The 57,671-nt window shown below is 40.8% G+C and carries 50 protein-coding genes (1 of these 50 running past the window's edge); 34 read left to right on the forward strand and 16 right to left on the reverse strand.

Annotated features, from left to right (window positions below):
- The first annotated feature begins 242 nt into the window (after positions 1–242).
- From MMO38_RS12945 to MMO38_RS12955, 3 genes are read left to right on the forward strand one after another with little or no spacing between them, the layout of a single operon-like run.
- Complete coding sequence (locus tag MMO38_RS12945; protein ID WP_241323827.1) at positions 243–716, forward strand: YfiR family protein; 474 nt, start codon at positions 243–245, stop codon at positions 714–716.
- A 5-nt stretch (positions 717–721) separates the two neighbouring features.
- Entirely contained in the window at positions 722–1,945 is a 1,224-nt protein-coding gene (locus MMO38_RS12950) for a diguanylate cyclase (RefSeq protein ID WP_241323796.1), read from the forward strand.
- Between the two features lie 8 nt (positions 1,946–1,953).
- Positions 1,954–2,433 (forward strand): OmpA family protein, encoded by a 480-nt coding sequence (locus tag MMO38_RS12955; protein WP_241323797.1) that lies wholly within the window; start codon positions 1,954–1,956, stop codon positions 2,431–2,433.
- Between the two features lie 57 nt (positions 2,434–2,490).
- Here MMO38_RS12955 and MMO38_RS12960 read toward each other — a convergent pair whose 3' ends face one another.
- Positions 2,491–3,501: a metallophosphoesterase gene (locus tag MMO38_RS12960; protein WP_004672863.1), complete on the reverse strand. Its 1,011-nt coding sequence runs from the start codon at positions 3,499–3,501 to the stop codon at positions 2,491–2,493.
- Positions 3,502–3,670: 169 nt separating this feature from the next.
- Here MMO38_RS12960 and MMO38_RS12965 point away from each other — a divergent pair, with 169 nt between their 5' ends.
- The gene (locus tag MMO38_RS12965; RefSeq protein ID WP_241323798.1) at positions 3,671–5,233 is read left to right on the forward strand and encodes a phospholipase D family protein; all 1,563 of its coding nucleotides are present in this window, start codon (positions 3,671–3,673) and stop codon (positions 5,231–5,233) included.
- A gap of 1 nt (position 5,234) precedes the next feature.
- Here the strand turns inward: MMO38_RS12965 and MMO38_RS12970 are convergent, their stop codons facing one another.
- Positions 5,235–6,059, reverse strand: a complete 825-nt coding sequence (locus MMO38_RS12970) for a lysophospholipid acyltransferase family protein (RefSeq protein ID WP_004672866.1) — start codon at positions 6,057–6,059, stop codon at positions 5,235–5,237.
- A gap of 414 nt (positions 6,060–6,473) precedes the next feature.
- On the opposite strand from MMO38_RS12970, the gene hflX reads away from it, so the two are divergent.
- The 4 genes from hflX (at position 6,474) to MMO38_RS12990 (ending at position 9,435) form a co-directional block, all read left to right on the forward strand.
- Positions 6,474–7,817 (forward strand): ribosome rescue GTPase HflX, encoded by a 1,344-nt coding sequence (hflX, locus tag MMO38_RS12975; protein WP_241323799.1) that lies wholly within the window; start codon positions 6,474–6,476, stop codon positions 7,815–7,817.
- A gap of 43 nt (positions 7,818–7,860) precedes the next feature.
- Positions 7,861–8,223 carry a hypothetical protein gene (locus MMO38_RS12980; protein ID WP_004672872.1) on the forward strand — a complete coding sequence of 121 codons (363 nt, stop codon included), beginning with the start codon at positions 7,861–7,863 and terminating at the stop codon, positions 8,221–8,223.
- An 11-nt stretch (positions 8,224–8,234) separates the two neighbouring features.
- Positions 8,235–8,903: an LrgB family protein gene (locus tag MMO38_RS12985; RefSeq protein ID WP_005193606.1), complete on the forward strand. Its 669-nt coding sequence runs from the start codon at positions 8,235–8,237 to the stop codon at positions 8,901–8,903.
- A gap of 85 nt (positions 8,904–8,988) precedes the next feature.
- Positions 8,989–9,435, forward strand: coding sequence for a DUF2147 domain-containing protein (locus MMO38_RS12990; RefSeq protein WP_171063500.1), 447 nt, complete (start codon positions 8,989–8,991; stop codon positions 9,433–9,435).
- Between the two features lie 72 nt (positions 9,436–9,507).
- Here MMO38_RS12990 and MMO38_RS12995 read toward each other — a convergent pair whose 3' ends face one another.
- Positions 9,508–11,691, reverse strand: a complete 2,184-nt coding sequence (locus MMO38_RS12995) for a carboxy terminal-processing peptidase (RefSeq protein WP_241323800.1) — start codon at positions 11,689–11,691, stop codon at positions 9,508–9,510.
- A gap of 235 nt (positions 11,692–11,926) precedes the next feature.
- On the opposite strand from MMO38_RS12995, the gene nagZ reads away from it, so the two are divergent.
- Both nagZ and MMO38_RS13005 read left to right on the forward strand, forming a co-directional pair.
- Positions 11,927–12,946, forward strand: coding sequence for a beta-N-acetylhexosaminidase (gene nagZ, locus MMO38_RS13000; protein ID WP_241323801.1), 1,020 nt, complete (start codon positions 11,927–11,929; stop codon positions 12,944–12,946).
- A 339-nt stretch (positions 12,947–13,285) separates the two neighbouring features.
- Positions 13,286–14,128: a class I SAM-dependent methyltransferase gene (locus MMO38_RS13005; protein ID WP_241323802.1), complete on the forward strand. Its 843-nt coding sequence runs from the start codon at positions 13,286–13,288 to the stop codon at positions 14,126–14,128.
- A gap of 71 nt (positions 14,129–14,199) precedes the next feature.
- Here MMO38_RS13005 and MMO38_RS13010 read toward each other — a convergent pair whose 3' ends face one another.
- Complete coding sequence (locus tag MMO38_RS13010) at positions 14,200–15,510, reverse strand: alpha/beta hydrolase (protein ID WP_241323803.1); 1,311 nt, start codon at positions 15,508–15,510, stop codon at positions 14,200–14,202.
- Positions 15,511–15,865: 355 nt separating this feature from the next.
- Between MMO38_RS13010 and MMO38_RS13015 the strand changes: the two genes are divergently transcribed.
- The 4 genes from MMO38_RS13015 to MMO38_RS13030 all read left to right on the forward strand — a co-directional run bounded on the left by MMO38_RS13015 (position 15,866) and on the right by MMO38_RS13030 (position 22,090).
- The gene (locus MMO38_RS13015; protein WP_241323804.1) at positions 15,866–17,131 is read left to right on the forward strand and encodes a glutamate-5-semialdehyde dehydrogenase; all 1,266 of its coding nucleotides are present in this window, start codon (positions 15,866–15,868) and stop codon (positions 17,129–17,131) included.
- 291 nt (positions 17,132–17,422) lie between these two features.
- Positions 17,423–18,598: an acetate kinase gene (locus MMO38_RS13020; RefSeq protein ID WP_241323805.1), complete on the forward strand. Its 1,176-nt coding sequence runs from the start codon at positions 17,423–17,425 to the stop codon at positions 18,596–18,598.
- Positions 18,599–18,625: 27 nt separating this feature from the next.
- Complete coding sequence (gene pta / locus MMO38_RS13025; protein WP_241323806.1) at positions 18,626–20,764, forward strand: phosphate acetyltransferase; 2,139 nt, start codon at positions 18,626–18,628, stop codon at positions 20,762–20,764.
- An 18-nt stretch (positions 20,765–20,782) separates the two neighbouring features.
- Positions 20,783–22,090, forward strand: coding sequence for an MFS transporter (locus MMO38_RS13030; RefSeq protein ID WP_241323807.1), 1,308 nt, complete (start codon positions 20,783–20,785; stop codon positions 22,088–22,090).
- Positions 22,091–22,196: 106 nt separating this feature from the next.
- On the opposite strand, the gene MMO38_RS13035 is transcribed toward MMO38_RS13030, so the two are convergent.
- Together MMO38_RS13035 and MMO38_RS13040 are read right to left on the reverse strand one after the other, a co-directional pair.
- Complete coding sequence (locus MMO38_RS13035) at positions 22,197–22,802, reverse strand: class I SAM-dependent methyltransferase (RefSeq protein WP_241323808.1); 606 nt, start codon at positions 22,800–22,802, stop codon at positions 22,197–22,199.
- 24 nt (positions 22,803–22,826) lie between these two features.
- Positions 22,827–23,732, reverse strand: a complete 906-nt coding sequence (locus tag MMO38_RS13040) for a DMT family transporter (protein WP_241323809.1) — start codon at positions 23,730–23,732, stop codon at positions 22,827–22,829.
- A gap of 176 nt (positions 23,733–23,908) precedes the next feature.
- Between MMO38_RS13040 and MMO38_RS13045 the strand changes: the two genes are divergently transcribed.
- The 3 genes from MMO38_RS13045 to MMO38_RS13055 all read left to right on the forward strand — a co-directional run bounded on the left by MMO38_RS13045 (position 23,909) and on the right by MMO38_RS13055 (position 27,912).
- Positions 23,909–24,775: an AraC family transcriptional regulator gene (locus MMO38_RS13045; RefSeq protein ID WP_241323810.1), complete on the forward strand. Its 867-nt coding sequence runs from the start codon at positions 23,909–23,911 to the stop codon at positions 24,773–24,775.
- Positions 24,776–24,978: 203 nt separating this feature from the next.
- Entirely contained in the window at positions 24,979–26,505 is a 1,527-nt protein-coding gene (locus MMO38_RS13050; RefSeq protein ID WP_241323811.1) for a fumarate hydratase, read from the forward strand.
- Between the two features lie 150 nt (positions 26,506–26,655).
- On the forward strand, positions 26,656–27,912 hold the full coding sequence (locus tag MMO38_RS13055; protein WP_241323812.1) for a carbohydrate porin: 1,257 nt from the start codon (positions 26,656–26,658) through the stop codon (positions 27,910–27,912).
- A 64-nt stretch (positions 27,913–27,976) separates the two neighbouring features.
- Here MMO38_RS13055 and MMO38_RS13060 read toward each other — a convergent pair whose 3' ends face one another.
- From MMO38_RS13060 to tig, 4 genes are all read right to left on the reverse strand, one after another.
- Entirely contained in the window at positions 27,977–28,693 is a 717-nt protein-coding gene (locus tag MMO38_RS13060) for a DUF2846 domain-containing protein (RefSeq protein ID WP_004672892.1), read from the reverse strand.
- Positions 28,694–28,854: 161 nt separating this feature from the next.
- Positions 28,855–30,165 (reverse strand): ATP-dependent protease ATP-binding subunit ClpX, encoded by a 1,311-nt coding sequence (gene clpX, locus MMO38_RS13065; RefSeq protein ID WP_004672894.1) that lies wholly within the window; start codon positions 30,163–30,165, stop codon positions 28,855–28,857.
- A gap of 30 nt (positions 30,166–30,195) precedes the next feature.
- Positions 30,196–30,801: an ATP-dependent Clp endopeptidase proteolytic subunit ClpP gene (clpP, locus tag MMO38_RS13070; protein WP_004672895.1), complete on the reverse strand. Its 606-nt coding sequence runs from the start codon at positions 30,799–30,801 to the stop codon at positions 30,196–30,198.
- A gap of 206 nt (positions 30,802–31,007) precedes the next feature.
- Positions 31,008–32,339, reverse strand: coding sequence for a trigger factor (tig, locus tag MMO38_RS13075; protein WP_241323813.1), 1,332 nt, complete (start codon positions 32,337–32,339; stop codon positions 31,008–31,010).
- Between the two features lie 265 nt (positions 32,340–32,604).
- On the opposite strand from tig, the gene MMO38_RS13080 reads away from it, so the two are divergent.
- The 8 genes from MMO38_RS13080 (at position 32,605) to MMO38_RS13115 (ending at position 44,050) form a co-directional block, all read left to right on the forward strand.
- Entirely contained in the window at positions 32,605–34,938 is a 2,334-nt protein-coding gene (locus MMO38_RS13080) for a TonB-dependent receptor (RefSeq protein WP_241323814.1), read from the forward strand.
- A 429-nt stretch (positions 34,939–35,367) separates the two neighbouring features.
- On the forward strand, positions 35,368–37,620 hold the full coding sequence (locus tag MMO38_RS13085; protein ID WP_241323815.1) for a catecholate siderophore receptor Fiu: 2,253 nt from the start codon (positions 35,368–35,370) through the stop codon (positions 37,618–37,620).
- Between the two features lie 97 nt (positions 37,621–37,717).
- Positions 37,718–38,401: a Fe2+-dependent dioxygenase gene (locus MMO38_RS13090; protein ID WP_241323816.1), complete on the forward strand. Its 684-nt coding sequence runs from the start codon at positions 37,718–37,720 to the stop codon at positions 38,399–38,401.
- A complete protein-coding gene (locus MMO38_RS13095; RefSeq protein WP_241323817.1) occupies positions 38,401–39,501 on the forward strand; it encodes an alpha-hydroxy acid oxidase in 1,101 nt (366 codons plus the stop codon). Before MMO38_RS13090 ends, MMO38_RS13095 begins: the two co-directional genes overlap by 1 nt.
- A 400-nt stretch (positions 39,502–39,901) precedes the next feature.
- A complete protein-coding gene (gene leuA, locus MMO38_RS13100; RefSeq protein WP_004672908.1) occupies positions 39,902–41,599 on the forward strand; it encodes a 2-isopropylmalate synthase in 1,698 nt (565 codons plus the stop codon).
- Between the two features lie 113 nt (positions 41,600–41,712).
- Entirely contained in the window at positions 41,713–42,873 is a 1,161-nt protein-coding gene (locus MMO38_RS13105; RefSeq protein WP_004672909.1) for a homoserine O-acetyltransferase, read from the forward strand.
- On the forward strand, positions 42,873–43,466 hold the full coding sequence (gene metW, locus MMO38_RS13110) for a methionine biosynthesis protein MetW (protein WP_004672910.1): 594 nt from the start codon (positions 42,873–42,875) through the stop codon (positions 43,464–43,466). Before MMO38_RS13105 ends, metW begins: the two co-directional genes overlap by 1 nt.
- Entirely contained in the window at positions 43,463–44,050 is a 588-nt protein-coding gene (locus MMO38_RS13115; RefSeq protein ID WP_004672912.1) for a tetratricopeptide repeat protein, read from the forward strand. Before metW ends, MMO38_RS13115 begins: the two co-directional genes overlap by 4 nt.
- Positions 44,051–44,255: 205 nt before the next feature.
- Here the strand turns inward: MMO38_RS13115 and MMO38_RS13120 are convergent, their stop codons facing one another.
- The gene (locus MMO38_RS13120; protein WP_004672913.1) at positions 44,256–44,468 is read right to left on the reverse strand and encodes a cold-shock protein; all 213 of its coding nucleotides are present in this window, start codon (positions 44,466–44,468) and stop codon (positions 44,256–44,258) included.
- Positions 44,469–44,875: 407 nt separating this feature from the next.
- On the opposite strand from MMO38_RS13120, the gene rdgB reads away from it, so the two are divergent.
- The 5 genes from rdgB (at position 44,876) to MMO38_RS13145 (ending at position 49,496) form a co-directional block, all read left to right on the forward strand.
- Positions 44,876–45,499, forward strand: coding sequence for an RdgB/HAM1 family non-canonical purine NTP pyrophosphatase (gene rdgB, locus MMO38_RS13125; protein WP_241323818.1), 624 nt, complete (start codon positions 44,876–44,878; stop codon positions 45,497–45,499).
- Between the two features lie 150 nt (positions 45,500–45,649).
- A complete protein-coding gene (gene tatA, locus MMO38_RS13130) occupies positions 45,650–45,868 on the forward strand; it encodes a Sec-independent protein translocase subunit TatA (protein WP_004672915.1) in 219 nt (72 codons plus the stop codon).
- 12 nt (positions 45,869–45,880) lie between these two features.
- On the forward strand, positions 45,881–46,336 hold the full coding sequence (tatB, locus tag MMO38_RS13135) for a Sec-independent protein translocase protein TatB (protein ID WP_241323819.1): 456 nt from the start codon (positions 45,881–45,883) through the stop codon (positions 46,334–46,336).
- A 71-nt stretch (positions 46,337–46,407) separates the two neighbouring features.
- On the forward strand, positions 46,408–47,118 hold the full coding sequence (gene tatC / locus MMO38_RS13140) for a twin-arginine translocase subunit TatC (protein WP_171065187.1): 711 nt from the start codon (positions 46,408–46,410) through the stop codon (positions 47,116–47,118).
- A 185-nt stretch (positions 47,119–47,303) separates the two neighbouring features.
- A complete protein-coding gene (locus MMO38_RS13145; protein ID WP_241323820.1) occupies positions 47,304–49,496 on the forward strand; it encodes a PhoX family phosphatase in 2,193 nt (730 codons plus the stop codon).
- Between the two features lie 49 nt (positions 49,497–49,545).
- Here MMO38_RS13145 and MMO38_RS13150 read toward each other — a convergent pair whose 3' ends face one another.
- Positions 49,546–50,328, reverse strand: coding sequence for an NRDE family protein (locus MMO38_RS13150; protein WP_241323821.1), 783 nt, complete (start codon positions 50,326–50,328; stop codon positions 49,546–49,548).
- A 120-nt stretch (positions 50,329–50,448) separates the two neighbouring features.
- Here MMO38_RS13150 and lgt point away from each other — a divergent pair, with 120 nt between their 5' ends.
- Complete coding sequence (gene lgt / locus MMO38_RS13155; protein ID WP_004672921.1) at positions 50,449–51,261, forward strand: prolipoprotein diacylglyceryl transferase; 813 nt, start codon at positions 50,449–50,451, stop codon at positions 51,259–51,261.
- Between the two features lie 36 nt (positions 51,262–51,297).
- On the opposite strand, the gene wrbA is transcribed toward lgt, so the two are convergent.
- The gene (gene wrbA, locus MMO38_RS13160) at positions 51,298–51,888 is read right to left on the reverse strand and encodes an NAD(P)H:quinone oxidoreductase (protein ID WP_005193643.1); all 591 of its coding nucleotides are present in this window, start codon (positions 51,886–51,888) and stop codon (positions 51,298–51,300) included.
- A gap of 146 nt (positions 51,889–52,034) precedes the next feature.
- Between wrbA and MMO38_RS13165 the strand changes: the two genes are divergently transcribed.
- On the forward strand, positions 52,035–53,285 hold the full coding sequence (locus MMO38_RS13165) for a YihY family inner membrane protein (RefSeq protein ID WP_241323822.1): 1,251 nt from the start codon (positions 52,035–52,037) through the stop codon (positions 53,283–53,285).
- Positions 53,286–53,312: 27 nt separating this feature from the next.
- Here MMO38_RS13165 and MMO38_RS13170 read toward each other — a convergent pair whose 3' ends face one another.
- Entirely contained in the window at positions 53,313–54,221 is a 909-nt protein-coding gene (locus MMO38_RS13170) for a DMT family transporter (protein ID WP_241323823.1), read from the reverse strand.
- A 107-nt stretch (positions 54,222–54,328) separates the two neighbouring features.
- Here MMO38_RS13170 and MMO38_RS13175 point away from each other — a divergent pair, with 107 nt between their 5' ends.
- Positions 54,329–55,129 (forward strand): helix-turn-helix transcriptional regulator, encoded by an 801-nt coding sequence (locus MMO38_RS13175; RefSeq protein ID WP_241323824.1) that lies wholly within the window; start codon positions 54,329–54,331, stop codon positions 55,127–55,129.
- 84 nt (positions 55,130–55,213) lie between these two features.
- On the opposite strand, the gene MMO38_RS13180 is transcribed toward MMO38_RS13175, so the two are convergent.
- Together MMO38_RS13180 and MMO38_RS13185 are read right to left on the reverse strand one after the other, a co-directional pair.
- Positions 55,214–55,855: a fumarylacetoacetate hydrolase family protein gene (locus MMO38_RS13180; protein WP_004672931.1), complete on the reverse strand. Its 642-nt coding sequence runs from the start codon at positions 55,853–55,855 to the stop codon at positions 55,214–55,216.
- A gap of 29 nt (positions 55,856–55,884) precedes the next feature.
- Positions 55,885–56,382 (reverse strand): YcxB family protein, encoded by a 498-nt coding sequence (locus MMO38_RS13185; protein ID WP_004672933.1) that lies wholly within the window; start codon positions 56,380–56,382, stop codon positions 55,885–55,887.
- 148 nt (positions 56,383–56,530) lie between these two features.
- Between MMO38_RS13185 and MMO38_RS13190 the strand changes: the two genes are divergently transcribed.
- Positions 56,531–57,671, forward strand: partial view of an SRPBCC family protein gene (locus MMO38_RS13190; RefSeq protein ID WP_241323825.1) — the 5' portion only. 155 nt of this gene lie beyond the right edge of the window; 1,141 of the gene's 1,296 nt are visible here — the first part of the coding sequence; it begins with the start codon at positions 56,531–56,533; the stop codon falls past the right edge of the window.

The raw sequence follows: 57,671 nt of genomic DNA on the forward strand, positions 1-57,671 counted from the left end.
TTTATCTGCATCACCGCCGATGGATGTGCATTCTACAGCATTTCCAACTCCACACAACCCCTTTTTTTAATTTATTGTGACGAGTGGGTGTTTTTTGAACTGATGAGTTACTTTTAATGCCTTTTCTTTGTAATTAAGAACTATTTTTAAACAATTAAGTCAAGTAGAATATGTTGATTGGTTCACACTTTTGGCTTTTTTGATTGAAGATACGGTCTGTTTTAAAAAAAACGCAATATTTATTGCTTGTAGTCTTATTTTCTACGAGCCAGTTTTCCTATGCCTCATCAAGTCATAACTTCTATGAGTTAGCTTTATCAATATTAAGTTATAGTAAATGGTCAAATACAACTCGCCCAACAATCTGCGTCATCGACAATTCTGAAGCAGCAGCTCAATTTCAAGTGAATATTCGACAGCTTGCATATGATTATCAAGTGCAACCGATCACCGTGAGAGACTTTGTAAAAACAGATTGCCATGTCGTGTACTTTTCTACGACATCCCCACAACAGCAGCATAATTTAATTCAATCACACCCTTCTCGCTCGTTACTGTCATTAAGCACCAACAATTCAGCTTGTGAGGTTGGGAGTATTTTTTGTTTATATAATAAAAAAACGTTTTCAACATTTAAGGTTAACTTGGATGCTTTGAGTGATTCCAAAGTTCATATTGATCCTCGAGTTTTACTCTTGGCAAAGAACACGGAGTAAACCGAGTGATTTCAAGTTTATACCAATCCACTTCTTTACATGCTTTATTCCGTAAATCCCAATTTACAATTTTTGCGATTACTTTTGTTATTTGCTCATTTACTTTTGCTACGATTTCTATGTTTACCATGGAAACTTACGCAAAACAGAATTTACAACTATTAAGCCAAACGGTGCTCGAGCGGATTCAACCAGCGGTTGTCTTTAAAGATAAAGGGACGATTGACCAAATCTTAGCTGACTACACAACGGGACATGCAATTCGTAGTATTCATGTCTACGATCCTCAAAAACAATTACTCGCCGAAAGTCACAAAACCATAGAACATACGTCTTTTCTACAAGATTTATTGGATAAATGGTTTTTACATGATCCAGTGCAGCTCAATATTATTCATCATAAAAAGCAAGTTGGTGAGTTGGTGCTCTATGGTAGTTCTGAAAATATTTTACATTTTCTAAAAACCATCATCATTGGTTTAGCAATTTCAATGCTTTTTATTGTGATTGCCTTATTGTGGTCAATCAATCTGACTTATCGTCAAATTATGCAAGCGATTAAACCATTGACACATATTGCTCAATTGGTGAGCGACCAAAAGGCTTACAATTTACGCTTCCCAAACAATCCGATTAGAGAGTTCCAAAATTTAAATACGGTATTTAACGAACTCTTAGAGGAAATTCAAATTTGGCATACACATTTACAGAAGGAGAATCGCCAGCTTTCATTCCAAGCACATCATGATCAACTCACTGGTCTACCGAACCGCAATTATTTCTATCAAGAATTGTTTAATATTTTTGAAAACCCGCAATACCGTCATAACTCTGCACTGTTATTTTTAGACAATAACAAGTTTAAAATTATTAATGATCAATATGGCCATTTAGCAGGAGATGCAGTTTTAGCCGAAATGGCTTTACGCTTGCAACAATCTGTTCGCCAAGAAGATTTTATTGCTCGCTTAGGTGGTGATGAATTTGCAATCATTTTGCATGCCATCCACCACGCTGACCATTTACAAGCCATTGCCGAAAATCTACTTGCAAGTTGCAAAGAACCATTAATTTTTAACGATCAAACGATTCATTTTGGCTTTAGTTTGGGAATCGCCTTTTCTCAGTTTGCTGAGAATCCTGAAGATTTGGTGATGCAAGCCGATCAAGCCATGTATAAAGCTAAAAACTTAAACCCTCATTGGTTTCTTTATAAACCAGAAATTTAGGATATGTTATGCGCACTCACACCCTTAAAATTTCATTTATTGCATTACTTTGCCTAACACTGGCTGGCTGTTTGAGTTTTGGGCCTTTAAAGTATCGTCAGGTCAAAATGTTAAAACAAGAAGGTTTCGTTTTAACAGACGAAGGCTGGAGTCTAGGTCTACCTGAACGTTTACTCTTTGATTTTAATCAAGCCGACATCAAACAAGAACATGCTAATGAGATTGCTCGCCTTGCGAAGCAATTAAATAAATACAATCTGCAAAAACTTAAAATTGTGGGTCATACTGATGATGTTGGTAATACAGAATATAATCAGAAACTTTCTGAGGAACGTGCTCAAAGCGTTTCGATGATCTTTCTGAATCAGGGCTTCAAGCAAAATAATTTAACAGTGATTGGTCGTGGCTCAAGTCAGCCTTATTTACCAAATACTTCAGAGGAAAACCGTGCCAGCAATCGTCGAGTCGCTGTGATCATTATTCCTTAGTTCTACGATCAACTCCATTTCAAAAAAGCCAACTCAATTGCAGTTGGCTTTTTTTATTTAAATCAATTCGATAATATCTATGGTTGGTGGAACTCTGAAACGGAATGGCACTCCGACCATTCCTGTGCCTACAGTCACAAAAACATCGGCATGTTCATGTGAGTAAAAACCTTTTTTATGCCCAAGGATAGATACTTTCTTCATAATATAACTAGTGATCCATGGCAACTCGATTTGCCCGCCATGAGTATGACCAGAAAGCATCAATGGCCGTATCGGCAACTCTGGGACCATATCAACGGTATCTGGATTATGCGATAAAATTAACCATGGTTTGTCCTGAGGCAAATCTGGCATAAAGCGCATATTCGCCTTACCTGCCCACAAGTCGCCAACACCAATCAAACGAAACTCTTCAAAATCAACAATCTTACTTTCAATATCAATGACATTGTTTTGTGCCAATGCTTCACTTAACAGACTTTGAATCGGCGGACCTGGATATTGTTCATCATGATTTCCAGGGACAGAGTAAACAGGCATTTTTAGCTTCTTCAGAACTTCAAGTTCTTGAACCAATCGATTTTCTGGCTCATAAGTCCAATCACCAGCCACCACCACCAAGTCTGGCTGTGCTTTATTCAGTTTTTTGACAATACTTTTTAATTGCCGCTCATGACCTGAAAACAATCCCACATGCATATCAGCAACCAATGCAACCTTGATGGGTTGCGTGAACTCACGTTTTGGATTTAAACGAAATTGATGGTATTTGACATGAATTTGATGTGGCTCAATAAAGCGAGCATAAACCAACAGACTACTGAGTATAAAAACGAAAGCAGCTTGATGTAAGTTGTAATATCCAGACCAACCCGCGTAAAGACTAAAAAACCAAAGCGGCACCAGTAAATAGGAGAGATAGAAAGCAAGTAAATGTACAAAAGCTTTGAAAGGATGAATCGTTTCTGTACGTGCTTGATGGATCCACGCCTCAATAAATGCCCAAAGCGCTAGAATTGCAAAAATAAGATAAAAACCAATAATAATAGGATCTGAATTCGACATTAACGTCCTCTTTCACTTTACTTTAGGGACATCCATCGCATCTTATATTTATCTTTTTCGATGAAATGGTATACTCAAGCCCAACATTTAATCAGTAACGATTATGGCGCAATTTTCTCATTTTAATCGCAAACATACAAAGATAAGCACAAGCGCTTACAATAAAAACATGCTTGCAATTTATTGCACCATTGTACTTACTGCTACAGGCTGTAGCACGCTACCTAAACATACCATCCAACCAGCGCCACAAGCCACATTACAAATTGATAGCTCACAGAGCTCATTAGCCCAAATCATTCGCCCCCTTCAACAACAGCATCCAGATCTCACAGGCTACCATGTTTTATTTGAACCATTAGAAGCCTTATCTGCACGTCTGAGTTTAATTGACAAAGCTGAGAAAAGTTTAGACCTACAATATTATATTTGGGACAATGATAAAGTCGGTGCGCTCGCCTTACATGCATTGATTGGTGCCGCAGATCGCGGTGTCAAAATAAGACTATTAATTGATGACAATAATGCAAAAAAGACCGAAGGGATTTTCCTCGCTTTGGCGCAACATCCGAACATTGAAGTCAAATTATTTAATCCCTATCGTTTCCGCAAATACCGTGCCGTTGATATGGTCTTGGACTTAAAGCGTATCAATCGACGGATGCATAACAAAAGTTTTATTGCAGATCATCAGATTGCACTGATCGGTGGGCGCAATATGACCAACCAATATTATAATGTCAGTGAAAATTATCAGTTTTCTGACGTAGATGTCATGTTATTTGGTACGGCGGTAAAAGATATTTCAGAATCTTTCGACGATTACTGGAAGCACGAATATGCCTATGATGTGCGAGAAGTTGTTAAGCAACGTTCACACCGCCTGAGTTATGAAAGCTTAAAACATCAGCTTGATGAACATTACAAACTGATCACAGTACAAAACTATTTAGACATCACCAATCACTCTCAAACCATTCATGCACTAATGAAGCAGGAGATTTCGCTTAATTGGGTCAAGGCAGAAGTCGTTAAAGACTCGCCTGACAAAATCAAGGCAAAAGCAAAAAAAGAAGAACATCTCAACTTCCAGTTACTCAATCATTTGGAACAGCCAGAAAAAAATATTGATTTAATTTCTGCTTATTTTGTACCAGAAAAAAAAGGCACAAAAATACTCACCGACTTGGCTCAAGATGGTATAGAGGTTAGAGTGCTCACCAATTCATTCAAAGCCAATGATGTTGCTGTTGTGCATGCTTTTTATGGAAAATATCGTCAGGAATTACTTGAAAATGGGGTGCAACTTTATGAGTTCCTACCTGCCATAGACAAAAGTGATCTGGATAAACGTACTGAAGAACTTGCTAAAAAAGCCAAAATCAGTATCAAAGGTTTAAGTCGTTCAAGTTTACATGCCAAGCTTATGGCTCTGGATGACAAACAAGTTTTTATTGGTTCTTTCAACTTTGATCCACGTTCTGCCTATTTAAATACAGAAATTGGGGTGTTGTTGAATAGTCCTGCCCTAGCAAAAGAAGTGCATGCCACCATGGACCAAAACTTAACTAAATATGCATATAAATTGGTCTTAGATGCTAACAACAAAATTACTTGGCATCGCCAAACTCCACAAGGACCTAAAATTTACACCAAAGAGCCTAAAATGAAATGGTGGCAAAAAGCAGGAATGAAAATAGTTTCATGGCTACCAATCGAAGGTTTTATGTAGTTTATTGATCTTGCGGAAGTGTTGTGAGCACTTTCTGTTGCAATTGTTTTAAACCTTCACGCATCCGCAGATCCACTTCTTTCGTCAGCGTTTCTACAGTATGTCCCTCTACAGGAATCGCGGGAAGCGTCAACAAATGTGCTGTCACTCTCGGCATTTCCAAAACACGTTGTACATGTTCCACAAAAGACATACTACCAATAAATGGCGCAACTAAATCTAGTTCCCCGTGTTGATTTTCATAGCAAATCACGCAGATTTGCACAGGTCGTTGTGCCTCTATTGCCGCCCCTAATAATCGCCCATGTACTTTTTTGACATTCCGACCATCGGTTGTGGTTGCTTCGGGGAAAAAGAGCACTGGAATGTCTTGTTTTAAAAACTCGGTAATCTGCTCTCGAATCCGCAGTGAATCACCTGAGCCACGCTTGATAAATAAAGTTCCGCCACCCTTGGCAATATTGCCCAGAATTGGCCATTTTTCCACTTCGGCTTTGGCCAAAAAGAAAACTCGAGCACCCGAACCCAGTACAGCAACATCTAACCATGAAATATGATTGCTCACCCATAACGCAGGTTCGCGCGGAATAACACCATGCACCTGTACATCAATATTAAAAACTTCACACAAACGGCGGCAGAAATATTGTACATAACGTGTATTTACGGGATTATTCGGATCTTTATATAAACCATGGCGATAAATAAGATAAAAGCCTTCACCAATGGTTTCTAAGCCTGAAGCCAACTTTCTACTATATAAATTAAATTTTGAGAATAAACTTAATGGTGAGTTGTCTTTTTCTACTGTTGCATCTTGAGTCATAAAATCATTAAAACCATAGAGTCAGTCAAAACTGAACATATATATATCGGATTGATCCAGTTATATCACGCCAATATCCACTTATAAAAGTTCGCTTGATAATAAAAACCGAATGTCAGCATAATTTTTTTCAATTTCAAATGATCTACCAGATCAATTATTGTAAGTTAATCGAATTTACAGATCAGCAGGTCATCAAATGAATCAATCCATCAAAACAACTGAGCAACAAAACACAATACCCTATGGCTATGCTTTAAAAATGATTTTGGGTTGGTCTATCTTATATATGGGAAGTCTTATTGCTTTTATTGAACTTATCTATCGCAATACAATATAAATCAACGAAGACTTTGCCCTTTGCTTTCAGTTTATCTTAGAATAGGACTTTAATGTCAAAGGTATGACAACAGCGTGGAATATTTAGAGCAACATCAAGGCGGTGAACGTGCAATTTTGGTGAGTGTATCTGTCCAATTGCTTGATGATCTTGATGGCGAAGAATTTCGGTTACTCGCTCAATCCGCAGGTGCTGACATCCTAGAACATATTTCTGTACAACGAAATAGACCCGATCCAAAATTCTTTATTGGTTCTGGCAAAGTCGATGAAATCGCAGAATTAGTCCAAAGCCTCGAAGCAGAATTAGTTATTTTTGACCATGCATTATCCCCTGCACAAGAACGCAATTTAGAACGCATCCTGAAATGCCGTGTCATTGACCGTACAGGCTTGATTTTGGATATCTTCGCATTACGTGCCCGTACTCATGAAGGTAAATTACAAGTTGAACTAGCTCAACTCAAACATTTATCGACCCGTCTGATTCGTGGTTTTACTGGCAATCTAGAACAACAAAAAGGTGGTATTGGTCTACGTGGTCCAGGCGAATCACAATTGGAAACCGACCGTCGACTCATTCGAGTCCGTATTACGCAGCTCAAAGATAAACTGGTTAAAGTACAACAAACCCGTTCACAAGGTCGTGCTGCACGTCAAAAAGCAGCAATCCCCACGATTTCTCTGGTGGGCTATACCAATGCAGGAAAATCAACTTTATTTAATATTTTAGCAAAAAGCGATGTCTATGCCGCAGACCAACTTTTCGCAACACTAGATCCGACTTTACGTCGTCTCGATTGGGATGGCATCGGTGCTGTTGTGATCGCAGATACCGTTGGATTTGTCAGAAATTTACAACATGATTTAGTTGAATCATTTAAAGCGACATTAGAAGAAACATTAGAAGCAACCTTACTGTTACATGTAATTGATAGTAGCAGCGCCAATATGTCTGAGCAGATCGAAGCTGTAGAATCTGTTCTGAAAGAAATTGGAGCAGACGCACCAATCTTGCATGTTTATAATAAAATTGACCTCAGCGGAGATACTGCAAAAATCCTCTATAAAGCGCCTGACCTTCCAGATCGTGTGTATTTGTCAGCTCATTCTGGTCAAGGATTAGAGTTACTCAGCCAAGCCGTACAACAATGCTTAATGGGACAATTACAACAATTCGATTTAGTTCTAAAACCTGCTTATGGCAAACTACGTACTCAGTTATATAGCCTCAACGTTATTCAGTCTGAATATCATGATGATCATGGTGATTTGCATTTATCAATCCGTATTGCGCCACAAAAATTGGAGCAACTGATTAAACAAGCACATTTGCCTTTAGACGAAATTTTAGGAAAGAAAGCATCCTTATTCCAGCGCACTTTGGAAGAGTTTGAGATACAGCATCCACCACTATAATTGCGATCAACCATCATTCAGATAGACGAGAGTAAGAGATCATATGAAAGAGATTGACTGGACAGCTTGGTTTTACACGATTTTATTAATTATTGTATTTCGTGAGGGTGCTGTCGCAATCACCAAGGTCTTTCATCATCCAGAATTAGGAAATCTCGTCGGACTGATTGCTTTACTGGCAACGTTATTGATTTGGAGAAAATATAGAAAAATTTCCAATCGTCTGATTGATACCAACAACAAGATCATGAAAGAAAGTGCCTTCGCATTCCTGCCTATTTGTGCGGGTTCATTGATTATGTTGGTTCATCTAGGTAAAGAAATTCCTGTATTTTTATTTATCTTAACCTTAAGTACGTTATTACCATTGTGGATTTACGCCAAAATGGCAAAACGCTGGTTATAGAGGTCCTATATATGTTTATGATTATTTACGGCTTCGTTATTACGCTTATTAGCTATCTCATCGCAAAACCACTCAATAAAAAAATCCCCCAGATTCCTTTAATTGTTTTCGCCATGTTTATTGTGATTGGATTATTGTTTATTTTAGGCGTGCCTTATCAACAATATATGAATAGCGTGAATAGCATCTTTAACCATCTACTTGGCTATGTCACCGTTGCCTTGGCGATTCCATTGGCAGCCATGCGCTATGATGATTTACCGATTAAATCCATGCTTGGAATTTTAGGCTTTGCAAGTATTAGTGCTGTAGCCTTACCAATGGGGCTTGCTTATTTACTACATATGTCTGAACCAACGATTATGGCGTTTGCTACACGCGCAGTGACTACTCCTATCGCACTGAATATTGCAACCCTATTACATGCTCCGTTGATGATGGTAACGCTGATCGTGATTTTATCTGGTGTTATTGGCGCAGCCTTTTCACCTTGGATCTTAAAACACATCAATGATGAACGTGCTTCTGGTTTGGCTTTAGGATTAGCGGCGCATGCCATCGGTACTGCTCAGGCGTGGCAACGAGGTCCAGTAACTGGGCGGTATGCAGCATTCGGGATGGCTGTTAATGGGGTGTTTACAGCCATTTGGCTACCAACCTTTATTTTATCTTTATCATAATTTTTGTCACAAATCTCATATTAATATTGAACTAGTTATTACAAATCACACATAATAGAACACTTGAACATTAAATGGATTTTTGATGATGGGGAAAAAATTAATAAGCGGTTTACTTTTATCTGTAATTAGCGGTTTTACTTTTGCAATCGATATTACAGGTATGTGGCAAAGTATCGATGACAAAACGGGTGCACCCAAAGCTTTAGTCGAAATTCGCCAAGAATCGAATGGAACCTATACGGGTAAAATTGTAAAACTTACACCTCGTATAGGCTATACACCAAAGGAAAAATGTATAGACTGTCCACCACCTTATACCGATAAACCAATCGTCGGATTGGATGTCGTTACAGGATTAAAGTATAGCGAAGGCTTAAACTATACCAATGGTCGTATTCTTGATCCGAATACAGGCAAAATTTATAGCATGAGAGCTAAACTGAATGCCAACGGCAAGCGCTTACACTTACGTGGTTATTTAGGTGTTTCCGCGTTAGGTCGCAATCAGATTTGGATTCGTGCCGATTAAAATCGGCCTCGTCCTGAAACAGAAAAGCCCTATTTTTTAATAGGGCTTTTCTTATGAGGGATTGTGAAGAAATTAACGTCCTTGTAGCTTGGCGTAATCTAAAAGCACATTCGCAGCCTCAGTCACAAAAACCTCTTCTTCTGGCAATGCTGGGCGTTGATGCGCTTTCATCTTGGCACGCGATTCAACTAGCGCATCAATTGACGCTTGATAGCTTTCCCAATTTGCATAAGGCTTTTGACCTGTTGCTAAACGACGTTGGTTTTCTGCATTTAATGTTTGTTGCTCTAAATCAATTAACTCTGCACGACGTTGGTTGATATCCAAAACAACTTTCTTCTGAGCAGAGGTTTTCTGAGCAATCGCTTTACGCGTTTCTAAGTATTTGAACTGAGAATCTGCTGCAACACGTTGAGCAGAAAATTCAGACAACTTCGCTACATAAGGCTGCACTGAACCTTCTCGTTTAAACGGTGCGGTTGGAATGGTATCCCATTTCAAAGCATTTTTCGCTTTACGCTCACCAAATTCTTCATTGTAAATATCAACCAGCTTAATGTCTGGAATCACCCCTTTATTCTGGGTACTGCCACCAGTAACACGATAAAACTTACGCTGTGTCAGTGTCGCTTGACCATAAGCCAATGAATCTAACTGAACCTGAGCCGTGCCTTTTCCTGTCGTCGTGCTACCAATCACGATGCCACGCTCATAATCTTGAATCGCCGCAGAATAAATCTCGCTCGCAGACGCAGAAGCCAAGTTGACGAGAACAGCTAACGGACCTGCATAAGCTTGTACGCCACCATCAGTGTCTTCAAAGACATTAACATTGCCATTGCCATCACGGATCTGCACCACAGGACCTGATTTGATTACTTGCCCCAACATACGGGCAACTTCTTCTAAAGACCCACCCGGATCGTTTCGTAGATCAATTAAGATCCCTTCAACTTTCTTCGCTTTCAGTTCTTCTAAGGCCTTGGCAGTATCGACAGAAACCGAACGGTATTCAGTGCCCGCACGACGTGAACGGTAATCAAAATAAAATGATGGAATCTCAATAACACCAAAGAGATGCTTTTTGCCATCGCGGGTGATTTCAACCGTACGTGAACGAACACCTGCATCTTCTTCTTGAATAATATCGCGAACCAAAGTGACATTACGTGCCTGACTCATTGCAGCACCTGTGCCTAACAAGCGCACCACAACTTTGGTTCCACGTTTACCACGAATTAACCCTACAATTTCTGAACTCGGCCAACCGATTACATCCACCATTTTCTCGCCATCTTGAGCAACCCCAATAATGCGATCTCCTGATTTCACTTGACCTGATTTACTTGCTGGACCACCTTCGACGATCGTTTCAATTCGTGTGTAATCTTCATTGCCACGCTCAGGGCGAATCGAAACACCGATCCCTTCTAAACGCAAAGTGGTTTGACGATTCAACTCCATCGCATCAATCGGTGGATAATAATTACTGTGCGGATCATAGGTCGCCAACATCGCATTCAATGTCTTTTCTAGCACATCATCACTTTTCACACGCCCCATTCGCTCTAACTGACGTGTATAGCGTTTAGTTAGGGTTTGAACAGGTGTTAAATCTTCTGGTCCAGTCAAATCTTGACCATTTGCAAGTGATGGATTCTCTTTCAATGCTTTTTGTTTGGCTTGCTCTTCTTCTTTGCTGATCGTTAAATTAATCAGTTGTGAAACCAGCATCTTTTGCCAGTGGGCTTGTTGTTCAGCTTTGGTATTAAAATAAGGTACTTTTTCACGATCGATATCCAGATAAACATCTTTCTGCTGCAAGTTTTGCGGCTTTTTCAATTCAGCCAACATAAACTCATAGAACTCTCTTAATCGCTCTCGATATTGCGCATGAATCGCAAAAGGACCTGTGAGGTTTCCAGCTTTAAGTGATCCACCAAAATTTGAACCATATTTATTCTTATAATCTTCAACTTCATTGCTTAAAAATAATGAATGATCTGGATCAAGGCTATCAAGATACATATCTAAAATACGTTTTGAAGTCGTCGCATCTAAACGCATATTGAGATAATGCTGACGATCAACCAGTGTTGCTAACTGACGCGCGACCAATGCTTGTTCTTGTGATGGCTTGATCACCGTTGAAACGGCAGACGCTTCTGTCGCCGCAATAGCCTCATTCATGGTATGAGAGAAAAATAAACCACCAGTCGCAATTGCAACTGCACACGCTATCATTTGAAGTTTCATAAAATTTTGGTGCTTCCTTGGATATGGCAATTATTACACGCTGATCATATCGATATGAACATATTTCATTCAGTATTTATCAGCCTGTAAACTCGTCGGTTGCTATAAATAACGTCTCAACGAGTATTTATCATCAATATCATGTAGTTTTATCATATTCTGTACTGACAAAATGTAGCAAATCATTGCACAATTTAGCTATCGTTTTTTTCATCAAAATTCAAACGGAATCCATATGATCGGCGCGTTGATGCTAGATATAGCTGGCACAGAACTTACTCAAGAAGATATTGAACTCTTACAAGCGCCACAAGTCGGTGGCATGATTTTATTTGGACGTAACATTGAATCCCCTCAGCAGGTTCGCGCTTTAACCGATCATATGCGTCAAGTCCGCCCTGACATTCTGATTGCAGTCGATCAGGAAGGTGGTCGCGTACAACGCTTAAGACAAGGGTTTACTTTACTACCTGCAATGGGTCGACTCGGTGAACACTATATCCACAATCCTCAACAGGCAATTGAACTGGCAGAACAATGCGGTTGGCTCATGGCGATTGAGGTTCTTGCGGTCGGTATTGATTTTAGTTTTGCGCCTGTTTTAGACCTGAATGATGTCAGTGATGTGATCGGTGATCGTGGTTTTGCTAAAAACATGCAAGATATCGTACCACTTGCAGATGCCTTTATGCGCGGCATGAAAAAAGCAGGCATGGCAACCACAGGCAAACACTTTCCTGGACATGGTTCAGTCAAAGCAGATTCGCATGTCGCAGCAGCAATTGATAGCCGTTCATATCAGGAAATCTATGATAAAGACATGCAGAGCTTTATTCAGTTGATGCCACAACTTGATGCGCTGATGCCAGCCCATGTGATTTATGATCAAGTTGATCCAAACCCAGCAGGCTTCTCACCATTTTGGTTGCAAAATGTTTTACGCCAACAACTTAAATATGATGGCGTTCTCTTCTCAGATGATTTAAGTATGCAAGCTGCGTGTGTGGCGGGTGGTGCTGATGCGCGTATCCAAGCAGCATTAAACGCTGGCTGTGATATGGGTTTGGTCTGCAATGATCGCGCTGCTGCTTGTACCGCATTAGACGGGATCCAAGCACTTGCTTTACCAAATCAACAGCGTTTGGAACGTATGCGTGGTAAAATCCCAAATATTCAGGTGGGCACAACACTGACATTAGATGAAAACTGGCAAACCGTCAGAAAAGCCATTGAAGAATTTAAGAATTCGTTTTAACTTTACTAAGATTTTTTAATCTTTTTATGAACATAATTGAATCTTGCCGAGTGCTCATCTGATTAAAGGATTTTGCCTTCGGCTCGACTTACTTTTCAGGGATGAAAAGTAAGCAAAAATATTTCGCAGCTTTAGTCGCTGCTCATAGGCTGTGGGTACATCCTGAGCAATTTCAAAGCAACGCTTTGAAAGCAGCGCAAGACCAGATCAACTGGCGGCATCCATGCCGTCCCACGATAGTAAATAACAAACCTAAAATCGGATTTTGTGGAAAAATCTCAATTTTAAAAAAAGATTAATTTTATATATCCAAATTAGGAAAAATAGAGTCTAGGACAGATGACACAACAACTTTCGAAACATCGCCACATTTCATTTACAGCGCACTATACGGGGTATATTTGGTATCAAATGGGGATTTCACATCCTGCATTCGCAACCGCAAAAGGAAAAACACTTGCAGCTTTAGTCCACCCAATTGAAAGTTGGGCGGAAAAATATGTCGGTGGCAGCATGCGTACCACCTTAAAACAACGGCACACCATGCTCGATACGCATTTAAAAGCATTGATTGAACAACATCCTCATTTACAAGTGCTCGAAATTGCGTGTGGCTTATCCCCTCGTGGTTGGTGGTTTAGACAACACTATCCAGATATCACCTTTCGCGAACTCGACCTACCAGACATGGCCGCAACAAAACAAGCTGCGCTACAACAGATTGAAACACATGCAGATGAAGTGCTTTCTGTAGATTTATTCACAGATGCTTTTGCAACAGCTTTTGAAACATTTGATCCGACCCGTCCACTGGTCATTATCAGCGAAGGATTGATTAACTATTTTGATAAACCGCTATTACAACAGCTCATCAAATCAATCGCTATCTATGGCAATGGCTTTAAAGAATTGCATTACTTAACTGATGTTTATCCTGAGCCAACTCAAAATAAACTTGCCACCATTATTTGGAATAGCAGCCGCTTACTAAAATGGATGTCACGCAGTGCTTTTAGTTTTCATTTTAAAACCGCGATTGAAGTTGAAAACTTTTTTAAAGAGGCAGGCTTTAAACAGGTTGAGGTACTACAACCCAAACAGTTTTTTGAACAAGTCACTTTAGAAAATAAACAACAACATTTAGGCGATCTCGTCTGGACGATTCAAGCACGTAATAAATAGCCCCAATAAAAAAGAGAAGTGACTATTATCTATTCACTTCTCTTTTTTTAAATCTGTTTGTAATGGTTAAATCAAACGCGTTTTTGGCGCTCGATAAAACGAGTTAAACGTTCAGCAACGTCAAAGCTACCGTGTTTAAACAAGATACGTAAACCTTGTTCAGTGATATCAAAAATTAAGCATTCAATTTTAAACTCACCTTCCTCATCAGCCAAATGCAAGGCTAAGTCACGGGGATGCTGACGAATAAAATCAAGCTGACCCAAGTCATCGACTTTCAAATACACACCAAAGAAAGTGATATCTACAATTTTAACAGCAGCTTCAGTCTCTAAATGACGATGTGTCAATTTTGAATCTGGTTGTAAAACAGCAATTCGCTCTTCACCACGACGCTCAATCTGTTCCATTTGCTCACGCGTCATCGAAATAATGCCATCAAGATGATCGATGGACTCACCTTTCAAAAATGAGGTAAACAAATTCATGGTTTCTTTACGGCGTTGCAACTGCGGTACGTGGTCTGCATTGGCAATCAAAGCAAATTGCATATCTTGGCACTGCAAAGCAAAATCTGCATTTTCATGTGGCAAAGTAAAGCTATCGTACTGCCCTGCTGCAACCAATGTTTTGCATTGTGGTACAGGTACATTACTTAAGCGCAATAAACGATTACAGTTAATTTCATAACGTTCACGCTCAGTGCTGCTGAAATCAGCCATTTGTCTAAAAAACAGACGCTTTGCTGTTGGTGACATACGGGTTTTATCAAGTTTGGCATGATTGACTAAATAGAGAATGACTGCTTGACCAAATTCTTCCATGCGATCTTCACGCATTAAATGCAATGATTCTTCGAGCAACATGCGCCAGCTTTTACGTGTCTTTTGCATCACGCCCATCAACACCATACGATCCATAAGCTCTGGGCGTTGATCAGCAAATGAAGATGCGATAACAGAACCTAATGACATCCCCATCATTGAAACTTTATCAATTCCAACGATATCGAGCCATTGCCCCAGCATTTTAGACAAATCTGGTAATTCGAGTATTGAAGCTGACGCACCTGTATCGACATTACGAATTTGTTGATTTGAGCCCATTGAAGGTAAGTCAATCAAGATAACAGGACCGCTCTCAAAGAGTTGCTCAACACAATACTTATAAGAGTTAAAGTTTTGAAATGCGCCCCCGACAATTACAATCGGCGTGTTGTGGATCGTTTTAGGATCTGCAATTGCCATATATTCAATTTTCCAACCATCAATCCACGTTGTACGCGCTGGTTGTTTAAAACTGTTTTTATTGTAGATGTCAAAAAAACCAAAGCCTGTGAAGCTATGATTTAAATCCGAGTCCATTTGGATAATGGAATTCATGTCCTTCCTCCATCCTTGTTTATTTTTCTGTTGCAAGCATGTCATTTTTAGCGACCCTGCCCTGCAAGTTAACAAATTTATAAAATTTGTATTACATTTATCCTATACTTTTTCATTCTATACAAATGCATGTTTTATACGCAATCATTTCCTTAACCACTTATCTTGTTTAGACCAATAATCTTTTGCAAAATATGTATTCAGATCCTGATATTCTGTATATTTATCGCATAAAAATAAAAAAAATTGCGCCAATTAACAATTTGTAATTTTTTTGAATTGTCAGTTCCGCCTATTCATTGTTCGGCATTTGACTGTTACTATCTTTATAAATACATGCAATCATCAAAATGCTATGCAAGACTCTATTCAAAACTATATGCAACAGGTAGGTACTCAAGCGCGCCAAGCGTCAAGTGTTTTAATGAGTGCACCAACTCATTTGAAAAATCATGCTTTGTCTGCAATTTATACCGCTTTAGAAAACAATCAAGCGCAAATTTTGGCAGCCAATCAGATTGACATGAATAACGGACGTCAACGCCAATTAGACAATGCGTTGCTTGATCGTTTAGAGCTGACCCCTGCACGTTTTAAAGGAATGCTACAAGGCTTAAAAGATGTAATCGGCCTCATTGACCCGATTGGGGAAATTACAGATCTCGCCTATCGTCCATCTGGTATTCAGTTGGGTAAAATGCGTGTTCCGCTTGGTGTCGTTGGGATGATTTATGAATCAAGACCCAATGTGACTCTTGAAGCTGCATCATTGGCATTAAAATCTGGTAATGCCATCATTTTACGTGGTGGATCAGAAGCATTGGAATCAAACAAAGCGATTGCTCTTGCGATCCAACATGGCCTACAAATATCTGGTTTGCCTGAACACGCCGTTCAAGTCATTGATACCCCTGATCGCGCAGCAGTCGGTTATTTAATCACAATGACTGAATTCGTCGATGTGATTATACCGCGTGGTGGAAAAAGCCTGATCGAACGTATCAGTCAAGAAGCACGTATTCCTGTGATTAAACATTTAGATGGTAACTGCCATGTTTTTGTTGAAGCTCAAGCCGATCTACAAAAAGCTTTGCCTATCGCACTGAATGCCAAAACGCATCGCTACGGTGTTTGTAATGCCATGGAAACGTTATTGGTAGATGAAGCAATCGCTGAGGAGTTTTTACCGCGTATCGCAGAACTCTATGCTGAGAAGCAAGTTGAACTGCGTGGATGCCCTGAAACACAACGCATTTTGGGTATATCGGTTAAAACAGCGACTGAGGAAGATTGGTATACAGAATACTTAGGTCCAATCCTTGCAATTAAAGTTGTAACCGGGATGAATGAGGCGATTGAGCATATCAATAAGTACGGCTCTCATCATACCGATGCGATTATTACGGAAAACTTTAGTCTGGCACGTGAGTTCTTGGCACGAGTTGATTCAAGTTCTGTAATGATCAATGCTTCAACGCGTTTTGCTGATGGTTTTGAATATGGATTAGGTGCGGAAATCGGCATTTCTACCGATAAGATCCATGCGCGTGGCCCAGTTGGTTTAGAGGGCTTAACTTCTCAGAAATGGATCGTTTTTGGAGATGGCCAAATCCGCCAATAACCTAAACTATCTCATTTAAACCCCGACACGATAAAGCGCATTAAATTGATCTTTATCGTGTTTTTATATATTTTCATACAAAAATACGGCGAAAACCAACAGATTAATCAAAAGAACCTGTTATTTACAAACTATACTAAATAATAAGTTGATTTATAAAACAGTTGTATAGGCTAAAGTCTATTTTGCCCATGCAACACCACATGCTAAAACATAGCGCTTGTTACTGCTTATAAAACGCAGTCAAATCAAGCTCTCATCATAAAATTAGAATTTGTTAGGTGGTCAAACGTGGCGATATCTGTACTGGTAATAAACTGTGGTTCATCATCTATTAAATATGCGCTTATCTCAGAACGCCGCGAAGATCGCATTTATGGTCTAGCAGAAAACTTGGGCGCAGCTGATGCTCGGATTAAAGGTATCACTCTTGGTGGTGAAGCACTTGAACTCTCGATTCCGTATGCTGATCATGCCAAAGCTTTAGAAACCCTGCTCGCACGTTTATCCAACTACAATCCTCAAGCCATTGGGCATCGTGTGGTACATGGTGGCAATATGACCCATGCTGAGCAATTAACCCAACAAACGATTGATCGCATTCGTGACGCAATTCCACTTGCACCTTTGCACAATCCCGCAAATTTGATTGGGATTGAGGCAACCATGGCGTTATTTCCACAACTCCCTCAAGTGGCTGTCTTTGATACGGCATTCCATCAAACTATGCCTGAACGCGCCTATCGTTATGCCTTACCACAATTTTTATATGATCAGCACCAAGTTCGTCGTTATGGCTTCCATGGTACTAGTCATGCTTATGTGACAGAACGCGCCAGTGAGTTAGCAGGTCAGAAGAACCAAGGCGGTTGGCTCAGTGCCCACTTAGGCAATGGCAGCTCGACCTGTGCGGTTTGGAATGGACAGAGCCTTGACACTTCGATGGGCATGACCCCACTTGAAGGTGTCGTGATGGGTACCCGTAGTGGTGATGTTGATCCAAGCTTACCTTTATTTTTATCCAATAATTTAGGCTGGGATATTCAAAAAATTGACAGCATGCTCAATAAAGACAGTGGCTTACTCGGTTTGTCAGGGCTCTCCAATGACATGCGTACGTTGGTTGAAGCATCTGAAAATGGACATGAAGGTGCAACACTCGCTATAGAAGTCTTCTGCTATCGACTCGCAAAATCTTTATCGGCACTGAGTTGTGCCCTTCCTCGCTTAGATGGTTTAATCTTTACGGGTGGGATTGGTGAAAATTCTACCGATGTGCGTGAAAAGACTTTAGGGTATTTATCACACTTTGGTCTGCAATTTAGTCAAGAGAAAAATAATAGCTTAGCGCGAGGTAGCGAAGGCCGTATCGACCAAGGTACAGGTCCACAAATCTGGGTTATTCCAACGGATGAAGAAGGTCGTATTGCCAAAGAAACGCGCCAAGTGCTTGAACAAACTGTTTAACCTACTCAATAAAAAATTAAGGTCATTATGAATACGATTTTACTTATTCCCACAGGTGAAGGTGTTGGTTTAACCTCTGCTTGTTTAGGCATGATTTACGCACTGGACTGTAAAGGGATCAATGCGGGTTTCTTAAAACCATTTTCTCAAATCGCAGATGTAACCGTTGATCGCACCACAACTTTATATCGTCATTTATTCCAGCATCATGCTGTAGAGCCGATAACCTATGATCGTTTAACCCAACTCATCGCACTCGGTGAAACAGATGAGTTGTTGGAAGAAGCCGTTGCACTGCATCGCCAAATTGCGGCTGATCATGATGTGATTATTGTGGAAGGTCTTGTGCCAAATGGACAAGATCACTTCGCCATCGAAGTCAATGCCGCATTAGCACAAGCATTTGATGCTCAAGTGGTGTTGGTCAGTACCGCAGATTTAGCTGATCCGCGCAAAACGGCAGAACGAATAGATGCCCACTTACGTCAATTCGGCGGCGCAGCATCGACACGAACAACGGGCGTATTATTTATGCGTACCAAAGGACTGCCTGAAAGCACAGCAGCAATCCCAGTGACCCTTGATCCAAGTTTACGCTTAGATCAAAAAATAGCTGATTTTTCCTTAGAACTTCAACACTACAATCGTTTTATCGGCACAGAAGCATTGCCGATTATCGGCTTAGTTCCTTTTAGTAACATTCTCAGCGTGCCACGAAGTTTAGATATTGCTGAAATCGTCAACGGCACATGGTTACATCAAGGTGACGCCAAACATCGCCGCATACTGCATACCAGTTTAATTGCGTCCAACATTGAATCTGAATTACACAAATTTGTAGCAGGCGAGCTTATTATTAGCGCGTCGCAACGTACCGATACTTTGCTTGCTGCAAGCCTTGCTAGTAGTAACGGCACACCATTGGCGGGTTTAGTGCTCACCGAGAAATCTCCACCCTCCGAAAATGTATTAGAATTCTGTCAAAGTGCGATTAAACAAGGTTTACCTGTTTTACATACCCCACTTACGACATTGGAGGCACTGAAAAAGCTCAGCCGTTTTGGTAATGAAATTCCAATTGATGATACCGAACGAGCGGAACAAGTCACCCGATTTGTTTCCAGTCATATTGATAGCCAATGGCTTGATCAACATACGCAACATAATTTGCATCCACGCTTATCTCCTTCCGCATTCCGTTACGAATTAGTGCAAAAATCCATTGCAGCCAAAAAACGTATTGTTTTACCTGAAGGTGACGAACCTCGCACCGTCCAAGCAGCTGCCATTTGTCAGGCACGTGGCATTGCACAGTGTGTGTTATTGGCCAAACCAGAATCGGTGGCAGAAGTTGCGAAAGCCCGCGGAATTCAACTTCCTGAAGATTTGCAGATCATTGACCCAGATAGTATCCGCGAACAATATATCGAACCAATGGTCGAGTTACGTAAAGGAAAATTGGATGCACTCCAAGCGATCGCCCAACTCCAAGACACAGTTGTACTCGGCACGATGATGTTGGCATTGGATGAAGTGGATGGGTTGGTTTCAGGTGCGATTCATACCACGGCGAATACGGTTCGCCCTGCATTTCAACTCATTAAAGCAGCACCGAACTACTCATTGGTATCTTCCATCTTCTTTATGCTGTTACCTGATGAAGTCTTTGTTTATGGTGACTGTGCGATCAATCCCGACCCAACGGCAGAACAACTGGCTGAAATTGCGATTCAATCTGCCGACTCTGCCAAAGCGTTTGGGATTGATCCAAGAATTGCCATGATTAGCTATTCAACAGGAACTTCTGGTACAGGTGCCGATGTAGATAAAGTCCGTCAAGCCACCGAAATAGCGCAACAACGTCGACCAGACTTACTGATTGATGGACCTCTACAATATGATGCTGCTTCAGTTGAAAGTGTGGGCCGTCAAAAAGCGCCTGATTCACAAGTGGCAGGGCGTGCCAATGTGTTTATTTTCCCTGATTTAAATACAGGTAATACCACCTATAAAGCAGTGCAACGTGCTGCCAATGTGGTCAGTGTCGGTCCAATGTTGCAGGGCTTGAATAAACCAGTCAATGACTTATCTCGTGGTGCATTAGTTGATGATATTGTGTTTACAATTGCGTTAACGGCGATTCAAGCGGTGCAGGATGAAGCTTAGTCAAGGAGTATAATAAACTTGACACAATGCTCCTTTGCAAAAAGTTTTTATATTGTCCAATTTTCTGCAATTCTGAATAGTATTGCTTCGCGCTGTATACATTTAGCCCTTGCATGGTGGGTTCTTTCAATAACCCACCATGCAACCGCATTTGCTGTCTTTGTTGCTATAGGCACAGCAGCAGATATCTTAGCGCGTGGATTATTCGGATCACTCGGTGATACCTATAATAAAAAACGACTGATTTCTTTGTGTTATTGGATGAGTCTAATCTCGGCAATCGTCATCGCATTCCTTGCGACCATGCAGATATATTTGGCAATTGTACTTTTTATTTGCCAGATTTTAGGTGGTTTAGCCATTGGTATTCGTGAACCATTGCAAAGCAGTATTGTTTCATTTCAAGTTAGCAAAGAACAACTTTCCAGTGCGATTCAATGGCGATCAGCAGCAATGACGATTGTAACTTTTTGCTCACCCATGATTGGCACAGGATTAATTTCCCTCATCGGCGCGCACAATACGATTTGGTGTAGTGTGGGACTGATTATTCTATCCATCATCTTATTGAATTTCGCCAAATACTCAAATGTCGCTTCAGAAGAAAATTCCATCCCCAAACGTCCTAAATGGTACAGCGGGTTTTCTGCAATCAAACAACTCCCACCTGAAATCAGTTTAATTAAAATCACTTTCTTCATAAATTTCGGGCTATTTCCTTTTTTCAGCGTGGTTCTACCCGCTTACTTTTATCAAAATTACAGTAAAAGTCCGTGGTTATTTGGAATAGCTGAAACATTTTTTGCAATCGGCATGTTTCTTGGTGCAACAAAAATTGGCACACTCGCCAACTCTTTCTTTGGTCGAGCAACAACCACGTATTCTGGGTATTTAGCTTTAAGCCTAGGCATTTTTATATCTGCACTGATGTGCCAAGTTTTATCCGTTTTTCACTTCGGCTATTTTAGCGTGATGTGTTTTGGTATGTGCCTAGCGGGTTGTGGGTTAATGGTCGCCGTCACCAATACTGGTTTTATGCGCAGCGCAGCAGTACCACATCATTTTCTTAATAGAATCAGTGCATCATCGACATTTGGTACAGGTGTCGCAAACCCGCTAGGTGTTGTGGTTTCAGGTATTTTCATCACTGCTTTTGGTATATATGCGACATTGATTTTACTCAGCCTCATTCTAGTTATCGCATCATTACTCTCCTTTCTGAGCGTAAATCTCCGTCAGGTATTATCTTTACCTGATAATGAAATTCATGGTGCTTATTCGCGTATCTACCCGAAGGCATTTTCTAAAGATATCAGTATGACTTAGATCAATGATATTGCGTTAACGGCGATTCAAGCAGAATAACACCACCAAACCCAAATTACCGCTTTGATTAAAACAGCTATTTATCTCAATAAATAGCTGTTTTAATCTAGATAAACCGCGCCAACCAAACCGTATGTCCTGCACACTCGGGATCTTCCGCTACCATCCTGATCACTTCAAATCCATGTCTTTCCAATAAAGCACGATATTCATCAGCGGCTAAACTGGCATGGTACAACGGCTCGCCAAACATCTCGCCGATTGCCTCTCCATGTGCAGGTCCACTGGTAAACATTAAAACTGTTCCCGTACTGGCATGATGCGCAAAAGATGCAAACATGTTTCTTTGATCATCGTGTGTGAGATGAAAAAAACTATCCCAAGCCAAAATCCCCTGAAACTTATGATCAACGTTAAAATGACGAAAATCTTGCTGTATCCATCGTTGCTCAGGAAAATTTGATTGTGCCATTTCAATCATTGCATCTGAGGCATCTACCCCTGTGATCTGATGCCCATGTTCAATCAAGTATGCCGCGATGGGTTTGGCAGAGCCGCAACCCAAATCCAAAAGATGAGAATTGACTGGAATCAAAGCAAGAAATTGATCTAGCCATGTTTTTTCATATAAATGGTTGCCTCGATGCTCCGTCCAAGCACGGCCATGTTTTTTATAAATATTAATAATGTTTTTTGCCAAATCTGCTTGCATCACTACACTCCCGTTCAGCCTGAGCTAAGCCTGCTTTGAAGTAGGCAACACGCTTGTCCGTGGGCCTTTAATAAAGAAAATCGCATTGCCACATAGAATCAAAATCACGCCAATCACGGCATTGATATGCCATTGATAACCTTCCCATATTGTTGATATGACCATAGCCACCAAAGGAAATAGCAATGTACTATATGCTGCCTTTCCTGCACCAATACGTCCAATCAAATAAAAGTAAGCCGTAAATCCAATCACAGAACCAAACACTGCTAAATAGAGTAAAGCTGTGATTGCGCTCAATTGCATACTTGGGAAGAAGTTATCTTGCTTAAAGCCCGAAATCAATGCCATTAATATCGCACCATAGAGCATGCCATAAGCATTGGTGGTGAAGATATCCAAACCCTGCTTTTGATGTCGAGTACTGATCATATTCCCCAGAGAGAAACCATAAGTGCCTAATACACACAACCCAATCCCCATCAGGGTATTACGATTTAAGTCAGCTCCAATCACATCATGCCAAAATAGAGCAATGATGCCGAGCAAGCCCAACAAAGCAGCGGGATAAAAACGTGCTGAAACCTGTTGAGCAAAGAACAGTTTTGCGTTGATTACATTAAAGATCATCGCCATAGAAAAAATAACAGCTTCTAAACCACTGCTAATATATTGAACCGCGTAATAAAAGCAAACGAAATTCAAGCCAAAAACGCATAAGCCTTGTAGTAAACAGAACAAGTGATCTGTACGATTTAGCTTTTGCAGTTTTCTACTCAAGATGACAAAAACAAATAATATCATCGCAGAAATAAAGAAACGCCAAAACACGGCAACATTGGCTGCGATGCCACTTTGCTGTTGTAAGCTAATCGCAATCCATGTTGTACCCCAGATCATCACAACCGAAGCATATAACAGCGCATTCATATTTTCTAAACCCAAAATCATTTGCACTATTTTGCTTGGTCTTAGATCACGATAGCTTGCATCATCTTGCGTTCACTATCACCAACTTGCGGTTTTCTATTTCTTCTCTTGCATCGATAACAATTATGTATTAAAAATCGCTACACTAGTCACATATCTAAAGCTTTGAGTAGAAGATGAAATATCAGATTCTAGATCAATTACAACAATATAAAGCCCAATTACTCGACTCGGTAGAGTTGGGTTCAGGCATGCAATTGGCAATGTGGCAAAACAACCAAGATCGTGTCAATGTCTGTAGTAACCATCACACTTTAAGTATGTATATTCAAGGCGGCTATCAGAGTTATCAGAAGACCGCTCAAGGTTGGCACAATGGCGGCGGGCCAGATCGTATGTGCCTCATGCCACAAGATTTTGACTCAACATGGGATCTGCGTGATTCACTCACATTTGTGCATCTTTATTATACTCAACAGCATTTACAACGCGTGGCTGAACAAGTCTGGGATCGTGAGCCGAGTCAAATCACGCTCAACCCACAAGTGTTTGTATCTGACCCACACATCTCGATGATTTACCGACACTTCCTACTTAACGGGGCATGGGGTAATCACGAAAACCATTTACAAATGAGCACCGCAACCACGCTATTACTCAACCATCTCATTAAAAATTATAGCCACACACAATGGCAAGTACCTGTGGTAAAAGGAGGCTTATCACCATATGTGCTAAAGCAACTTTTAGAATGGATCGATCAGCATTTATATCTCAGCCTCACACTGTCTGATTTGGCGCAACAAACGCAACTCAGTGAATATCATTTTGCACATATGTTTAAACAATCCATGCAGATGCCACCGCATCAATATGTGATGCAACGTCGCCTAGAACTGGCGCATCAAGCCCTACAGACCACCCGCTTAAATCTCACCGAAATTTCTGCGCAATATGGCTTTAGTTCAAGTAGTCATTTTAGTAATCGCTTTAAGAAATATTTCGGCTACTCACCTTCTCAAATGAGAATCAAATCAGGTTAATTTATTTTACCAATTAACGACTTTTAGGCTACTTTAGCCACTTTGTGTTTCTTGCATAGACAGGTAAGTAAAGAATTTATCAAAAAGTCGAATATTCAGCCCCTTCGACCTTTAGCCAAATGCACGCTAAAACTCCCACAATGCAGACTTTTTGTCATATAATTTAGCCCGCCAGCTAATCGCCCGCTCAAGAGAAATTTGATATGACAACGATCATCAAACAAGATGACTTGATTACATCAATCAAGGATGCCCTACAGTTTATTTCTTACTATCACCCACAAGACTTCATCCAAGCGATGAGCCGTGCTTATGATCGTGAAGAAAACCAAGCTGCAAAAGATGCAATTGCCCAGATCCTCATCAACTCACGTATGTGTGCTGAAGGCCATCGACCAATCTGTCAAGATACAGGGATTGTCAATGTTTTCCTTGAAGTGGGTTTAGATGTTAAATTTGATTTAAGCATAAGCTTAGATGATGCGATCAATGAAGGTGTACGCCAAGGTTACTTAGAGAACTCAAACGTTCTCCGTGCCTCTGTTTTGGCTGATCCTGCTTTTGGTCGTAAGAATACTAAAGACAACACCCCTGCTGTGATCCACTACAAACTCGTACCGGGTAACAAAGTGGATATTACCGTTGCTGCGAAAGGTGGCGGTTCAGAAAACAAATCAAAACTCGCAATGCTCAACCCATCTGATTCAATCGTAGATTGGGTACTTAAAACCGTCCCAACCATGGGTGCAGGCTGGTGTCCACCGGGTATGCTCGGTATCGGTATCGGTGGTACTGCTGAAAAAGCCATGATGCTTGCAAAAGAAGCGCTCATGGAAGAAATCAACATGGACGAATTACTTCGTCGTGGTCCACAAAACAAGATGGAAGAACTCCGCATTGAGATCTTCGAGAAAGTGAATGCACTTGGTATTGGTGCACAAGGTCTTGGTGGTTTGACCACAGTTCTTGATATTAAAATCAAAGACTATCCATGCCACGCTGCAGGTAAGCCAGTCGGTATGATTCCGAACTGTGCGGCAACACGTCACGCGCACTTCCAACTTGATGGTACTGGTGTTGCACATATCCAAGCACCGAAACTTGAAGACTATCCTGCTGTCACTTGGGATTCTTCAAAATCAACACGTGTAAATCTGGATACCATTACCCAAGAAGAGATGAATGCTTGGAAGCCAGGCGATACTTTATTGTTAAACGGTACGATTTATACAGGTCGTGATGCTGCCCACAAGCGCATGGTTGACATGTTGAACAATGGTGAAGAGCTGCCTGTTGATTTAAAAGGTAAGTTTATTTACTACGTGGGTCCAGTCGATCCAGTGGGTGATGAAGTGGTTGGTCCTGCTGGTCCGACAACTGCAACCCGTATGGACAAGTTTACCCGTCAAGTGCTAGAAGCAACTGGCTTATTCGGTATGATCGGAAAAGCGGACCGTGGTCCAGCTGCGATTGAAGCGATCAAAGACAATCAAGCAACTTACTTGATGGCCGTTGGTGGTGCAGCGTATCTCGTATCGAAAGCGGTACGTGAAGCTGAAGTGGTTGCATTTGCTGACTTGGGTATGGAAGCGATCTATAAGTTTGTGGTTGAAGATATGCCTGTTTCTGTCGCCGTTGATGTGAATGGTACATCGATCCACGCGACTGCACCAAAAATCTGGCAAGCAAAAATTGGAAAAATCCCAGTGGTTGATGCTGCACAAGCTTAAGCCACCATGTATAACCATTAAATATAAGTGGTATTCACTTTATAGGCATTGAGGTCATCCTCAATGCCTTTTTTAATGTTTGATATTTGAAAATACGACAAAAACTCCATTACACTGCTTAAACATCAAAAAAGGAGAACTCTCAATATTATGCTTTATCAAAGATTTTTACTTTTATCTTCACTTGCTATTTGCTCTAGCAGCTATGCTCATACTGAACCTGACTTACAGCAACAAATAAACAGCCTAAAACAACAACTTGCTGCACTCGAAACCAAACTACACCAACAACAAACCAAAGCATTAGACGAACAAGCTGAGACCACTCGCACTGAAGCAAAAAAAAGTAAAGTCGATGTTGGCGGTGCAGTTCGTGCCAATTTAGGCATTAACTCATACGAAAAAGGTAACAAAGACCGTCATGGCGATTTTGACTTCGATATGATCGCACTCAAATTTAATGGCAATGTCGATGACATTCTACTCGGTGCAGAACTGCGTTTTTATGACTACATGACAACCGTCAAATATGCTTGGCTAGGTTATGAGTTCATGCCTAATTGGGAAATTAAAGCTGGGATCACACCTGTCCGCTTTGGTAATCAACCTTATAATTCTCATAGCTACTATTTCAGTCCAAACTATTATATTGGCTTAGAAGATGACTTTGACCTTGGAATCCTCGTTTCACGCCAAATGAAAGATAATTGGCGACTCGATTTAGGTTTTTATAAAAATGATGAATTAGGGGGCGTTGACGGTTATGTCGATGATCGCAGTAAACGCTACTCATATGATGTTGTTGGCATAAGGGCTAAAGGTGAAGATATTTATGCCGAACCAACGCAAAAAATTGGTGAATACAATACGCTTTCTGGGCGATTAGGTTATCAATTTGATCTCGGCGGGATCTCCAGTGAAATTGGAACATCTGCACTTTATGGTGGATTGCATGATAACCAAAAACGCGTCGGAAACTACCATGCATGGGCAGTTCATCTCAATAGTAATTATCAACGCTGGAACGTTCAATTACAACACAGCCAATATGACTACAGTGTCAACAACAATGCGGATCGTATGATTGTTGGCGCATATGGCTTCTATGATTCTATTGCAGCACAAGCCAAATCATTAAGTGCCAATGTTGCCTATACACTACCCGTTTCTTTAGGTCCGATTTCACAACTGCAATTTTATAATGATTACGGCATGATTTATGACAAATCTGACAATAGCCGTGACACCTTTATGAACACCACGGGTGTTGCTGTTTCTGCAGGAAATTTCTTTAGTTACGTTGATTTTGTCAATGCAAAAAATCAACCTTTTATTGGGGGAAGCGTTGCAGGCGATAGCTCTAAAACTGAACAACGCTTTAATATTAATCTAGGCTATTATTTCTAAGTCTTAAACTTTTGCAGAAGGCACAATCAAATTGTGCTTTCCTGCATAGATGATTATAACCACATTACCAAGTCAAAGGATTCCATAACTTAAATGGTTTGACCAAATGTACCTCTGATTTTGCATCATATTTTTCAGGTTTAAGCTCTTGAGGCTTAGAACGGATCTTGCCAGATTCATCCTGTGCCACAAAATTATAGCTTGATGATTTTAAGCGTGTAAATGCAATTTCTTGACGAGCGACTTTTTCAGGCGTTGGCATAAATGGACCACTCGGCTCACTTCGAGAAATTTTATTTTCTTCATCATATTTAATAAAATAAGTTTGCTCAGCATCAACGCTAAAATCGATATATTTCGGTTTTTGGAAATGTAATCCAACCAAAGGACGGCTTACGCTTAATCTGTAAGTGCCTGCTGGTAATTCTAGCCAATAATAATGATTGTGCAACAAACTTGGAATACGATGTCCATTGATAAATAAATTTGCAGCAGCGATTTCCTGACGATTCCATCGCGTATCTGGACGATAGAGATAGACTACAGCGGCTTGCTGATTTTGTGGCTTGATCGGTGAGAAATGTTGCCCTAACTTTTGATTGACCCAACCACCTACAGTGAAGCCACCGACGTGATATTGATCAAATAAACCGGGTTCTTTTTCAGTATCAACAGGTGGTAGCGTTGCGGTCAGTGCTGTTGGATTCTGTTCAACTGCCTTATGACTTTGACAGCCAGCCAATACCCCTGCACAACATAATGACAATATTAAATAACGCATGACATCCCTCAAGGCGTTTTCTTGGATTTATTTTTAACTGCGCAACACTATGCGGTTTTTTCAATTTTTAAGATTAACACCTCAATGCCCAATTGCAAATAAAAAAAGCATGAAAAGCGAGGCCTTTCATGCTTTTTTAGATAAACGATAGATCTGTGGCGTTAAGCCGATTTAGAATCTATCACTTTTAAATCTTTCTTTTCACTGACTTCAGACTTCGTCACTTGCGGTAAACGTTCTGCTTTAAATGTCGGTTTGGCTGTACCATTAATCACAGCTTCATCAACAATCACAGTGCCCACATCTGTACGACTTGGCAAATCATACATGGTTTCGAGCAGTACATTTTCTAAAATAGAACGTAGACCGCGCGCGCCTGTATTACGCTCAAGTGCTTTTTTCGCCACAGCGCGTAATGCAGACTCATCAAAGACTAAGTCTACATCTTCCATCGTGAACAAATGTTGGTATTGACGTGTTAACGCATTTTTAGGTTCTGTCAAAATCTGCATAAGTGCATCCTCATCCAGTTCCTCTAAAGTTGCGATCACAGGCAAACGACCAATAAACTCAGGAATCAACCCAAACTTCACAAGATCATTTGCTTCCACCTGACGGAATAATTCTGATACTTTCTTCCGATCATCTTTATTCTTCACATCAGCAGTGAAACCAATACCGCCCTTTTCTTGACGTTGTTGGACGATTTTTTCCAAGCCTGAAAAAGCACCACCACAAATAAACAAAATATTGGCAGTATCAATTTGGATAAATTCTTGCTGAGGATGCTTACGACCACCTTGAGGCGGAATAGAAGCAACAGTCCCTTCAATCATTTTCAGTAATGCTTGTTGTACACCTTCACCCGATACATCACGAGTAATAGACGGATTTTCAGATTTACGCGTAATCTTATCGATTTCATCAATGTAGATAATACCTTTTTGGGCTTTCTCTACATCATAATCCGCTTTTTGCAATAACTTCTGCACAATGTTTTCTACATCTTCACCGACATAGCCAGCTTCGGTGAGTGTCGTCGCATCTGCCATAGCAAAAGGAACATCGAGTAAACGAGCAAGTGTTTGCGCAAGTAAAGTTTTACCCGAACCTGTTGGTCCGATCAGCAAAATATTACTTTTTGCAATTTCAACTTCTTGATCGGTATGACCAGACTGCCCCACTTTCAAGCGTTTATAATGGTTATACACCGCTACAGATAAGGTTTTCTTTGCAATATCTTGTCCAATAACATACTGATCTAAGGCAGCACGTATTTCATGTGGCTTAGGCAATGCTTTGCTTGCCCAATCCCCAGCTTCGACCTGTTGACTGGTTTGTACCAAGTCCAAGCAGACATCCACACACTCATTACAAATATATGCGTCCTCACCTGCAATCAGTTTCCCGACTTCAGACTGCGTTTTACCGCAAAATGAACAATGTTTTTGTCCTTGAGGATGTTCGGACATATTTACTCCAATTCTTGAATCTTTAGAAAATTACGGGCGCTTACTTAATACTTGATCAACTAAACCATATTCTTTAGCGGCATTGGCAGTCATGAAATTATCACGATCTGTATCACGCGCAACTGTTTCATAGTCTTGACCACTATGCTCGGCCATTAAACGGTTCAGGCGTTCTTTGATAAAGAGTATTTCACGTGCATGAATCTCAATATCTGACGCTTGACCACGGAAACCACCTAAAGGTTGGTGAATCATCACACGCGCATTTTCAAGACAGTAACGCTTTCCTTTGGCACCCGCATTTAACAGGAATGCACCCATCGACGCAGCTTGACCCATACAGTAAGTCACCACATCAGGTTTGATAAACTGCATGGTGTCATAAATCGCCATACCCGCAGTGACAGATCCGCCAGGTGAGTTGATATATAGATGAATATCTTTTTCAGGATTTTCAGCTTCTAAAAACAACATTTGCGCAACGATTAAGTTGGCCATGTTGTCTTCCACTTCACCCGTCAAGAAAATCACACGCTCGCGTAGGAGACGTGAAAAAATATCAAATGAGCGCTCACCACGAGATGACTGCTCGACGACTACAGGAACTAAAGCATTATCAATTGTTGGAACATACATACGTTTACTTATTCCTAAATTATTGTGACACGATCTATGCCAACAATATGAGGGATAATCGATGAAATTGCAAAAGGTTCAATCTGAAATATTCGATTATTTAGACTAAAATCTGGCAATTTTTTAACAAATTAACACTTTCATAACATAGACAAAGACAGATAAAAAAAGGCGCTTACGCGCCTTTCTTCTCAACTTTTGAAAGATTAGCCACGGCGAGCTTGTTGCTCTTTCAGTAAGTCTTCATAGCTTACAGCAACTTCATTTACTTTAGCAGCAGCTAAAATATGATCAACCACTTGGTCTTCTAAAACCACAGCTTCGATTTGAGCACGTTGCTGTTTGTCAGTTTTAAAGTATTCAACAACTTCAGTTGGATCTTCATAAGAAGAAGCCATGTCATCGATATAAGCTTCTACACGCGCTTGATCAACTTCAAGTTTCGCATCAGCCATTACTTTGCTAACCAACACACCAAGTTTAACTGATTTTTCAGCTTGTTCTTTGAACAACTCATCAGGAAGCATGCTGCTATCAAATGATTGCGCACCTTGAGCACCAAACTGTTGCGTAAACTGTTGGATCATTTGTTGACGTTGACGGTCAATTTCTTGAGCAACCATTGAAGCTGGTACATCGATTTCGTTTGCAGCCACAAGCGCATCAAATGCAGCTTGTTTAATTTGGTTGCGAAGACCGTTACGAACTTCACGATCCATATTCTTGCGAACATCAGCTTTTAACTTTTCTAAGCCTTCTTCTTCAGTCACACCAAAAATCTGTAAGAATTCAGCATCAATTTCAGGAAGCTTTGGTTTTTCAACTTGCTTCACTGTGATTTTGAATTGAGCAGCTTTACCAGCCAAGTTTTCAGCTTGGTAATCTTCAGGGAAAGTCACGTCAATCACTTTCTCTTCGCCTGCTTTCATGCCAACGATACCATCTTCGAAACCTGGGATCATACGACCTGAACCAAGTACCAGTTTAAAGTCTTCAGCCGTACCGCCTTCGAACTTCTCGCCATCAACAGTACCTTCAAAGTCGAAAGTCACTTGCATGTCTTTCTTCGCCATACCTTTGGTTACAGCCCAAGTTTGACGTTGTTTTTGCAAGTTTTCGATCATTGTATCAACGTCTTTATCGTTGATTTCAGATGATTTACGTTCAACTTCCAAGTCAGCAAAAGCTTTTACTTCTACTTCTGGATAAACTTCAACAGTTGCTTCATAAACTAAAGCATCGTCTTTGTTTTCAACTTTTTCAATGTTCGGCATACCGACAGCATTGATTTTTTCTTGTTGAATCGCTTCAAACACGGTGTCACGAATGATGTCATTCACAACTTCTTGATAAATGCCCGCACCATATTCACGGCGTACTACATTTAAAGGCACTTTACCTGGACGGAAGCCGTTGATCTTCACAGTTTTGGCAGTGCGCTGTAAGCGAGCTTCAAACTGCTCGTTAACACGGCTCGTCGGTACAGAAACATTTAAACGACGGGCAACGCCCGAAACCGCTTCAGTCGTTACTTGCATGGCTTCCTCGATATATAGTTAGTAATAACAATTTTTTAAAGTGCCACATTATATGACAACTTTTCAGATATACAAAATTAGATGATGAAAAAGTCACTTACTTTCATTTTTTTCTTTAATTAACGCCAATTTAACAGCTTTCTTAAATAAAACTTAAAACAATGTTTCTTTTTGTTGTTAATGATAAGTTTTATCATTATCATTACAGCATTTTTAATATTTATCATTCGCGTGATTTGTGTTTTTATTTAGGGATATTTCAGTTATGGCAAGTTTCAATCCTCACCCTCTCTCCGCTGCGTTACTCGCTCTTGCATCTAGCGCTACATATGCCAACAACAATGAACCAGCAACACACCAGTTATCAACAATCGTGGTTTCCGCAGCAGGTTATGAGCAAGATATTAAAAATGCGCCGGCATCGATTTCAGTAATTACCAAAGAACAATTAGAAAAAAAACCATATACCACGCTATTAGATGCTGTACGTGATCTTGAGGGTATCGATGTTGGGGAAACTCGAGATAAAACAGGACAAGGAACGATTTCTATCCGAGGTATGGGTGCAGATTACACCTTAATTTTAGTCAATGGACGTAAGCAAAATAACCACGGTGACATTTATCCAAATAGCTTTGGAGGAAACCAATTCAATCATATTCCCCCATTAGATGCGATTGAACGTATTGAGGTCATCCGTGGTCCTGCATCTACACTTTATGGCGCAGATGCCATGGGCGGGGTGATTAACATTATCACCAAAAAAGTCACCGATGTTTGGACAGGATCAGCAAGTATTGGCCGTACCCATCAAAGTAATGATGACTTCGGTAACGATACCACCGCAGACTTTAATATTATGGGACCCATCATCAAAGATGTTCTTGGATTATCGATTCGGGGCAGTATTTATGAACGTGATGCATCTACCCCTGAATTTACCTCAATCACAGATCCAGCAGGAAATACCCATTATCGTTCGCTCAGTTTTGGTGGTGGGGGGAAAACTGTAGATAACACCAATCATGCACTCGGTTTAAGCTTGAGCTGGAAACCAACAGATAATCAAAGCTTAGTATTCGATTACGATGCCTCTCGTCAAAAATATGACAATAATCCAGTAAAAGCACCTGACGGTACAACACAATTCCCTTTGGGGACTGTCGATAGTATTGAGACTATTTGGCGCACTCAAAAAGTCAATGGTGTGACAGTTGCTGCTCCACGTGCAGGATATATAAATGAACAAAAATTTGATCGTGATGCCTTTGCTTTGACCCATGAGGGAGACTGGAGTTGGGCAAAAAGTTTTGTCTCATTAGGTTATGTTGAAACCAATAACCAAGGCCGTACTCTGCCATTTACGGTTGCTGAGCGTAAGCAACTATTGGAAATGATCAACGGTACAGGTAGCTATGAAGGCCTATCACTAGATGAGCGTAAAGCAATTGCTGAATCCACCTTCCTGCCTCGTAAAAAACGAAGCTTAGAAAGCAATCAATGGACGCTAGATGCAAAACTCGATATACCATTTGAATTGGCAGGTGCTCACACAACTGTCCTTGGTACACAAATTTCTCGTGGCGAATTAATCGACGGGATCTTTGGAATGGAAAATGGTACGACCGACGGCAAACAAAAAAATAATATGTGGTCACTCTTTGTTGAAGACACTTGGAACATTTTTGCTCCTTTCGCTTTAACGACTGGTATTCGTTATGATAATCACGAAGTATTTGGCGATCAGTTTAGCCCGCGCATTTATGGTGTTTATACCTTTAATGATCAGTGGACTGTAAAAGGTGGCGTAAGTACCGGTTATAAACCACCTAAAACAACTCAGCTTTATAACGGTGTGGTTATGTTTGGCGCTCAAGGAACATCACCACAATTTGGTAACCCCGATTTAAAACCAGAAACCAGCGTGAGTTCTGAGTTGGCTGCATACTGGCAACACCCATCAGGTCACAGCTTTAATGCCACCATCTTTCACAATAAATTTGAAGATAAAATCGCATCACAGCCATGTGGAGCAAATACGACCGTAACCTGCTCTGGTACAGGAGAATATGCGGAACTGGGTTACAGTAACAGTAGCAAAACAGTCAATATTGATGAGGTGGTCATTCAAGGTGCTGAACTGGCGGCACGCTGGCAGTTAGTTGAAAATATTGCGGCTTTACGCGCCAACTATACCTACACGGACAGCGAGCAAAAAAGTGGGGCAGAAAAAGGACAACCTTTAGGTAATAGTGCAAAACACATGGCAAATATTGCCGCTGACTTCAATATCACGGATAAATTATCGACCTATGTTGCTTATGAAACGCATTCAAAACGTTTCCGCAATGTGGATACAAATGGTAATGAGCTTTACTATAAGCAATATGGTGTATTGAATTTAGGCGCAAGTTATAAAATCAATGAAATGTTTACCATCAATGGTCGTGTAAATAACCTATTGGATGAAGACTTTACATCTTATTCCACAACCTTTGCAGACAATGGTGATGGTACTTATACCCCAACGTATCAGGATCATTACAATAATAAGGATAAAGCACGCAACTTTTGGTTAAGTATCAACGCACGCTTCTAACAGATCTCATCTTTTTGGGACTCTATCTAAAAGTAGAGTTCCAAAAACAACTTTTTCTTCGTTAAATCCCACTAACTTTATTAAGAAGCTTAGTACTACTCCTAGTACACCCCAATAGCACAAATAATTATTAAAATTAAATAATCAATAAAAACAATAACCTATTTTCACCAATCATTATTATAAAAATATACAGCACAATGCATCGTTAATATCAATTTAAAAATATAAGTATAAATATCAAAACTTTAATAACACATACAGAAACAAGAACAAATAAAGACATTGATAACGATAATAATTATCATTAGACTTCGCACACATTGTTACATAGTTTAACAATTCATTCACTTTTACCGCATTATTTGTAAAAGTTTCACAAAGTTGCGAGTTCGGTCATTCACCACTTCAATTTCGGGGTTTCTCTCAATGGCAAAAATTAAAAGTCGTAAACACCTTGGTACTACACAGTTAGTTGCACTTGCTGCAAGCCTTCCTTTGACTGCACACGCAGCTACACCACAGGAAAACGTGACTAAACTTCCAACAATTGAAGTGAAAGCTGAAAACAGCTACAAAGCCGAAGCCATAAGTTCGCCAAAATACACCCAACCATTAGTTGATACGCCACAAACCATACAAGTCATCAAAAAAGAACTCTTACAAGAACAAGGTGCCTCGTCACTCATTGAAGCATTGCGTAATACCCCAGGAATCACGCTGCAAATGGGTGAAAATGGTAATACCAGCGCAGGTGACACATTCCAAATGCGTGGTTTCTCTACCCAAACTTCAACCTATGTTGATGGTGTCCGTGATCTTGGTGCGGTCAGCCGTGACGTATTTAACCTAGAACAAATCGAAGTGGTAAAAGGCCCATCAGGTGCTGAAGCGGGTCGTGGCTCTGCATCTGGTTATATCAATTTAGTCACTAAATTACCGAAAGCTGAAAATAGCAGTGAGGTTTCAGCACGTTATAACACGGCTGAAAATGTACGTTTAACTGCTGACATCAACCAAGCGATCAATGAAAGTGTAGCGATTCGCTTCAACGCTATGGGCCAAGATGGCGGCGTTGAAGGTCGTGATGTGGTTGAGAACAATGGTTGGGCTGTGGCTCCCTCTATTGTATTTGGTTTGAACACAGATACCCGTTTTTACTTATATTCACAACACATTCGCCAACGTAACACACCAGATGGTGGTATCCCAACCATTGGCATGAAAGGTTTCTATAATGCGGATGCTGAAATCAATAAAGCCCCTGCTGTAGATCGTTCAAACTATTATGGCAACGTCAATGACTATGAAGATATTGATGCAGATATGATCACAGCAAAAATCGAAAGTGATTTTGGTGAGAAAATTAAATTTACGAACACCACCCGTTATGGCAAATCACAGATGAATCGTGTTTTGACAGGCATTAATGCCATCAATAAAAATGGTTCAAGTGATCACAAAGACTGGAAGATTGCACGTTCACATCAAGGTATAGATCAAGAAAATAAAATCTTGGCTAATCTTTCAGCATTAAACTTTAACTTTAAAACAGGTGCAGTCGAACATGACCTCGTTGCGGGTTTAGAGTTTCTGCAAGAGCAGCAAATTTCTCGTACCTTAGCCACCCAAATACCAGGGCAAACGACTATAACCCCGCCACCTGCAAATTTATACAATCCAAATCGTCATGATGTCATGCCAAAACTGGTTTACACAGGGGCTTATAGTGATGGCGAAACTCAAACAGCCGCTGCATATTTGTTTGACACCATTAAATTATTGGATAACCGCTTACAGTTTAATGGTGGAGTTCGTGTGGATTATTACCATACCACCTATGATGCACTTGCTATTGCCGCAGCAACTGCGGTAGAAACCCCAACAGATTTAAAGGCTCATGACACATTAGTCAGTTGGAAACTGGGTAGCTTATTTAAACCAACAGAAAATAGCAGTGTTTATGCATCTTATGCCAAATCACTCACGCCTCCAGGAAGCGCAAACTTCAACCTATCTGATGCAACATCAGGAACTCAAGCCGCAAACAATCCTCGTGGTAAACCTCAAGAAACACATCACTACGAAATCGGTAGTAAATGGGATGTGTTGAAAAACACATTGGCGTTAACTGCAGCGGTATATCGCACTGAAAATGAAAATCAGTTTACGCAAGACCCGGTTACGCTTGAGTCGCTGCAAGAAGGAAAAACCAAAGTTGAAGGTGTAGAACTGGGTGTCGTTGGTCAAATTACCGATGCGTGGAACATTTCTGCGGGCGTTGCTCACATGAAAACCAAGCAAAAAAATCAACGAAGTGTCAATGCAAATACAGGTGTGATCACAACTACTGATTCTGTACGTTGGTCTCCTGACTGGACCGCTTCTTTATGGACGACTTATGACATTGCAGGCTTTAAAGTTGGTCTAGGTGCACGTTATGTCGATGAGCAAAAGCGTGTGATTACAGACAACCCAGCCCCAGCAAACATGCCAAAAGTTCCATCTTATGTGGTATTCGATGCAATGGCAGGTTATAGCATTAACAAAAATGCCTCTGTAAACCTCAATGTTTATAACCTTGCTGACAAAGAATATATCAGTGCATTAAACAATGGTGGTAGCCGTTTTGCTTTAGGTCAACCTCGTTCAGCGGCATTAACCTTTAACTATAAGTTCTAAATGATTTGTTGAGTCTTTTAAGATTTAATAAATAAACACAGCCTGCCAGAAAAGGTATAATTTTTGGCAGGCTGTTTCGTATCGAAAGGTTTAAAAAATGATGTTGCATATCCCTGAATTATTAAACAAGCAACAAGTCACTGAACTTCGTCAGCAGATGAAACAGCCAGAGCTTTGGGTCAACGGTGCTCAAAGTGCAGGCGTACAAGCTCAACAGACCAAAAACAACTTACAAGTCGACATTCAAAGTGATTTATACCCATCGATTAGTCAGTATGTATTAACGGCATTGCAACAAAATCTATTGCTTCGCTCTGCTGCGCTTCCTCAGCATATTTTAGTTCCCATGTTTAATTGCTATCAGCATCAAGGCAATTATGGCAATCATGTCGACAGCGCCATCCAATATTCATCTCAGACAGGCACTGCCATTCGTACCGATGTCTCGATTACCGTTTTTCTATCCGAACCTGATGAATATGAAGGTGGTGAGCTGATTGTAGAGGACACTTATGGCAGTCATGAAGTCAAACTGGATGCAGGTGATGCCATTTTATATCCGTCGACCAGCCTACACCGCGTTGAGCCAGTGACTCAGGGTAGTCGCATTGCCGCATTTACATGGATTCAAAGCATGGTCAGAGATGATTGGCAACGCAGCATGTTATTCAACTTGGATATGACCATTCTAAAACTCAGACAACAACTCGGGGATGCCGAAGAGGTTGTGGCTTTAACCCATCATTATCATAATTTATTGAGACAATGGGGAACATTATAATGCCTCAAAAACCACTTGCGCCTTTGACACAGATTCCGCCACAGCTCCAAACCATTGCAGATTACCAATTGCAGGCACAAAAGCATGTAGTAGAATCCACTTGGCACTATTTACAAGGTGGGGCTATGCACGAACTGAGCGTGCAGCAAAATCAATGTCAATTCCAAGATGTCCAACTGATTCCTCGTCATTTAAATGACTTCAAACACGGTCACACCCAACTCAATCTATTCGGTATCAACTACCCACATCCGATTTTTTTAGCACCGATTGGACATCAAGCACTGTTTCATCCTCAAGCAGAGCAAGCCACGGCACTTGCAGCCGAAGTGATGCAAAGCAATTTTGTACTCAGCACCTTAACCAACACTCACATGCAGGAACTTAACAAAGAGAATCCGTATAAATGGTTTCAATTGTATTGGCAAGGTGATCGAGAACACGCTTTAAACTTGATTGAAATGGCTAAGGTAAACAACTTTAAAGCCATTGTGATCACCATCGATGCGCCACATACCGGAATTCGAGATCGGGAACGTAAAATTGATTTTCAACTTCCAATAGACTTGCCCCACCCTCATCATCAAGCCCCACAACTGATTCAAACTTTAGCTGATCATCAGCATCCAATTTTTCAGGGGTTGATGAAATACGCACCAACATGGGATGATATCGCATGGTTGGTCAAGCAGACTAATTTGCCAGTGATACTGAAAGGTATCCTCCACCCTGCCGATGCTCAAAAAGCATTAGAGTATGGTGTCTCAGGTCTGATCGTGTCTAATCATGGTGGACGCGTATTAGATACCACCATCCCCCCCTTGATTGCACTTGAAAAGATTCGAGCTGTCGTTCCCACAGATTACCCCATTTTATTGGACGGTGGGATTCGTCGAGGTTCGGATGTGTTTAAAGCGATTGCTTTAGGTGCATCTGCGGTTTTGATTGGTCGTCCTTATATCTATGGCTTAGCAACCGCGGGGGCTTTAGGCGTTGCACATGTGATCAGAATTTTAAAAGAAGAATTCGAAATTAGCATGGCATTGATGGGAACAGCCACCATAAAAGACATTAACCAAGATTTTATTTATCGGAAATAGTAAAAATATCGGAAATTTTTTTCATTATTCTGCGATTCAATGCAAAAATAGGAAATTATTTTTGATTCATTCCAATTAAAATGCTTATACACCTTTGCAGTCGCTTGTATTTTCACCTAGACTGATTTTGATTAGATGATTAATATAGCTGCAAAACCAAATAACTGATTTGAATGGTAGATAATGAAAACAAATCACGGCGTTACCGATCCGTCATATACAAAACATCTCGCTGCTCTCCTGATGCTGCGCCTCGCGCGCGTATAAATTTTCTGCCTAGTCTTTTAGGCAATCGAAACATAAATCCTCTTTAAATTGATTCTGATAGACACCATATATATTTATAGTCGGTTGTATTTACGCTGAACATGCAACCTCGGCTATAACAAGGAGTTACCTAATGATGTTGGCTGACCCAAGCAAAAAATACCGCCGTATGTACCAACGAGTGGATTTACCAGATCGTCAATGGCCGAATAATGAAATCAACCAAGCACCGATTTGGATGAGTACCGACCTTCGTGACGGTAACCAAGCGATTTTTGAACCGATGAACATGGAACAAAAATTCAAAATGTTCAATATGTTGGTCAAAATTGGTTTCAAACATATTGAAATTGGTTTTCCATCTGCATCTCAAATTGACTTCGACTTTGCTCGTAAATTAATTGAAGAAAATTTGATTCCAGACGATGTCTATATCGAAGTTTTGGTTCAAGCGCGTGATCATTTGATTGAACGTACCTTTGAAGCATTGGTCGGTGCAGAACGTGCGATTGTGCATATTTATAATTCAAACTCACCGACCTTCCGCCAAAAAGTATTGAATGTTGACGCAAACGGTGCAAAACAACTTGCGATGAATGCGGCGAATAAAGTCAAAGAATATGCTGCACAATATCCTGCGACTGAATGGGTCTTCCAATACAGTCCAGAATGTTTCTCTGCAACTGAATTAGAAGTCGCGAAAGACGTCTGTGATGCAGTGACTGAAATCTGGGAAGCATCACCTAGCAACAAAGTGATTTTGAACTTGCCTGCAACGGTTGAAGTTTCAACGCCAAATGTCTATGCCGATCAAATCGAATGGATGCATCGCAACTTAGCACGTCGTGATGGCGTGATTATCTCAGTTCACTGTCACAATGACCGTGGTTGTGGGATTGCTGCGTCAGAATTAGCAATTATGGCAGGTGCTGACCGAGTCGAAGGCTGTGTCTTTGGCAACGGTGAACGTACAGGAAATGTTGACGTTGCGGCGATGGCATTAAATATGTACAGCCAAGGTGTTGCGCCAAACTTAGATTTCTCGAATATCAATGAAATCATTGCCACTGTTGAAGAATGTACGGGTTTACCTGTGCATCCACGCCATCCATATGCGGGTGATTTGGTCTTCACAGCTTTCTCTGGTTCACACCAAGATGCCATCAAAAAAGGCTTCGAATTCCAAAAAGACCAAGAAATGTGGGATATGCCTTACTTACCAATTGATCCGAAAGATTTAGGTCGTGACTACGATGCAGTGATTCGTGTCAACAGCCAATCGGGTAAAGGCGGTATCGCATACTTGTTAGAATCGAATTACAACGTGGCTTTACCGCGACGCGTGCAAATCGAATTTAGCCAGATCGTGCAGCAATACACCGACGAAAATGAGACTGAAATCAGTGCACATCAGATTTGGCAATTATTCCAAGACACGTATGTGGATGTGAAAAACAGTCATTATCAAACCAAACATTATCAATTGTCTGATATCAATGGCAAACAAATCATTGAGTTAGATATTGAAATCGAAGGCGAAGTTCAACGTCTCCGTGGTGAAGGTAATGGTCCAATCTCTGCCATGTTAGATGCCTTGCAATTACCAATCGATGTGGTGAACTACGAAGAACGTAGTATCAGTTCTGGTGCAAATGCGAAAGCACTTGCGTTGATCGAAATCCAAGTCAAAGGTACAGGTAAGAGTGCATTTGGTGCAGGCGTACACGACAATATTGTCACTGCATCTATCGAAGCCATTATTGCATGTACCAACCGTTTGATTGAGCAAGGTGTATTAACCACCGAACAAGTGGTTGCCGCTGCCATCTAAGGTGTTGATGATTCAACCTATTTAAATATCGAAAAAATGACTTTTGAAAGGGTACCTGAATTGGTATCCTTTTATTATTGATTAAGAAACTTTATACAAGGCGAATCATTCTCGTGTCTTTTCCATCGGATTCAGTGGGTTTAGTCACACCACAAAAAATTTCATTTGAAGCTCCATTAGAGCTTGAGTGCGGACGGATTTTGCCTCGTTTCGACCTGATGGTTGAAACCTATGGAACCCTCAACGCAGATCACTCCAATGCCATCTTAATCTGCCATGCGTTGTCAGGGCATCATCATGCTGCTGGATTTCATCATGAAGATGATAAAAAAGCGGGCTGGTGGGATGAATGTATTGGTCCCGGGAAAGCAATTGATACCAATCACTTCTTTGTGGTGTCTTTGAATAATATCGGTGGATGTAGTGGCTCAACAGGTCCCACCTCACCCAATCCTGAAAATGAAAACCGTCCCTATGGTCCAGACTTCCCGTTGGTGACGGTTCGTGACTGGGTCAAAACCCAAGCCATGTTGTCTGATCGTTTAGGGATTGAGGTTTGGTATGCCATTATTGGCGGTTCTCTCGGTGGCATGCAGGCCTTACAATGGTCACTGGATTATCCAGATCGCCTAAAAAAATGTGCGATTATCGCCAGCGCACCAAAGCTTTCTGCACAAAATATTGCCTTTAATGAAGTGGCACGACAGTCTATTCTTTCCGATCCAGACTTCCATCATGGACGTTATTTGGAAAATGATAGTTATCCAAAACGCGGTTTGATTTTAGCGCGGATGGTTGGTCATATCACCTATCTATCTGAAGAAGCCATGAAACAAAAATTTGGTCGTGATCTAAAATCGGGCAAATTTATGTACGGTTTTGACGTTGAATTCCAAGTCGAAAGTTATTTGCGCTATCAAGGCGAACAATTCAGTCGCAATTTTGATGCAAATACTTACTTGATTATGACCAAGGCATTGGATTATTTTGATCCCTCTCGTGAATATGAGCATTCATTGACGAAAGCGATGCGTAAACCGAAATGCAAATTCTTGGTGATTTCATTTACCACGGATTGGCGTTTTAGTCCAAGCCGATCACAGGAAATCGTGGATGCCCTGATTGATAATCATCAGCCTGTCAGTTATTTAGAGATAGATGCTGAACAAGGTCATGATTCCTTCTTGTTCCCGATTCCGCTGTATGTGAAAACATTACGCGCATTTTTAGGTGGAGAACAGCAGTTGCAATCGACCCATTTGGAGGCAAGCTAATGCGTATAGACCAACAACTTGCTGAAAAATGGATTACCCCGAATACCAGCGTGCTCGATTTGGGCTGTGGGGATGGTGAATTGTTGGCTCATATGAGCAAACAACACAATATTCGCGCTTATGGCTTAGAAATTGATCAAGAAAAGATTGCAATTGCCATCAGTCGGGGGTTAAATATTATTCAACAGGACTTAAATTTAGGTTTAAGCCGTTTTGCTGACCAGTCTTTTGACTCTGTGGTCATGGCACAAGCTTTGCAAGCTGTAGATGCACCTGATGTATTACTTCGTGATATGGTGCGTGTCGGCAAACAGGCAATTATTACTTTTCCGAACTTTGCGTATTGGAAGACTCGTTCTTTTCTTGCGCTGAAAGGGAAAATGCCTGTTTCGGAAGCGTTGCCTTATATGTGGTATAACACCCCGAATATTCATTTATGTACTTTCCGAGACTTTGAAGCCTTATGTGCTGAGAATCGGATTAAAATTATTAATCGACTTGCCGTTAATGGTGACCAACAAGGTAGTGTGCTCAGCAAGCATATGCCGAACCTATTTGGTGAAGTCGCAATTTATCGAGTGAGCGCACTATGAAAAAGACATTTATCAGCACCTTTTTGTTTGGTCTGATCAGTATACAAGCGCACGCTGACTATGTTGCTCAACCACAATCGGTTGCAACACAAGCAGCGCGATACTCAGTCATGAGTATTGGTGAATTACAAAGCGCGGCGAAAGCTGGTCAGGCAGGAGCACAATTTTATCTCGCAACACGTTACCAATATGGTAAAGATGTTGCAAAAGATGAGAAACAAGCATTTGCTCTGTTTAAAGCAGCAGCCGATAAAGGCATCTCTGCAGCACAACTCAATGTAGGTCGTATGTACGCCGATGGCATGGGTACGAAGAAAGATGAAGTTTTAGCGCGTAAGTATTTTGAAAAAGCGGCAAGCAACGGGGATAACCGTGCTAGCTTTAATCTTGCCATGATGGAAGAACAAAAGAAAAACTATATGGGGGCTTATCAATGGTATGAGCTTTCAACGCGTGATGGCATGCTTGATACTAAAGTAATTAGCCTTTCTGAAGGTAAAAAAACAGCCTTGGCTGCAAACTTGACTCAAGAACAGATTCGCACTGCGCGTGATCGTGCTGATCGATGGATTCAAGCACAGTAATTATAATATTTTGCTGTACTAAAACCGACTGAATTATGAGGTCGGTTTTTTAATGCACCCAAAATTGTTCAAGATCACTTCAGTTTTCCCTTGATCATAACCGTACAATAAAAGTGAGCTAGGATAATGATTTTAGATCACTTCTCTAAACAGCAAACGTAAAAAAAGCACTATAAAGTGCTTTTTTTGAATGCTGGGTTACTTATTAAAGAGCAACGATATTCACAGCATTTGGGCCTTTTTGACCTTGAGCGATACTGAATGAAACTTGTTGGCCTTCAAACAAAGTTTTGAAACCTGAGTTTGCGATTTCGCTGAAATGAGCGAAAACATCTGGACCTGATTCTTGTTGAATAAAACCAAAACCTTTAGTTTCGTTAAACCACTTCACTGTACCAGTAACTGTTGTAGTAGACATAATATATCCTATTGAATTTTAACATTTTAGCCATGTTATTACGGCTAATGATAACTTTGAAAAATAATGAAGAATTGAGCTTGATATCTGTAAAAAACGAAGGATTATGACTAAAACTGCGATACTTAGAGAAGATTAACCAAAACAATAATTTTTCTAGTTAATTGAATGATACCTGAAAAAAATAAATATTCAAGTTTTTTTATATCTTATATGATCTAATTAAATAAAAGATAAAAAATAAAATAAATTACTCGTTTGTTTTCAATACACTTAGAGAATTTCGATTAAAAAACATTTTATTCGCGATATTATCAAAATCGTGTAAAACAAGATAATTTAACTACTCTCATGCTTCAAAAGTCACTAAAATCTTAGATATTCAATCCAGATACCTCAAAACCATCATGTCTAATCCCCATTGGCTACAACACGGCAGTCTCGTCCTTGCAAGCAACAACAAAGGCAAAGTTGCCGAATTTGAACATCTGTTTCAACAACTTAATTTACCGATCGAGATTATTCCTCAAGGCAAACTTGATATTGAAGATGCCATCGAAGATGGTTTGAGCTTCGTTGAAAATGCCATTATCAAAGCACGTCATGCAGCAAAAATTTCTGGCAAACCAGCTATCGCAGATGATTCAGGTCTATGTGTACCGATTTTAGGCGGCGCACCTGGGATTTATTCTGCGCGTTATGCAGGTGAACATGGCAACGATGCTGCCAACAATCAAAAACTGTTGGCTGATCTTAAACCTCTCCGCAACAATGACGAGACCATTGAAGCGATGTTTGTCTGCGTCTTGGCTTTAGTTACGCATGCCGAAGATCCGCTGCCGCAAATTTTTCAAGGGATTTGGAAGGGTGAGATTTTAGAAGCCACGCGTGGTGAAAATGGTTTTGGATATGATCCTTTATTCTGGTTAGCAGAACTTAATCTTTCCAGCGCAGAACTCAGCAAAACAGAGAAAAATAAAATCAGCCATCGTGGTCAGGCGATGCAACTTTTTAAAGCGAGCTTAAGCTAATATTGACCGAAGCCCGAAACATTTATTCGGGCTTCTTTCTTTTTATAAAAATCATGTCTCCGTTTACTGTCTTAAAATTGCAATATTAGTGTCACACCTCTGTCATGCCAAACTGTTGAGATATAACCAAAGTTTTATAGGAATATGGTTATGGCTGGTTTATCGATTTGGCATGTACTTATTTTTGCAGTAGTGGTTATTTTACTGTTCGGTACATCAAAGCTTAAAAACTTAGGTAAAGATGTTGGTGGTGCTGTGAAAGATTTTAAAAAATCGATCAAAGAAGACGAAGAAGCCACGACTGCTCTAAATGAACCTCGTACCATTGATGCTCAAGTCAAAAGTACTGAAAGCTCAATAAAAAGCTAAGCGAGCGCCATTATGCTGAATTTGGGAATGTCCGAACTGCTTGCGTTCGGCATTATTGCTTTACTGGTACTCGGCCCTGATAAGCTACCTGAGGCCGCTCGTTTTGTGGGGAAATGGTATGCCAAAATTAAGCGTCTGGTCAGTAATGTTCAAAATGATATAGACCGTGAATTGCGTCTATCTGAACTCCGCGAACAAATGCAAAAAGAAATGCAACGTATCGCTGAACTTGAGCAAAAAATGCAAGCTCAGATGACCTCATTGGAACATCAAAAAATCTCTTTAGAAGAAGAAACCCAAGGTGTGGTAGCCAAACATAATCGCGCACCACTTCATTATCATTATTTATTGCACCCAGTGGCATGCATTTATCTACCGAAGTTTGCACTATTACATATGGCATCTCCGACTCCACATTCACCATTTGATTTAACCTCTTCAACTCCTGAATTAAAGGTGGCGGTATGAGTTCACCATCCAGCTCTCCATTAACCCAAACCACTTTGGGAAATGATGATCAAGACGTTAAGCTTGAAGAAATGCCGATTACCAAGCATCTGATGATTTTGCGTCGACATTTATTTAAAATCGTTGCTGCAATATTGGTTTTGTTCTTCTGTTTACTGCCCTTTGCTAACCGTACCTATCAAATCCTTTCAGAGCCGTTAAGAGCGCAATTGCCTGTCAGTTCATCCATGATTGCAACGGATGTCACCGCGACATTTATGGCACCCTTTAAACTGAATTTCTTTGTCGCACTGATGCTGGTTATGCCCTTTATCATTTACCAAATTTGGTCCTATGCGAAACCTGCGCTATACGAAAAAGAAAAATCATTGGCACTGCCTTTATTGATTAGTAGCATTGCTTTGTTTTATATCGGTATTGCGTTTGCGTATTTTATCGCCTTGCCATCTATTTTGCATTTCTTTATTAGTGTTTCTCCTGAAACCGTAGCACCAATGACAGACATCAACAGTTATTTGGCTTTTTGTTTGAAGCTATTTATTGTTTTTGGCTTAACATTTGAAATTCCAGTGATTACCTTATTACTCATTTTAATCGGGGTAGTCAGCACGCAAAGTTTGATCGAGAAACGGCGCTTTATCATCGTGGGTTGTTTCTTTGTCTCCATGTTTGTCACGCCGCCTGATGCCATTTCAATGATTATGTTGGCAGTGCCGATGTGGTTACTTTTTGAATTGGGTTTGTTCTTTGGAAGAATCATCGAAAAAAGAAAAACAGCATAGCGATTCACTCTATCGCCATAAACAATTTTCCAAACAGGTCCTAGACCTGTTTTTTTGACCAAACTTTATATTATTATTTGATTTTTAATGTATTTGTCACATAAGTGTCAAGGCAACGTCACAATTTCAATCTAAGTTAAAGGCGGGAAATTTTTTTACTGAACATATAAACTTAGGATGATTCCATGACACAGCTGACGCCATATCATGAAGACCAAGAACTGGATAATAACACCTCTACAAATGTTCATTTTCGTGACATTTTAGAACAGCATATTAGCCGCCGTAGCCTCATCACCAAAACAGCAAGCGGTGCTGTCGCATTGACATTGGCATCAACATTGACAGGCTGTAATGATAACGATAATAAAAATACGGGTGGTGGCACAACAACACCTGTTGACCCACATAAAAAGCCTGAGAAGTTAAACTTCACTGCTGTGCCGAAGAATTTAGACGATATTGTGACTGTACCTGAAGGCTATGAAGCACATGTGTTATATGCTTTAGGCGATGCGATTAATCCAAACTACGCAGAATGGGATGACAATAATATTCCTTCTGGCCCAAGCTTTCAGTTCCGTTCAGGCGATCATCATGATGGCATGAGCTATTTTGGATTAAATACTGCCACTGGTCGTTATGATGAACAACAATCAAACGATGGCTTATTGGTGCTCAACCATGAGTACATCAATCCAACTTTCTTACATCCTAAGGGTCCAACCAAAGTAGATGGCCGCCGTCCTGAAGATGAAGTGATTCGTGAAGTAAATGCACATGGTGTCTCAATCATTCATGTGAAAAAAGATGCGAAAACTCAAAAAGTTGAACTGGTAAAAAACTCTGTGTACAACCGTCGTATCACTGGTTCAACCTTGATGGAGTTCGCTGGTCCTGCGGCAGCAAATGCCCTGTTAGCAACTAAGTTTTCTCCAGCTGGCGTACAAACACGCGGTACGCATAACAATTGTGGTAATGGTTATACCCCTTGGGGAACCTACCTCACCACCGAAGAAAACTTTATTGGTTATTTTGCGCGTAGTGCAACCGATGATGTCGCACGCCGTCCAGAAGAAATCGTGGCGCTTCAACGTTATGGTTTGAAAGCAGGCTCTAGTACTCGTTATGGCTGGGAAACAGCGATTGGACAAGTCGACTCACAAGACCTCTATGACCGTTGGAATGCAGACGCAAAAGCAGAACAAGCGACCCAAGACTATCGTAACGCACCAAACACCTTTGGTTGGATGGTGGAAATTGATCCATTTGATAACCGCCAAGCACCCGTAAAACGTACTGCTCTTGGACGTTTTGCCCATGAAGACTGTCGTACCAGCCGTGTGATCGAAGGTGAAAATCTAGCGTTCTACATGGGCGATGACTCACGTGGCGAGTATATCTATAAATTTGTATCCGATGCCAAGTGGGATCCAAAAGATATCAACGGCGGTTATCGTGCTGGCGATAAATATATGAATGCTGGGAAATTCTATGTTGCCAAGTTTAATGCTGATGGTACAGGTCAATGGATTGAGCTCAGTTATGGTAAAAATGGCTTAAATGAAAGCAATACAGCCTACCCTTTTAAATCACAAGCAGATGTGGTGACCTTTGCACGATTGGCAGCAGATGCTGTTGGCGCAACCAAAATGGATCGTCCAGAATGGTGTGCGGTTAACCCTGTCAATGGTGAAGTGTATGTGACACTCACCAACAACTCGAATCGTGGTTCAAGCTATCCAACTGATGCAGCGAACCCTCGCAGTTATGAAGACTTATATAACAACGAAAAACTTCAGAAAGGGAACGTCAACGGTCATATTATCCGTTTCCGTGAAGCAGATGATAAAACTACGGCTGAAAGCTTCAAATGGGATATTTACTTATTTGGTGCAGAAGCAGCAATGGCATCAAACATTAACCTTTCTGGTTTAACCGATAGCAATGACTTCTCATCACCAGATGGCATGTGGTTTGACACTCGTGGTGTGCTTTGGATTCAAACGGATGATGGCGCTTATACCGATGTCACCAACTGTATGATGCTTGCGGCGTTGCCAGGTCAAGTCAGTGATGGTAGCAAAGCAACCACATCAAATGGAACTGAAACGATTATGGGAGCCAAGGTGAATGATGAAAATCTGCGCCGCTTCCTAGTCGGACCAAAAGAATGTGAGATCACGGGTGTGACCATGACACCAGATTACAAAGCTATTTTCATCAACGTACAGCATCCTGGTGAAGACTCTAAGAGCTATGCAGCGCCAACAAGTCACTGGCCTGCAACTCAAACCAACCCAAATAACACAACTGCTCGCCCACGCTCAGCTACGGTGGTAATCACGCGTAAAGATGGTGGTGCGATCGCTGGCTAATCGCTGAGCTGATCCAACATGACAATGCCAATCTTCGGATTGGCATTGGCTATTTCAATAGCATAATCTGTTGACGCACAATATTTCCTTGCTGCTCTCCTTGTTGTGCTTTTTCCAACCACTGCCATTGTGTTGGTGTCATGCGTAAAAAATTTGAACAGCGTGTACCATAAATAGGACTTTGTATAAACGTTGAGGAAAGTAAGGCCTCCATCTCTTTGCTAATCCCTGTATCAGGTAACAACTCTGGAATAACTTTACGTTCATCTTCTAAAATATCCCAAATGGCATATTCTAAATCGGATTCTGATATCTGCGGCTGCTGTAACATCGGCAAAAATTCTTGGGTAAAGCGTTTGCGTAAATGCATGGTTTTCTTCCAATCTTCGGACATTAAACCATTGGAAACCACATACACGCCTTTGGCCAAAACTTGTGGTGCTTCTCCGCGATTGCTCATATAAACAGCTTGTTGTGTATCCCCGACAAATAAATTAAAGCCCGCATAGTCTTGTTGTCTTTGTTCTAGCATTTGAGCAAAACGAATCGGCGCTAAATCACTTTCAAGGAAATCTTGAATCAAATGTCCTCTTGAGGTCTGATATTGCTGCTGTTCCCGTCCATTTCGAAAATTGGTCACGATCGCCCAACGACCCGATGCCGTCACCCCCATCCATGTACCACCCGATTGTAGATCCTGCCCTGCCACGATCGAACTATTTTCCCATGCATGCAAAGCAATACTGGGGCGATGATAAAACTCATCCCGATTTGAAATTAAACACAGTGGCAGTTCCTCCAGAACTTGCCATGCAAACGCGACAATACACATTGATCTTATTCTCTTATCTTAAGGACTGTTGACTTTCACATTGAATGTACAACATTTTTAATATCATTCCGCTACAATTTGCTCAAAACTTAATTCCAAATTCTAAACTGAGGAACAGCGATGCTGACCTATCCAAATATTGATCCAGTTGCACTGAGCTTAGGACCAGTACAGGTGCACTGGTACGGACTCATGTACTTATTGGCTTTTTTATGTGCTTGGGGGCTTGCCTCTTATCGCGCAAAGCAACGTGATGGCTGGACGGGAGACATGGTTTCAGATCTCGTCTTTTATGGTGCACTCGGTGTGGTGCTGGGTGGTCGCGTTGGCTATGTACTGTTTTATGAGTTTGCGAAATTCTTAGAAAACCCACTGTGGTTGTTCCAAGTGTGGACAGGTGGCATGAGCTTCCACGGTGGTTTCCTTGGTGTTGTGATTGCCATGTTGTTTTGGTGTAAAAAATACCAAAAGACATGGTTTCAGACCTTGGACTTTATTGCGCCCTGCGTACCAACAGGTTTGATGTTTGGTCGTATTGGTAATTTCATTGGTGGTGAACTGTATGGCCGTCAAGTCCAAGACCCAAGTTATCCATTTGGCATGATTTTCCCAACGGATCCATTAGGTTTGGTACGTCACCCCTCACAGCTTTACCAAGCGATTTGTGAAGGCTTAATTTTGTTTATTGTGTTGTGGTGGTTTAGCGCCAAACCTCGTCCGCGTATGGCTGTTTCAGCAGTATTCTTGATGGGTTATGGTGTTGCACGTTTCTTTATGGAGTTTTTCCGCCAACCCGATGCAGATCAAGGCTTCATCTTATTTGGCTGGATGACCAAAGGTCAAATCCTGAGTTTCCCGATGATTATTATTGGACTCTGGATGATTTGGTATGCATACCGTAAAAATATCTATGATTGGCAACTGAAAAAATAAAAATCATGGGAGCAGATGCTCCCATTTTTTATGACTTTAAAATAGTTTTTTAACCACTTCACCCAAGCGTTTGCCTTGTGCCTCACATAAGATTTTTTCATCTTGACTCATGCCCTGATCATGGCGAGGTCCACTGACATGACTTGCGCCATAGGGAGTGCCCCCTGTTTTGGTATTTGACAATGCAGGGATAGAATTTGGCAGACCTAAAATCATCATGCCATGATGAAATAACGGCGGTAACATACTCAACAAAGTGCTCTCTTGCCCACCATGCATCGACCCCGAAGTCGTAAATACACAAGCAGGTTTATTATGCAAAGCACCATTGAGCCATAGGCTAGTGGTTTGATCCCAAAAGTATTTCATCTCACTGGCCATATTGCCAAAACGCGTGGGTGAACCCAAAGCCAATCCTGAACAATGTGTGAGATCATCTAAGCTACAATAAAGATCACCCTCTTCTGGAATACTTGCTTCAGCTTGCGTCACAACCGTTGCTAGATTGGGTACTGTTCGAATACGTGCGGTCACACCTACAGATTCAATTCCATCGGCAATCAGATGTGCCATTTGCTTGGTTGAACCGTATTTACTGTAATAAAGAACAAGAATGTAAGGTTGCATCGCTTTCAAGGTTTTTGTTAACTTAAAGAAGATATTATACGATTAATGCCAATTTATTCGCTGTTTTGTGTATTGATCAATCCAAAAATCTTCCCGAAGCCCTCTTTCAAAAGAGGAAGATTTGAAAAATAACTAGGATAGAACCCATGATCTTAAACCGTTATCTAAAAAAACTGAATTTTTTAGAAAAAACATGGTTTCAATTTATTGTCTTTGTATTACGTCGTTTTGAGGCTGATCGCTGTCGAGAACAAGCAGGATCCTTGACCTATACCACGCTCTTTGCGGTCGTCCCAATGCTTACCGTTTTTTTGGTGATTATTTCTTCGATTAAAGCTTTAGAGCCTGCTAGGCAGCAGCTACAACAACTAATTTATAGTAACTTTTTGCCAAAAAGTACCATTGCCTTTGATAAGGCGTTGAGTGCTTTTACTGATAAATCAAGTAATCTCACCGTCATCGGTATCTTGTTTTTATTTGTTACCACAGTACTGATGCTGTCCTCGATTGAAAATGTGTTTAATCGCATTTGGCGTGTGAAAGAGACACGTTCAGGTCTAGTCGGTTTCATGCGCTATTGGACCATTATTTCTCTAGGTCCAATCCTTTTAGGCAGTGCATTTGTACTTTCTTCAGCTGTCGCATCCATGAATATCCTCAGCAATAATTTTGCAGGCTATCAACTTGATGGTGCTTTTCTGTTATGGCTAATTTCGTTTTTATTAACGGTCTTCGGTTTCTTTATTTTATATTGGACCATACCGAACCGAAATGTGCCGATTGTCTCTGCGATCATCGCAGCATGTTTTAGTGCAACTGTGTTTGAAATCTTAAAGCGCTTATTTGGCTGGATCATGAGTAATTTCACCAGCTATGAAATTGTGTATGGTGCTTTCGCGGCGATCCCTATTTTTCTTCTTTGGATTTTTCTGTCTTGGAACATCATCTTATTAGGCGTAGAAATCAGTTATGCGCTGACCGCGTTCCATTCGGGCAAAGAACAAAAACGTCACCCAATCATGATGTTATTGGATATCTTAGAGTTGTTCTATAAGAAACAGCAAATTGGTAATAGTGTGAGCGAGCATGAGCTACTCGATATTGTAGGCCGTGGTGAGCTCGGGCGTTTACCCTCATATATCCTGCAATTAGAAGCACAAAATCTGATTAAACGAACCGATAACGATGAGTATGTATTGGTCCGTAATTTAGCACAGGTTGATTTTTGGAGTTTCTTTACCGCGCTCCCTTATACGCTTCCATTAAGAGATGATGTATCCAATGTGCATCAGGATGATGAGTGGATGGAAAAAATCGGGCCAGCATTGATTGAAAGTAATGATTATTTGGCAGCCAAACTTTCGATTCCCCTTTCAACGATTTTTGAATCAAAGTAACAAAAAGACCTCTGCACGAGGTCTTTTTTATTTCCTCAACCAACCTTGCAAGCTCACCACCATGATGCCCATCAATACCAGAATTGAACCAAGCACGAAATTAGGTTCAATTCGCTCACCTAACAACCACATGCCAAACACAATACCGAACAACGGTGTTAAAAAAGAGAATACCCCTAAGCGCGAAGCTAAATAATTTCTAAGTAACCAAAACCATGCTAAAAAGCTCGCAAAAGACACCACCAACGTATGGAAGGCCAAGCTGCCGATCACTAAGGGAGTAAAATGAATACTCGCTTGTCCTAAAAATACCGCCAATCCAAACAGTAAAATAAAACTACCAGCCAATTGGTAGAATAATGTCTGTGTCACCGCAGCTTGTGCCAAAGAAGATAAGCGTACGGTGATCGTAGTTGCTGCCCAAGCGATACCCGCTGCCAATGCCAACAAATCACCCCAAAGCATTTGTTGCTCGATCAGCGAAGCGGTTCCTTGTTGCCCTCGGATAAATGTCACAACGATTCCAACAAATGCCAGAGTAATGCCACTCCATTGCAACAGGCTTAAACGCTCAGAGGGTAGTTTCCAATGTAAACCCAAAGCCACAAAAATCGGTGCGGTATACAGCAAAACTACAGCATGTGAAGCCGAGGTCCATTGCAATGCCTGCGCCAATAAGAAGAACTCTAAAGAAAATAAAAAAGCAACCAAAGCACCTGCTTTCAGGTTCTGTCGATTAAAGAGCTCAGCCGTTTTATCCAGACACAATAAAGGCAATAGTAGGATTGCAGCTAAACCAGAACGTAAAGCAATTTGCATAAGAGGAGAAATATCAGGAGCTGCCATTTTTAGAATGACTTGTTGTAATCCCCAAATCATGCAGAGTCCGATCATAAGACCAGATGCTCGTGCATCTAATGTTTTACGCTCATCCATTGCCAGCTCCCAATTTTATAATTAGAACGCCAATATAAAGCTGTCGTATTTTGATGATATAGTGAGATTCTGACAATGCATGCATATTTTCAGGCAATTCTCATATTATGAAAAAATCAGCACAACGCATCCAAGATTTTCATGAACTTCCTGCATACGATGATATTCCTGCATCATTGTGGTTACGTATTCGTGATGCACCTGCTGAAACGTTTTATCCAAAACATGCGCACGCATGGGGCGAGTTTATTTATACTTTTGATGGGGTACTTGAGGTCAGTATTGATCAGATTCACTACCTTACCCCTCCTCCGTACGGCATTTGGCTGCCTCCTCATTTACAACATAGTGGTATCAATCGTAATGAAGTGACGCACTGTACCTTATATGTACATGAAAGCCTGTGCCAAAACATGCCGCAACAAGCTGGCATTTTACTGACAGCACCGCTGGTTCCTGCATTGTTGGAACATATTCGTAAACATCCATTTTCAGAACAAGATCCAGAATATTTAAGGTTGCTGCAAGTATTATTGGATTCACTCACACATGCTGAACTGGTCGGAAGTTATTTACCAACCACACAGCATCCTTCCCTATCAAAAATATTAAGTCACTTACACCACTATCCTGCCGATAACAGTACGCTGCAACAACTTGCGAAAATGATTAACATGACCGAACGAACCCTAGCACGTTATAGCCAAAAGGAGCTTGGCATGTCGCTGCACGAATGGCGGCAACGTCTCAAAGTAATGAAAGCAATGTCGATGCTCAATCAAGGTAAAACCATAGAAAGCATCGCATTGGATTTAGGCTATGCCAGTTCATCCGCTTTTATATATATGTTTAAACGCTGGATGCACTTTACCCCAGACCAGTTCCGTAAGTTATATCAAGGTCGCTAATTCAGGCAAATCAATTGTCTGGTTCATTTTTTAACAATAAAAAAAGGCGCTGATATCTGAATATCAGCGCCATATCATTGACGGTTATGCTTTGACAAATGTATCCCAGTCATATTCGCCTGTTTGGGTAATCAATTTCATCGTCAGTTGATCATTTGGATGAAGTGCACCAACACCTGCTGGTGTCCCTGTCATAATCACATCCCCCGCTTCCAAGCTAAAAGACTGATTGATTTCAACCAATAACGCCCCGATATCGAACAACATATCTCGGCTAAAGCCATGCTGACGTTCTTCACCATTAATCATCAAAATAAGCTCTAATTCTTGTAGATCACCAATTTCGTCAGTTTCGACCCAATCCGCAAGTATACATGCACCGTCAAAAGCCTTAGCTCGCTCCCACGGTTCTCCTTTGCTCTTTAAATCACTTTGCAAATCACGCAATGTTAAATCTAATCCCAGCGTAATCGCACCAACTGCCTCTAAAGCTTTTGCCTTATCTGTTTCTTGAGATATCGGATGAGCAATGTGCAAACAGATTTCACATTCAAAATGACACTCGCCCAATGCCTGATTCCAACTTACGCCTTGTGCTAGTGAACCCAAGCTACTCGGTGGCTTCATAAATAAAATCGGACGATCTGGGATCGCATTACCCAATTCTTTCGCATGCTCGGCATAGTTTCGACCAACACAGACAATTTTTGAAGGACGTGTATTCATGGAAGCTCCTTGTTCTTTTAAACCGTTATTTATTTTTTAAAGCTATTTTCAAATTTACTTTGATCAGCAGGACTGGAAAAAGCACGTTTAGGTATAATCACCACTGTTTTCGTTTTTAGTTCTAACATATAAGTCAGCTTACCAGTAATGAAAGACTGTACTTCATTATAGGCTGCAGTTTGCTTTTTACCCGCGGCATAAAGTTCAAAGTGGTCTTGGTATAAATCAATGCCTTGTTCACTTTTGCCAAATTGGTAACGCACAAATTGACGCTTGAATAACAGAGGCAATAACCAAAATCGCATGATCGCTTGCATGATCAAAAAGAAAACACCAAGTGCCACATAGTAGCGCCCCACGCCAGTAAAACCTAAATAAATCCCCCAAAGGATAATTCCGATACTAATTGCGGGTGTTAGAAAACGAGTGATCGGTTTTTTGCCAAACGTAATCAAAGCAAAACCATCTTGAGATTCTTCTAAATTTAGATAATAGCGCGCAGAGAGTGTTGGACGTTGTTCAGACATAACATTCAATAGGTTGATCATAGACAGACATAGATACTACACCAGTTTATTGTCATTCATGTCGTTTTACATAATAGAGCTTTTGTCCGTACGCAAAAAAGTTATAAATTGACCAATTCAGATCACCTATAAAAATCAAAGGAATGTGATGTCTCGTTTAATTGCTCTGTTTACCATTTTTCTATGCTGCCTGACACAACATAGTTTTGCACAGCTCATTACATGGACGGATAATATCCCTAGCGCTTTGCAGCCCTTTCAAAATAAACCACAAATTTTGGCAAGCTATACGCAAAACCATATCTTTATCTATGGACATCCAGCTATAAAAACGGCTGTTCCAACCTTAAAAAGCAATCCACAACCCACAGCAAACTTTACTTCGGCTGCGATTATTGTTCCCGTGAACGCACAGCAAGTCGCTAAAACACTGACTGACTTTAATCAATATGTGGGGCTGTTCCCGACACTCAAATCTGCAAAAACATTGGCGCAATCAGGCAATACCACCCAAATGAAATATCGCGTGTCGATACCCACACCGATTCCTGTACTGAACTTTAATGAAGATGTCACCATGCAACATCAGCTTGCAGCCAACAGTATTTCAACCTTGGTAATTGATGCGCCCATTCCCTATGGGGTCGGTAAATTTGAATGGTTTGCATTGGATGAAAACAGAACCTTAATCACCCTGACACAATGGAGTGACTTAAATCAACCACAAGGTTTTTTATTTAAAAAAATTCTGAATGCAATACCAGAAGTAAAACTTGGTATTCCGAGCAGTGGCAGTGCCTTTATTTTAGAGGCATTGAGAAATCGTTTTATTGGATCAAATAGCACGCCACTGGCTGCGGGTCAAATCCCAAGCCCTCAGCTCACAACTAGCCAATTGGCAAAAGTTGCTCAACTGAGTCAAGCCGCGCAGCAGCCTGTTAGCTTTCTACACGCACCGACGACGTTGCCTTATACACATGGGCGGGAGTCCATGCGATTTACCACGACCTATCAATTTTATAAACAGCCCCCTCAACAGCTACAAAAATGGCTTGTTCCAAGTGCTTATCAAGCGTTATTTCCACGTCAGATCAAAAAAGTCAGCACCACCCCCCTCCAAAACCAAAGTCAGGAGGCGGATATTCACGTCAATGTCGGTCTGGGGGTAATTAGTATTCCATTTTCATTTAAATTGCGTTTTAACTATCCACAAAGCACTGAAAATAATTTTCATGCCAATGGTGGAGATTTACGCTATATCAAAGGACAAATGATCTTAAATGAAAACG

This window comes from Acinetobacter sp. NIPH 1852 (assembly GCF_022549455.1).
GTDB lineage: Bacteria > Pseudomonadota > Gammaproteobacteria > Pseudomonadales > Moraxellaceae > Acinetobacter.

Bases quoted from the DNA above. Each gene is read 5' to 3' on its own strand.
- MMO38_RS12955 (WP_241323797.1), top strand. From the start codon at position 1,954: ATGCGCACTCACACCCTTAAAATTTCATTTATTGCATTACTTTGCCTA.
- MMO38_RS12960 (WP_004672863.1), bottom strand. From the start codon at position 3,501: ATGTCGAATTCAGATCCTATTATTATTGGTTTTTATCTTATTTTTGCA.
- MMO38_RS12965 (WP_241323798.1), top strand. From the start codon at position 3,671: ATGCTTGCAATTTATTGCACCATTGTACTTACTGCTACAGGCTGTAGC.
- MMO38_RS12970 (WP_004672866.1), bottom strand. From the start codon at position 6,059: ATGACTCAAGATGCAACAGTAGAAAAAGACAACTCACCATTAAGTTTA.
- MMO38_RS12980 (WP_004672872.1), top strand. From the start codon at position 7,861: ATGAAAGAGATTGACTGGACAGCTTGGTTTTACACGATTTTATTAATT.
- MMO38_RS12985 (WP_005193606.1), top strand. From the start codon at position 8,235: ATGTTTATGATTATTTACGGCTTCGTTATTACGCTTATTAGCTATCTC.
- MMO38_RS12990 (WP_171063500.1), top strand. From the start codon at position 8,989: ATGATGGGGAAAAAATTAATAAGCGGTTTACTTTTATCTGTAATTAGC.
- MMO38_RS12995 (WP_241323800.1), bottom strand. From the start codon at position 11,691: ATGAAACTTCAAATGATAGCGTGTGCAGTTGCAATTGCGACTGGTGGT.
- nagZ (WP_241323801.1), top strand. From the start codon at position 11,927: ATGATCGGCGCGTTGATGCTAGATATAGCTGGCACAGAACTTACTCAA.
- MMO38_RS13005 (WP_241323802.1), top strand. From the start codon at position 13,286: ATGACACAACAACTTTCGAAACATCGCCACATTTCATTTACAGCGCAC.
- MMO38_RS13010 (WP_241323803.1), bottom strand. From the start codon at position 15,510: ATGAATTCCATTATCCAAATGGACTCGGATTTAAATCATAGCTTCACA.
- MMO38_RS13015 (WP_241323804.1), top strand. From the start codon at position 15,866: ATGCAAGACTCTATTCAAAACTATATGCAACAGGTAGGTACTCAAGCG.
- pta (WP_241323806.1), top strand. From the start codon at position 18,626: ATGAATACGATTTTACTTATTCCCACAGGTGAAGGTGTTGGTTTAACC.
- MMO38_RS13035 (WP_241323808.1), bottom strand. From the start codon at position 22,802: ATGCAAGCAGATTTGGCAAAAAACATTATTAATATTTATAAAAAACAT.
- MMO38_RS13040 (WP_241323809.1), bottom strand. From the start codon at position 23,732: ATGAATGCGCTGTTATATGCTTCGGTTGTGATGATCTGGGGTACAACA.
- MMO38_RS13045 (WP_241323810.1), top strand. From the start codon at position 23,909: ATGAAATATCAGATTCTAGATCAATTACAACAATATAAAGCCCAATTA.
- MMO38_RS13050 (WP_241323811.1), top strand. From the start codon at position 24,979: ATGACAACGATCATCAAACAAGATGACTTGATTACATCAATCAAGGAT.
- MMO38_RS13055 (WP_241323812.1), top strand. From the start codon at position 26,656: ATGCTTTATCAAAGATTTTTACTTTTATCTTCACTTGCTATTTGCTCT.
- MMO38_RS13060 (WP_004672892.1), bottom strand. From the start codon at position 28,693: ATGCGTTATTTAATATTGTCATTATGTTGTGCAGGGGTATTGGCTGGC.
- clpX (WP_004672894.1), bottom strand. From the start codon at position 30,165: ATGTCCGAACATCCTCAAGGACAAAAACATTGTTCATTTTGCGGTAAA.
- clpP (WP_004672895.1), bottom strand. From the start codon at position 30,801: ATGTATGTTCCAACAATTGATAATGCTTTAGTTCCTGTAGTCGTCGAG.
- tig (WP_241323813.1), bottom strand. From the start codon at position 32,339: ATGCAAGTAACGACTGAAGCGGTTTCGGGCGTTGCCCGTCGTTTAAAT.
- MMO38_RS13080 (WP_241323814.1), top strand. From the start codon at position 32,605: ATGGCAAGTTTCAATCCTCACCCTCTCTCCGCTGCGTTACTCGCTCTT.
- MMO38_RS13085 (WP_241323815.1), top strand. From the start codon at position 35,368: ATGGCAAAAATTAAAAGTCGTAAACACCTTGGTACTACACAGTTAGTT.
- MMO38_RS13090 (WP_241323816.1), top strand. From the start codon at position 37,718: ATGATGTTGCATATCCCTGAATTATTAAACAAGCAACAAGTCACTGAA.
- MMO38_RS13095 (WP_241323817.1), top strand. From the start codon at position 38,401: ATGCCTCAAAAACCACTTGCGCCTTTGACACAGATTCCGCCACAGCTC.
- leuA (WP_004672908.1), top strand. From the start codon at position 39,902: ATGATGTTGGCTGACCCAAGCAAAAAATACCGCCGTATGTACCAACGA.
- metW (WP_004672910.1), top strand. From the start codon at position 42,873: ATGCGTATAGACCAACAACTTGCTGAAAAATGGATTACCCCGAATACC.
- MMO38_RS13115 (WP_004672912.1), top strand. From the start codon at position 43,463: ATGAAAAAGACATTTATCAGCACCTTTTTGTTTGGTCTGATCAGTATA.
- MMO38_RS13120 (WP_004672913.1), bottom strand. From the start codon at position 44,468: ATGTCTACTACAACAGTTACTGGTACAGTGAAGTGGTTTAACGAAACT.
- rdgB (WP_241323818.1), top strand. From the start codon at position 44,876: ATGTCTAATCCCCATTGGCTACAACACGGCAGTCTCGTCCTTGCAAGC.
- tatA (WP_004672915.1), top strand. From the start codon at position 45,650: ATGGCTGGTTTATCGATTTGGCATGTACTTATTTTTGCAGTAGTGGTT.
- tatB (WP_241323819.1), top strand. From the start codon at position 45,881: ATGCTGAATTTGGGAATGTCCGAACTGCTTGCGTTCGGCATTATTGCT.
- tatC (WP_171065187.1), top strand. From the start codon at position 46,408: ATGCCGATTACCAAGCATCTGATGATTTTGCGTCGACATTTATTTAAA.
- MMO38_RS13145 (WP_241323820.1), top strand. From the start codon at position 47,304: ATGACACAGCTGACGCCATATCATGAAGACCAAGAACTGGATAATAAC.
- MMO38_RS13150 (WP_241323821.1), bottom strand. From the start codon at position 50,328: ATGTGTATTGTCGCGTTTGCATGGCAAGTTCTGGAGGAACTGCCACTG.
- lgt (WP_004672921.1), top strand. From the start codon at position 50,449: ATGCTGACCTATCCAAATATTGATCCAGTTGCACTGAGCTTAGGACCA.
- wrbA (WP_005193643.1), bottom strand. From the start codon at position 51,888: ATGCAACCTTACATTCTTGTTCTTTATTACAGTAAATACGGTTCAACC.
- MMO38_RS13165 (WP_241323822.1), top strand. From the start codon at position 52,035: ATGATCTTAAACCGTTATCTAAAAAAACTGAATTTTTTAGAAAAAACA.
- MMO38_RS13170 (WP_241323823.1), bottom strand. From the start codon at position 54,221: ATGGATGAGCGTAAAACATTAGATGCACGAGCATCTGGTCTTATGATC.
- MMO38_RS13175 (WP_241323824.1), top strand. From the start codon at position 54,329: ATGAAAAAATCAGCACAACGCATCCAAGATTTTCATGAACTTCCTGCA.
- MMO38_RS13180 (WP_004672931.1), bottom strand. From the start codon at position 55,855: ATGAATACACGTCCTTCAAAAATTGTCTGTGTTGGTCGAAACTATGCC.
- MMO38_RS13185 (WP_004672933.1), bottom strand. From the start codon at position 56,382: ATGTCTGAACAACGTCCAACACTCTCTGCGCGCTATTATCTAAATTTA.